This window comes from Streptomyces sp. NPDC030840, assembly GCF_055572015.1.
In genome coordinates, this window is the sequence record NZ_JBVIEE010000019.1 from 1 (window position 1) to 56,534 (window position 56,534).

General features: G+C 67.4%; 49 protein-coding genes and 10 pseudogenes (1 of these 59 running past the window's edge). 40 read left to right on the top strand and 19 right to left on the bottom strand.

Annotated elements, in window-relative coordinates; genetic code table 11:
- Window positions 1-1,328 precede the first annotated feature (1,328 nt).
- Window positions 1,329-1,532: pseudogene (locus ACZ49J_RS32025) on the bottom strand (cold shock domain-containing protein); the annotation flags it as partial.
- Window positions 1,533-2,092: 560 nt separating this feature from the next.
- Between ACZ49J_RS32025 and ACZ49J_RS32030 the strand changes: the two are divergent.
- The 6 genes from ACZ49J_RS32030 (at window position 2,093) to ACZ49J_RS32055 (ending at window position 12,753) form a co-directional block, all read left to right on the top strand.
- On the top strand, window positions 2,093-2,896 hold the full coding sequence (locus tag ACZ49J_RS32030; protein ID WP_467454277.1) for a class I SAM-dependent methyltransferase: 804 nt from the start codon (window positions 2,093-2,095) through the stop codon (window positions 2,894-2,896).
- Between the two features lie 989 nt (window positions 2,897-3,885).
- A complete protein-coding gene (locus ACZ49J_RS32035) occupies window positions 3,886-4,266 on the top strand; it encodes a CU044_2847 family protein (protein WP_467454276.1) in 381 nt (126 codons plus the stop codon).
- 2 nt (window positions 4,267-4,268) lie between these two features.
- Window positions 4,269-6,290 (top strand): VMAP-C domain-containing protein, encoded by a 2,022-nt coding sequence (locus ACZ49J_RS32040; RefSeq protein ID WP_467454275.1) that lies wholly within the window; start codon window positions 4,269-4,271, stop codon window positions 6,288-6,290.
- Window positions 6,287-7,252 (top strand): AAA family ATPase, encoded by a 966-nt coding sequence (locus ACZ49J_RS32045; RefSeq protein ID WP_467454273.1) that lies wholly within the window; start codon window positions 6,287-6,289, stop codon window positions 7,250-7,252. Before ACZ49J_RS32040 ends, ACZ49J_RS32045 begins: the two co-directional genes overlap by 4 nt.
- 25 nt (window positions 7,253-7,277) lie before the next feature.
- On the top strand, window positions 7,278-10,220 hold the full coding sequence (locus ACZ49J_RS32050; protein WP_467454271.1) for an SAV_2336 N-terminal domain-related protein: 2,943 nt from the start codon (window positions 7,278-7,280) through the stop codon (window positions 10,218-10,220).
- A gap of 667 nt (window positions 10,221-10,887) precedes the next feature.
- The gene (locus ACZ49J_RS32055) at window positions 10,888-12,753 is read left to right on the top strand and encodes a nuclease-related domain-containing protein (protein ID WP_467454270.1); all 1,866 of its coding nucleotides are present in this window, start codon (window positions 10,888-10,890) and stop codon (window positions 12,751-12,753) included.
- Window positions 12,754-13,001: 248 nt separating this feature from the next.
- Here the strand turns inward: ACZ49J_RS32055 and ACZ49J_RS32060 are convergent, their stop codons facing one another.
- Entirely contained in the window at window positions 13,002-13,688 is a 687-nt protein-coding gene (locus ACZ49J_RS32060) for a hypothetical protein (RefSeq protein WP_467454269.1), read from the bottom strand.
- Between the two features lie 561 nt (window positions 13,689-14,249).
- Here ACZ49J_RS32060 and ACZ49J_RS32065 point away from each other — a divergent pair.
- Entirely contained in the window at window positions 14,250-14,726 is a 477-nt protein-coding gene (locus ACZ49J_RS32065; RefSeq protein WP_467454267.1) for an NUDIX hydrolase, read from the top strand.
- 80 nt (window positions 14,727-14,806) lie between these two features.
- On the opposite strand, the gene ACZ49J_RS32070 is transcribed toward ACZ49J_RS32065, so the two are convergent.
- On the bottom strand, window positions 14,807-15,052 hold the full coding sequence (locus tag ACZ49J_RS32070) for a hypothetical protein (RefSeq protein WP_467454265.1): 246 nt from the start codon (window positions 15,050-15,052) through the stop codon (window positions 14,807-14,809).
- A 139-nt stretch (window positions 15,053-15,191) separates the two neighbouring features.
- Between ACZ49J_RS32070 and ACZ49J_RS32075 the strand changes: the two genes are divergently transcribed.
- Window positions 15,192-16,376, top strand: coding sequence for an IS701 family transposase (locus ACZ49J_RS32075; protein WP_467454264.1), 1,185 nt, complete (start codon window positions 15,192-15,194; stop codon window positions 16,374-16,376).
- A gap of 208 nt (window positions 16,377-16,584) precedes the next feature.
- Window positions 16,585-17,462, top strand: a protein-coding gene (locus tag ACZ49J_RS32080; RefSeq protein ID WP_467454263.1) for an IS5 family transposase whose coding sequence is annotated in 2 segments (ribosomal slippage) — window positions 16,585-16,938 and window positions 16,941-17,462 — 876 coding nt in all. Because the reading frame shifts where the segments join, the coding sequence is not laid out codon by codon here.
- A gap of 18 nt (window positions 17,463-17,480) precedes the next feature.
- On the opposite strand, the gene ACZ49J_RS32085 is transcribed toward ACZ49J_RS32080, so the two are convergent.
- The 5 genes and pseudogenes from ACZ49J_RS32085 to ACZ49J_RS32105 form a co-directional block, all read right to left on the bottom strand.
- Entirely contained in the window at window positions 17,481-17,630 is a 150-nt protein-coding gene (locus ACZ49J_RS32085) for a recombinase family protein (protein ID WP_467454292.1), read from the bottom strand.
- A 184-nt stretch (window positions 17,631-17,814) separates the two neighbouring features.
- Window positions 17,815-17,988: pseudogene (locus tag ACZ49J_RS32090) on the bottom strand (recombinase family protein); the annotation flags it as partial.
- Window positions 17,960-18,199, bottom strand: coding sequence for a recombinase family protein (locus ACZ49J_RS32095; RefSeq protein ID WP_467454262.1), 240 nt, complete (start codon window positions 18,197-18,199; stop codon window positions 17,960-17,962). The gene ACZ49J_RS32095 and the pseudogene ACZ49J_RS32090, both read right to left, overlap by 29 nt.
- A gap of 1,049 nt (window positions 18,200-19,248) precedes the next feature.
- On the bottom strand, window positions 19,249-19,479 hold the full coding sequence (locus ACZ49J_RS32100; RefSeq protein ID WP_467454261.1) for a hypothetical protein: 231 nt from the start codon (window positions 19,477-19,479) through the stop codon (window positions 19,249-19,251).
- Window positions 19,480-19,908: 429 nt separating this feature from the next.
- Window positions 19,909-20,121, bottom strand: a complete 213-nt coding sequence (locus tag ACZ49J_RS32105; protein ID WP_467454291.1) for a hypothetical protein — start codon at window positions 20,119-20,121, stop codon at window positions 19,909-19,911.
- 264 nt (window positions 20,122-20,385) lie between these two features.
- Here ACZ49J_RS32105 and ACZ49J_RS32110 point away from each other — a divergent pair, with 264 nt between their 5' ends.
- The 13 genes and pseudogenes from ACZ49J_RS32110 (at window position 20,386) to ACZ49J_RS32170 (ending at window position 31,646) form a co-directional block, all read left to right on the top strand.
- Entirely contained in the window at window positions 20,386-20,595 is a 210-nt protein-coding gene (locus ACZ49J_RS32110) for a DUF6207 family protein (RefSeq protein WP_467454260.1), read from the top strand.
- 442 nt (window positions 20,596-21,037) lie between these two features.
- Window positions 21,038-21,260, top strand: a pseudogene (locus tag ACZ49J_RS32115) (transposase); the annotation flags it as partial.
- Window positions 21,242-22,300: a helicase associated domain-containing protein gene (locus ACZ49J_RS32120; protein WP_467454258.1), complete on the top strand. Its 1,059-nt coding sequence runs from the start codon at window positions 21,242-21,244 to the stop codon at window positions 22,298-22,300. The pseudogene ACZ49J_RS32115 and the gene ACZ49J_RS32120, both read left to right, overlap by 19 nt.
- Before the next feature lie 844 nt (window positions 22,301-23,144).
- Complete coding sequence (locus tag ACZ49J_RS32125) at window positions 23,145-23,630, top strand: hypothetical protein (RefSeq protein WP_467454257.1); 486 nt, start codon at window positions 23,145-23,147, stop codon at window positions 23,628-23,630.
- A complete protein-coding gene (locus ACZ49J_RS32130; protein ID WP_467454256.1) occupies window positions 23,630-24,238 on the top strand; it encodes an RNA polymerase sigma factor in 609 nt (202 codons plus the stop codon). Before ACZ49J_RS32125 ends, ACZ49J_RS32130 begins: the two co-directional genes overlap by 1 nt.
- 396 nt (window positions 24,239-24,634) lie before the next feature.
- Window positions 24,635-25,303 carry a PDDEXK family nuclease gene (locus ACZ49J_RS32135; RefSeq protein WP_467454254.1) on the top strand — a complete coding sequence of 223 codons (669 nt, stop codon included), beginning with the start codon at window positions 24,635-24,637 and terminating at the stop codon, window positions 25,301-25,303.
- A 189-nt stretch (window positions 25,304-25,492) separates the two neighbouring features.
- A pseudogene (locus ACZ49J_RS32140) lies at window positions 25,493-25,918 on the top strand (NF041680 family putative transposase); the annotation flags it as partial.
- Between the two features lie 210 nt (window positions 25,919-26,128).
- Entirely contained in the window at window positions 26,129-28,153 is a 2,025-nt protein-coding gene (locus ACZ49J_RS32145) for an NACHT domain-containing protein (protein ID WP_467454252.1), read from the top strand.
- Between the two features lie 237 nt (window positions 28,154-28,390).
- Window positions 28,391-28,972, top strand: coding sequence for an SMI1/KNR4 family protein (locus tag ACZ49J_RS32150; protein ID WP_467454290.1), 582 nt, complete (start codon window positions 28,391-28,393; stop codon window positions 28,970-28,972).
- A gap of 143 nt (window positions 28,973-29,115) precedes the next feature.
- A pseudogene (locus tag ACZ49J_RS32155) lies at window positions 29,116-30,556 on the top strand (NF041680 family putative transposase).
- A gap of 160 nt (window positions 30,557-30,716) precedes the next feature.
- The gene (locus ACZ49J_RS32160) at window positions 30,717-31,010 is read left to right on the top strand and encodes a WXG100 family type VII secretion target (RefSeq protein ID WP_467454251.1); all 294 of its coding nucleotides are present in this window, start codon (window positions 30,717-30,719) and stop codon (window positions 31,008-31,010) included.
- Window positions 31,011-31,127: 117 nt separating this feature from the next.
- Window positions 31,128-31,301, top strand: a complete 174-nt coding sequence (locus ACZ49J_RS32165) for a hypothetical protein (protein ID WP_467454250.1) — start codon at window positions 31,128-31,130, stop codon at window positions 31,299-31,301.
- A 108-nt stretch (window positions 31,302-31,409) separates the two neighbouring features.
- Window positions 31,410-31,646, top strand: a complete 237-nt coding sequence (locus ACZ49J_RS32170; RefSeq protein ID WP_467454248.1) for a hypothetical protein — start codon at window positions 31,410-31,412, stop codon at window positions 31,644-31,646.
- 24 nt (window positions 31,647-31,670) lie between these two features.
- On the opposite strand, the gene ACZ49J_RS32175 is transcribed toward ACZ49J_RS32170, so the two are convergent.
- The gene (locus tag ACZ49J_RS32175; RefSeq protein WP_467454247.1) at window positions 31,671-32,063 is read right to left on the bottom strand and encodes a DUF6233 domain-containing protein; all 393 of its coding nucleotides are present in this window, start codon (window positions 32,061-32,063) and stop codon (window positions 31,671-31,673) included.
- A gap of 694 nt (window positions 32,064-32,757) precedes the next feature.
- Between ACZ49J_RS32175 and ACZ49J_RS32180 the strand changes: the two genes are divergently transcribed.
- The 9 genes and pseudogenes from ACZ49J_RS32180 to ACZ49J_RS32220 all read left to right on the top strand — a co-directional run bounded on the left by ACZ49J_RS32180 (window position 32,758) and on the right by ACZ49J_RS32220 (window position 39,816).
- On the top strand, window positions 32,758-32,892 hold the full coding sequence (locus tag ACZ49J_RS32180) for a hypothetical protein (protein WP_467454246.1): 135 nt from the start codon (window positions 32,758-32,760) through the stop codon (window positions 32,890-32,892).
- Between the two features lie 32 nt (window positions 32,893-32,924).
- Window positions 32,925-33,461, top strand: a complete 537-nt coding sequence (locus tag ACZ49J_RS32185) for a sigma-70 family RNA polymerase sigma factor (protein ID WP_467454245.1) — start codon at window positions 32,925-32,927, stop codon at window positions 33,459-33,461.
- Window positions 33,445-34,455: a hypothetical protein gene (locus tag ACZ49J_RS32190; RefSeq protein WP_467454244.1), complete on the top strand. Its 1,011-nt coding sequence runs from the start codon at window positions 33,445-33,447 to the stop codon at window positions 34,453-34,455. The genes ACZ49J_RS32185 and ACZ49J_RS32190 overlap by 17 nt, the downstream gene beginning before the upstream one ends.
- A gap of 223 nt (window positions 34,456-34,678) precedes the next feature.
- Window positions 34,679-35,272 carry a replication-relaxation family protein gene (locus ACZ49J_RS32195; protein WP_467454242.1) on the top strand — a complete coding sequence of 198 codons (594 nt, stop codon included), beginning with the start codon at window positions 34,679-34,681 and terminating at the stop codon, window positions 35,270-35,272.
- A gap of 225 nt (window positions 35,273-35,497) precedes the next feature.
- Window positions 35,498-35,848 carry a Pepco domain-containing protein gene (locus tag ACZ49J_RS32200; protein WP_467454241.1) on the top strand — a complete coding sequence of 117 codons (351 nt, stop codon included), beginning with the start codon at window positions 35,498-35,500 and terminating at the stop codon, window positions 35,846-35,848.
- Between the two features lie 19 nt (window positions 35,849-35,867).
- The gene (locus ACZ49J_RS32205) at window positions 35,868-38,090 is read left to right on the top strand and encodes an outer membrane protein assembly factor BamB family protein (RefSeq protein ID WP_467454240.1); all 2,223 of its coding nucleotides are present in this window, start codon (window positions 35,868-35,870) and stop codon (window positions 38,088-38,090) included.
- Between the two features lie 57 nt (window positions 38,091-38,147).
- Entirely contained in the window at window positions 38,148-38,354 is a 207-nt protein-coding gene (locus ACZ49J_RS32210) for a peptidase inhibitor family I36 protein (RefSeq protein WP_467454239.1), read from the top strand.
- Window positions 38,355-38,823: 469 nt separating this feature from the next.
- Window positions 38,824-38,952, top strand: a pseudogene (locus ACZ49J_RS32215) (transposase); the annotation flags it as partial.
- 183 nt (window positions 38,953-39,135) lie between these two features.
- Window positions 39,136-39,816 (top strand): recombinase family protein, encoded by a 681-nt coding sequence (locus ACZ49J_RS32220; RefSeq protein WP_467454238.1) that lies wholly within the window; start codon window positions 39,136-39,138, stop codon window positions 39,814-39,816.
- A gap of 590 nt (window positions 39,817-40,406) precedes the next feature.
- Here the strand turns inward: ACZ49J_RS32220 and ACZ49J_RS32225 are convergent.
- Window positions 40,407-40,733: a DnaA ATPase domain-containing protein gene (locus ACZ49J_RS32225; protein WP_468351226.1), complete on the bottom strand. Its 327-nt coding sequence runs from the start codon at window positions 40,731-40,733 to the stop codon at window positions 40,407-40,409.
- Between ACZ49J_RS32225 and ACZ49J_RS32230 the strand changes: the two genes are divergently transcribed.
- Together ACZ49J_RS32230 and ACZ49J_RS32235 are read left to right on the top strand one after the other, a co-directional pair.
- Window positions 40,648-40,827 (top strand): hypothetical protein, encoded by a 180-nt coding sequence (locus ACZ49J_RS32230; protein ID WP_467454296.1) that lies wholly within the window; start codon window positions 40,648-40,650, stop codon window positions 40,825-40,827. The genes ACZ49J_RS32225 and ACZ49J_RS32230 overlap by 86 nt on opposite strands.
- A gap of 155 nt (window positions 40,828-40,982) precedes the next feature.
- Window positions 40,983-41,873, top strand: coding sequence for a pentapeptide repeat-containing protein (locus ACZ49J_RS32235; RefSeq protein ID WP_467454237.1), 891 nt, complete (start codon window positions 40,983-40,985; stop codon window positions 41,871-41,873).
- A gap of 124 nt (window positions 41,874-41,997) precedes the next feature.
- On the opposite strand, the gene ACZ49J_RS32240 is transcribed toward ACZ49J_RS32235, so the two are convergent.
- A complete protein-coding gene (locus tag ACZ49J_RS32240) occupies window positions 41,998-42,666 on the bottom strand; it encodes an HNH endonuclease family protein (protein WP_467454236.1) in 669 nt (222 codons plus the stop codon).
- Between the two features lie 285 nt (window positions 42,667-42,951).
- Here ACZ49J_RS32240 and ACZ49J_RS32245 point away from each other — a divergent pair, with 285 nt between their 5' ends.
- Window positions 42,952-43,335 carry a peptidase inhibitor family I36 protein gene (locus tag ACZ49J_RS32245; RefSeq protein ID WP_467454235.1) on the top strand — a complete coding sequence of 128 codons (384 nt, stop codon included), beginning with the start codon at window positions 42,952-42,954 and terminating at the stop codon, window positions 43,333-43,335.
- Window positions 43,336-43,476: 141 nt separating this feature from the next.
- Here ACZ49J_RS32245 and ACZ49J_RS32250 read toward each other — a convergent pair whose 3' ends face one another.
- Window positions 43,477-43,974, bottom strand: coding sequence for a lamin tail domain-containing protein (locus tag ACZ49J_RS32250; protein ID WP_467454233.1), 498 nt, complete (start codon window positions 43,972-43,974; stop codon window positions 43,477-43,479).
- Between the two features lie 1,309 nt (window positions 43,975-45,283).
- Between ACZ49J_RS32250 and ACZ49J_RS32255 the strand changes: the two genes are divergently transcribed.
- The gene (locus ACZ49J_RS32255; RefSeq protein WP_467454232.1) at window positions 45,284-45,829 is read left to right on the top strand and encodes an RICIN domain-containing protein; all 546 of its coding nucleotides are present in this window, start codon (window positions 45,284-45,286) and stop codon (window positions 45,827-45,829) included.
- 628 nt (window positions 45,830-46,457) lie between these two features.
- Here ACZ49J_RS32255 and ACZ49J_RS32260 read toward each other — a convergent pair.
- Complete coding sequence (locus ACZ49J_RS32260) at window positions 46,458-47,780, bottom strand: acyltransferase family protein (protein WP_467454231.1); 1,323 nt, start codon at window positions 47,778-47,780, stop codon at window positions 46,458-46,460.
- A gap of 601 nt (window positions 47,781-48,381) precedes the next feature.
- On the opposite strand from ACZ49J_RS32260, the pseudogene ACZ49J_RS32265 reads away from it, so the two are divergent.
- Window positions 48,382-48,641, top strand: a pseudogene (locus ACZ49J_RS32265) (transposase); the annotation flags it as partial.
- 210 nt (window positions 48,642-48,851) lie between these two features.
- Here the strand turns inward: ACZ49J_RS32265 and ACZ49J_RS32270 are convergent.
- Window positions 48,852-49,415 carry an RICIN domain-containing protein gene (locus ACZ49J_RS32270; RefSeq protein WP_467454230.1) on the bottom strand — a complete coding sequence of 188 codons (564 nt, stop codon included), beginning with the start codon at window positions 49,413-49,415 and terminating at the stop codon, window positions 48,852-48,854.
- Window positions 49,416-50,426: 1,011 nt separating this feature from the next.
- On the opposite strand from ACZ49J_RS32270, the gene ACZ49J_RS32275 reads away from it, so the two are divergent.
- Window positions 50,427-50,957: an RICIN domain-containing protein gene (locus tag ACZ49J_RS32275; RefSeq protein WP_467454229.1), complete on the top strand. Its 531-nt coding sequence runs from the start codon at window positions 50,427-50,429 to the stop codon at window positions 50,955-50,957.
- A 46-nt stretch (window positions 50,958-51,003) separates the two neighbouring features.
- Here ACZ49J_RS32275 and ACZ49J_RS32280 read toward each other — a convergent pair.
- Window positions 51,004-51,435 (bottom strand): annotated as a pseudogene (locus ACZ49J_RS32280) (transposase); the annotation flags it as partial.
- A 71-nt stretch (window positions 51,436-51,506) separates the two neighbouring features.
- Between ACZ49J_RS32280 and ACZ49J_RS32285 the strand changes: the two are divergent.
- Window positions 51,507-52,085 (top strand): RICIN domain-containing protein, encoded by a 579-nt coding sequence (locus ACZ49J_RS32285; RefSeq protein ID WP_467454228.1) that lies wholly within the window; start codon window positions 51,507-51,509, stop codon window positions 52,083-52,085.
- 97 nt (window positions 52,086-52,182) lie between these two features.
- Here the strand turns inward: ACZ49J_RS32285 and ACZ49J_RS32290 are convergent.
- Window positions 52,183-53,636 (bottom strand): annotated as a pseudogene (locus tag ACZ49J_RS32290) (NF041680 family putative transposase).
- Between the two features lie 186 nt (window positions 53,637-53,822).
- Between ACZ49J_RS32290 and ACZ49J_RS32295 the strand changes: the two are divergent.
- Together ACZ49J_RS32295 and ACZ49J_RS32300 are read left to right on the top strand one after the other, a co-directional pair.
- A pseudogene (locus tag ACZ49J_RS32295) lies at window positions 53,823-53,963 on the top strand (IS5/IS1182 family transposase); the annotation flags it as partial.
- Window positions 53,964-54,004: 41 nt separating this feature from the next.
- Window positions 54,005-54,400, top strand: coding sequence for an HNH endonuclease family protein (locus ACZ49J_RS32300; RefSeq protein ID WP_468351229.1), 396 nt, complete (start codon window positions 54,005-54,007; stop codon window positions 54,398-54,400).
- A 90-nt stretch (window positions 54,401-54,490) separates the two neighbouring features.
- Here ACZ49J_RS32300 and ACZ49J_RS32305 read toward each other — a convergent pair whose 3' ends face one another.
- The 3 genes in view from ACZ49J_RS32305 to ACZ49J_RS32315 are tightly spaced (at most 4 nt apart) and all read right to left on the bottom strand, a layout consistent with a single transcriptional unit that may run on beyond the window.
- Window positions 54,491-56,011 (bottom strand): UvrD-helicase domain-containing protein, encoded by a 1,521-nt coding sequence (locus ACZ49J_RS32305; protein ID WP_467454226.1) that lies wholly within the window; start codon window positions 56,009-56,011, stop codon window positions 54,491-54,493.
- Window positions 56,008-56,484 carry a hypothetical protein gene (locus ACZ49J_RS32310; RefSeq protein WP_467454224.1) on the bottom strand — a complete coding sequence of 159 codons (477 nt, stop codon included), beginning with the start codon at window positions 56,482-56,484 and terminating at the stop codon, window positions 56,008-56,010. Before ACZ49J_RS32310 ends, ACZ49J_RS32305 begins: the two co-directional genes overlap by 4 nt.
- Before the next feature lie 4 nt (window positions 56,485-56,488).
- Window positions 56,489-56,534 carry the 3' portion of a DUF6083 domain-containing protein gene (locus tag ACZ49J_RS32315; RefSeq protein WP_467454223.1) on the bottom strand. The gene runs 815 nt beyond the window's last position, so only the last 46 of its 861 coding nucleotides appear in the window; its start codon lies beyond the right edge, outside the window; its stop codon occupies window positions 56,489-56,491.

Below are 56,534 nucleotides of genomic sequence, written 5' to 3' on the forward strand. Positions count from 1 at the left end.
GGGGGCGGAGGGGCATAAAGCCCCTTTGGGAATTCCTGGCGGAATTCCTCGCCCCGGAATTCGCCTGGCGGCGAATTCTCTGTGGTTTATGCCGGGCCGCTGACGCGGCCCTGTTTGGCGTGTGAATTTGCCTGGCGGCAAATTCTGGGTTGTGGGTGGATTTTGGGGTTTCTGTATTTTGCCTGGCGGCAAAATTCTAGTTCTTTGGTTTTGTTGGGCCGCTGGCGCGGCCCTTTTGGGGGATGTTGTGTTGTGTGTTTCTGTCGGAAGCGCTGGTGCGCTCCGGTTGTTGACGGGCTGTTGGATATGACGCGGTGTCACACCGGATGGTGTGACTGGGGGTTGGGGGTGTGGGGTGTCGCGGGCCTGGTGGCCCTCGAGGTTCGTGGTGGGGGGTCGGTGGCTGTGCCTGGGTGGTCGTGCTTGCATTGGGCGTAGGGACTGCTGGCGCCTGGCGGCGCTGGTGGGGCTGGCTTGAGGGCAGACCGGTGTCGTGGGCGTCAGGGGGACGTCGTCGGCCGTGTGAGGGTGTGTGTCCGGGGTTCGTCTCGGTGCTGCAGGCTCAGGGCTGCAGCTGGTGTTGGCTCTGTTGCCGGATGCCGTTCACGTTCTGGACCGCCCGGCCGTGGCTTCTGCCTGGCGGCAGTGGGACGAGGGTGGGGGTGCGGTCGAAGAGGTGCGTACCGCGGGGTTCTTCACCCAGCAGATCTGGCGCCTGGGCGCCGTGCAGACTCGGCGCGTGCCACCGGCCCGGCCCCTGCCCTATTGGCCGTACGGATCTGTGGCAGGACGCTTTGGATGCTGGCTTCCCATCTGCTGTCCTGCCCCGGGGTGGGGCGCTGGGGGCTTCCCTGACAACCTCCACGAGGGCACCTGGCTAGGGCTCTCCGCCGTCCCCTTGCCTAGCAGCGCAACCTGGGCGATGCCGAGCGCCCCGCTCCCCTGCCGCCGACTCGTCGCCGCGACTGTCCTCGCTCACGCCCCTGTCGACGGCTGCCTCCGCACCGTCACCATGCGGCTCTCCTGGACGAGGTCGACCGCTCCCTTGGCCTTGCTAACGCTTCCTCGCCCATCTCTCCCTTTGCCCGGGCTCGGCAGGACAGGGCGGTGCTGTGCCGGCTGGGGATGTACACCGCCCTGCGGGCGAGCGGGCCGTCGGCATCTGTCGGGCGCAGTTGCTCTCTTCACTCAGGCTTCCTGGCGAAACCAGCCTTGAGCGCGTGGCACTGTGGGCGCCCTGGTCGACGCAGGGGTGTCAAGGACGCCTGCGGAGACTGAGGTTGTCGTCTGGCGTCATTCGCGTCTTACCGTGCATCGGTGCGTGTGGATCATCCGTTCACATACCTCACCTCGTCTGCCTGGGGCCCCTTCTGCCCTTGCGAAATGCAAAATTCGACTCGCTGCCCTTCCTCGAGGACTCGGTATCCGTCCATTTGGATCGCGCTGTAATAAACGAAGACATCGACGGGCGGGTCACCGTCGACGGAGATAAATCCGTATCCCTTTTCCGCGTTGAACCACTTGACCGTCCCCGTTCTGAAACCGTCTTTTTGCTTGCAGCTTTTTTCGGAAGCTTCTGCCGGTCCGGGGGCTGGTTTCCTGGAGGAGGCGGGGTGTGCGGGAGGGTCGGGTGTATGGGCGGGAGGGCGGGCGCGGTTTTTCAATAGCCGCCAGCAGGGCGTTGTCGGTCGTGCCCAGCAGTTGGTCGAGTGTCTCGTCCTCGTCCTGGGCTGTCGCCTCGCCAGCCGGGCGCGAGCGTGGTGGCATGCCGACGTCCGGGCGGGCCGGGGTCAGCCGTGTGCGGACGGCCGCCAGAAGGGCCTCGTCCATGTCGTTGAGTTTGGATGGCTGTGCCTAAAGCGCTCCGCAGTGAACGCGCGCTTGCCGACCACTGTCCCCATCGTGGCCGATGGGGCGCCGGTGGAGTGGGGACCTGCGTCGGTGCGGCGTGCCGCGGTTTCCCACGAAATCCGGTGGAGTCTCAACGGCCGGAAGTGGTTGAGTCCTGCTCAACTTCGCTGACACGGCCCGGCACAGTGCGAGGCGCAAGGTCCGAATCGCAGGCGCGCTCTAGCCCGCGTGTCGTCGAGTGATGGAGGTTATCGCGGTGGCTGGTTATGGGGCGCTTTCCGACGTATACGAGTGGCTGATCGGGGACGACAGGTTGACCCCCACCAAGGCAGCCGCGGTTTACTACAGCGATGTCGTGGGCTCTCTGCCGCCCAACGCGCGCGTCCTCGACTGCGCGTGTGGAACCGGCCAGCTCGCCGTCGGTCTCGCGAGTCTTGGCCTTGACGTGGTCGCCGCAGACGCCAGCAGCGGGATGGTTCGCCGGACCGAGAAGGCCGCCGACGAGCAAGGTGTCTCGCTTCGAGCCCTCCGCGCGAGCTGGGACGAACTGCCCGACCACCTGGAGGACTCCACGTTCGATCTGGTGTTCTGCGTCGGCAACTCGCTCGGGCACGCCGAGGGCGCAGCCGGGCGCCTGACCGCACTGGAAGCGATGTCACGGCTGCTGAATCAGGGCGGACGCCTCGTGCTCACGTCACGCAACTGGGAACTCGTGCGCTCCGCCGGCTCACGGGTAGACGTCCGCGATCGACTCATCCGCCGCAACGACCGCGATGCGGTCGTCAGCTACTACTGGCAGATCGAGCAGCACTGGGAGCAGGAACACTTCCTCGAGATCGTGGTCGCCCAGATCGAGCCGGATGGGGCAGTGCGAGCCTGCTCGGAGCGGTTGTCCATCTGGCCCTACCGGTACGAGGACCTCGTGGCGCAGCTGCGGAGCGTTGAGCTCACGGTGCAGTCCACCACCTTCGACCCCGAGAGCGATGGATACCTGGTGGTCGCCAGCCGCGACCAGGCGCGCGGCACGTCTGAGCCGGCGCGCTGATCCGCCTTTCGTCGTCGTCGTTGCCGACCTGCCAGCTCGCGACCGCCTGCAGCGGGTTCTACGCGAAGTGTTCAGCGCTTGAAGCAGTTGCCGCGGGTGCGGTCCCCACCCTGCATCTGACCTGCTCAAGCTGAGGCTGGAAAACAGCTCACTGTCTGTGATCTGCCCGTGGCTTCGATCATGCAATGTGCGGGACGCGGCTTTCCTTTCAGGCAGGCATAGACGGAAAAAGCAACAAGGAATTTCCCGCTCTGTGAGCGTAAAGCAAGAATGTGAGTTGCTTTCCGGTGTTGTCTTTTTCATAATTCCTCATGTGTCGAGTATTTTTTCGAGGGTGTGACCCTGTGCAGAGGGGGTGGGGGCGCGGGTCAGCCTCGTGCACCGGATTGTGTCCGAGTCGCCTCCGGGGCCAGACGTTCTCATCCCCGCCACCACTACCGGCTCCAGGTTGATACGCCGGTCCGCGCCGGCTCCGGGACTACACCTCCGGACGGACGGGACCGCAGGGCACGACACAGTACTAGTTCGCATGAACGAGGCAGCGGCGCCGGGCCAGCGTGGACATCTGCTGCTTGCTTGTGGCCGCTGGCCTGCACTTTGTGCAGAGGCCGGTGCCGAGACGGCGGTGTCACGCTCGGCGGCGACCGGCTCGCGTTCGGGGTACCGGCGTTGCCACCATCGGCTCACCGCGTCGGCCGACTTACGCCAGGTCTGAGGCCGTTGAGCACAGCATCGATGGACGCCACCATGGCGGACGAGCTCCCGGCCCGCCGGCTGTGCGCCGTACAGCACGGGTCGAGTTAAGCCCGAGGCTCACGTTCACGTCCACATCCGCCACACGGAGGCTGAAGAGAAGCGCTGGGGGTCCCTCCCGTCCCCTTACACCACCTGGGGTAGGGGTCGGACCGGCACGGGCAGCCGCTTCCGGACCGGTCCGGAATCGACCGACTGAGGGGGCAAGGCCCGTTGAACCTGGCATAGTTGGGGCCGTGGGGGAATATGTGGAGTTCACCTTCGACGACGGCCAAGCGGTCCTGCTGGAGGTCTTTCCCAGTCCGCTGACCGACTCCGCGGCGGGCGGCGCGACGCCCGGTTCCGCACCGCTCGTGCCTGTTGCCGGCGAGCCGAATGGCCGGGTAGCGCGTGCCGCTCACGGCGCACTGCGGCAGGTTCTGAAGCCGCTGGTCCCCGTCCTTCAGTCTGTGCATGACACGGTGTCCGCCATGGACCGGCGGCCCCAGCAGCTTACTGTGGACCTGGGCGTCAAGATCGGCAATGATCTGACGCTCGGCATCGTCGCCAACAAAGGCGAGGCGAGCCTGACGGTTTCCGCAACCTGGAACCTCGAACCACCCGCGCCGACGGAGTAGCCGTGCACGCGTCATACGACAACGACCCGGACGCTCCGATCCGCCGGGCGTGGGGCACCGTGCACGCCCCAGGTGCGGCAGGGGCCGGGCTGGGCGCGGGCCTCATCGTCGCAGAGGGGTTCTTACTGACTTGTGCCCATGTGGTCAATGCGGCTCTCGGGCGTCCCAAACTGGCTGCCGCCGAGCCGTCTGCGCAGGACATGCTCCGCGTCAGCGTCTCGTTTCCGGGGCTCGGCAGTGAGCACCATGCCGTGGAACTGGTCCGCTGGCTGGCCCCCGAGCCGGCGAAGGGTGAGCAGTGGTGGAACGGCGATCTTGCTCTGCTGAAGGTCGAGATGGAGGGATGGGACGTCCCTCCCGTGCCGGTGCGGGAGACGTCCAGCCGGCGGTTGTCGACCTGGTACGCCCACGGCGCCCCCCGCTCCCTCGTGGACGTCTATGTCCAGACCTCTATGGGCCCTTGGTACATCCTGGATCCCGGGCATGCTCCGCTGGAGATTCTTCCCGGCCACAGCGGAGCGCCCTTGTGGGACCGCGAGAGCGGCTGTGTGGCAGGCCTGATGGTGTCCACCGAACCCGACAACCTACGCTCGTACGCCATCAGGGCCTCCGAGTTGGTGAAACTGCTCGCGGATGCCTCCGTGTTCCCGTCCGCGATCACAGAAGTGTCGGATCCTCGGACGCGAGCTCGTCGTAGTGAGCTGATCGACGCGCTCGACCAGCTGTCCGACCGGAAGCTGCAGCGATGCGCCGAGCGTTTCGCCGGTGTTCTGGGGTTGCCCTGGGCCCCGGGCTCCTGTTCAGGCCTTGTCGACGCGGCCATGCGCCACCCGCGGGGGTTGGCTACTCTGCTCAGCACGCTCACGGCACAGGGGCCGGTAGCGAAACGGGTCGGCGAGGTCGCGGCGATGCTGGGGGCCCTGCGCCTGTTCACCCAGGAGGAGTTCGACGAGCTCTGCGCGTTGCTGGGCCCGGACGCGTACTCGGAGGTGCGCGCGGCGGCCCGTCGCGCCGTACCGCACTTCTCCCTGTCCGAAGCCGGCCCGCCCGCCGTCGGGGAGCTGGTCGAGGACCTGGAGGACCGCGCCAGCGAACCCGGCATCGTACCGCCCGTGATCCAGGTGATCGAGGAGGTCGCCGCGGCCCGGCAGTCCGGCGGCGTCGGTCTGCGGGAGTGGTCGGATCGCGTGACCGCCCGGCTGGGTGTCCGTCCGGAGGCGATGCGGCAGTGCCGGTGGTCCGCCACGTCCCGTGCTTTTGCCCGTACGTTGTCGCCGGTGCTTCGGGTGTGGCTGTGGGCGGCAGAGCCCGCTGCGGAGGCCTTCCACTACGTGATGCGCCTCTACGACGCCCACGGACAGCAGGTCAGAACCTGGACGGACGGGGACACGCTGCGCAGCCGCGCCGACCTGTGTGCCGCCCTCTCCGAGGCTGTCGACGACCTCGATCAGTATGAGGCGTCGGCCGGTGTCGAGTTTTTGCTGGAGGAGGGCTTCTTCGGACTCGCCGTTGACCGGCTGCCCACCAACGCCGGGCCTTTGGGGACGCGGCCCATCGGGCTGGACCGAGTCGTGGTCTTGCGCGGGCAGAAAGGGATGCGGGCCGGTGACTGGAGGAGGCGCTGGGAACAGGGTCAGAGTTCCGCGGCGGGCCCCTACGTGCTGCACGACCTGAACGCGGCGAACGGCACCCTGACAAGCAACCGTGAGATCGCCTGCGTCATTGCCTGCTGTCCGCCCGGGCAGCACGACAGCACGCTGGCCCTGTGCCGCTGGTTAGGAGTCCCCGTGGTCTTGTGGCAACGCGGCGCCCACGGTCTGGACACGGCCGAGGCGCTTAGGGATGTCGTGTCCGAGGACTGGCCGCGCACCCTCCGCGAATCGGTCAGGGGGCAGCGCGTCCAAGCGATGTTCGACACCGCGCATATGGGCGCTCATCTGGCCCTGATGTGGGAGGACCCGGGCTGGAGTCCACCCCGGCAACGGCTCACCAGTCCGTCAAAGCGGGAGGGAGGCGCCGCGTGAACAGTGAGCGCCCGAAGGAACGGCTCTTCCGCGGCGACGGAGGCACGTACGACGCGTCCGTGCCGCTGCCTCAGCCGCCGCCGTGGCGGCGGCCGCGGCCGGACGGTGAGGCTGTGCTGCGGCGGCCGTATCTGATCGGCGAGGAACAGGTGGAGGTGGTGAACGCCGCTCTGCGCCTGCGTCGCCCTCTGCTGGTCACTGGGGCTCCCGGCACAGGCAAGTCCTCGCTCGCCCACGCCGTGGCAGCGGAGCTCGGCCTCGGGCCGGTCTTGGTATGGCCGGTCAACACCCGAGCCACGCTCACTGATGCGCTGTATCGCTACGACGCCATCGGCCGGCTGCGGGAGCGGCAGGACGGCACCGACGACATCGGCAGCTTCGTACGCCTGGGGCCCCTGGGCACTGCGCTGGCCACCCGGCACGAGAATCAACCGCGGCTGCTGCTGATCGACGAGCTCGACAAGAGTGACCTGGACCTGCCCAACGACTTGCTGTTCGTGCTGGAGGAAGGCGAGTTCACCATCCCCGAGCTGGCCCGCCTGCCGGAAGACCAGGCCGAGGTCTTTGTTCATGTGCAGGGCTCGCAGGAGAAGGTGCGGGTGCAGCACGGTACGGTGCGCTGCCAGGAGTTCCCCTTCGTCGTGATCACCAGCAACGGTGAACGGGAGTTCCCGGCTGCCTTCCTGCGCCGCTGCGTCCGGCTGGAACTGCCGGAGCCCGGCCCGGATCAGCTTGAAGGCATCGTGCGGGCGCATTTCTCCCAGGACCTGCCTCAGTTGGAAGCGCAGTGGTCGCGGGTGCAGGACCTCATCCGCACCTTCACCGACCGGCGCAGCCTCGGCGGCCTGGCCACCGACCAGTTGCTGCACGCCGTCCATCTGCTGCAGCAGGGCATCCGCCCCGAGGCGGAGCACCTCAGGGAGGCGGTGCTGCGTGAGCTCAGGAACGGCGGAGTCCGGTGAACCTGACGAGCTCTGGGTGGCAGGCATGCATGCCGCCCTGCGCAGCGCCGGAGTGGACCTCTCCCCCAGGGAGCTGAGCGACGCCCTGTGGCTGGCCCTGCACGAGCCGCCGGGCCGGTCCGGGGCAGCCGTACCGGAGCGCGGTGCCATGCCGGCGCCCGCCGCTCTCCCCCAGCCGGAGCAGTCGGACGACGATGCGGCCGAGTCCGCGCCGAGTCGGAGCCGGCGCCCGGTCTACGCCTTCTCCGGTGGCCGCGACGGCGGGGCTCCGGGTTCGCCGATCCGCGTTCCCGGCGTACGGGGCCTGCGGCATCCGCTCGGCATCGTCCGGGGGCTGCGTGCGCTCAAGCGAAGAGTGCCGTCCGCGCACCGGTATGAGTTGGACGAGAGCGCCACCGTCGGCGCCATTGCCGATAGTGGCGTCCTTGACGTCGTGCTGCGCCCTGCTGCGGACCGCTGGCTTCATCTCGTCCTCGCCGTCGACGAGGGCCTGTCCATGCGGGTGTGGCGCGACACCGTCGACGAGTTGGCCGACGCGCTCAGGGGCTCGGGCATCTTCCGGACCGTGCGTGTGAGTCCGCTCGGCGCACCCGTCCGGTTCGTCGGCGATCGGACCGCTGTGCTCGTCGTGACCGACGGGGTCGCCGACCACTGGTACACCGGAACCGCTCACAGGCATCTGGCCGCGTTGGCCCGCAGCGCGCCGACCGCGGTACTGCACGTGTTCCCGCTCCGGCTGTGGGGCGAGACCGCGTTGGCGGCAGAACCCATGATCGTCCGTGCGACCGGGCCGGCGCCCTCCAACAGCCTGCTCACCGCCCATGACCCCTGGCTTCCCGACTTGTTCGGTCCACGGCCCGGCCTCCCGGTGCCCGTCCTCGAGCTGGACGAGCCGAGTCTGCGCCCTTGGGCGGAGCTGATCGCGTCGCACGGCGGCGTGGCCGCCATGCGTGTCATCGACGCGGAGAGTCCGCCCGATGTGGTGCCCTTCGGCGATGCGGTCACCGGTGAGCCTCAGACCGCCGCCGAACGCGTGCAGGTTTTCCAGGCGATGGCCTCGCCGCACGCCTACGAGCTCGCCGGCCACCTGGCAGCGGTCGATCCGCTGACGCTTCCGGTGATGCGGCTCATCCAGGCCGCTGCCCTGCCCGACAGCAGCCCGGTCTGTCTGGCGGAAGTTCTGCTGAGCGGTCTCATGCACTTGGACAGCTCGCTGGAGGGGCAGGACGTCTTCGCCTTCGCGCCGGACGTGCGCGCGGTACTTCGCACAGTGGTCAAAGCAAGCTCGGCACGGCGCACGGCTGACGCCGTCAGCGACTTCATCACACCGCGCCTGGGCCGCACTCCTGACTTCCCGGCGGTCATCGCCGACCGTTCGGGGACGTTGAGCCTGCCCAGAGGGGGCGAGCCTCTTGCGGAGCTGGAAGCAGAAAGAGCAGGACAGGCGTACTCCCGGCGTGAACATCTGCTTCGCCTGACTGATGCCCTGTCCACGCTGGACTGTCTGGCGGACGCGCAGGGGCGTCTGCATTTCGCTGCTCTGCTGGGAGAAATACTGGGCCGGTCCATCGCCTTGCGGGGCATCAGTCTGCGTGAGGACATCACCGTCCTGTCACGGGCTGCGTTGGACACGGCCGGTGGCGAGCGGGCCGTGCTCGATGTGGCACGGGCCCTCGACGGGGCTGCGGTCACCGCAGAATTGGAGCAGTTCCTCGCACCCGTGGACGACGGCGCGAGCGGCTTCGAGTCGAACTCACCCAGCAAGGACGACAGCTCGGGGTCAGCGCTTGCGGAGATGTCGGCGAGGGACCTGCCGAGAGCTGAACAGCGCATGACTGACGCTGGTGATGTCACAGCTCCACGCGGAGACCCGGCCCGTGTGCACGCCTTGATCGTCGGCATTGGGCGCTACGACGCGGGACCGACCTGGGACCTGCCCGGGCCCGCCCGGGACGCGGTTCGCTTCCACAGGCTGCTGCGGGCCGCCGGCGTGCCAGAGGCCCACCTGCGCCTTCATCTCTCTCCCTTGCCACCGCATGTCCCTGACGTGCAGTACGAACCCGCAGACCATGCGACCCTGCGCCGCGTCCTCGTCCGCGAACTGGCGGCGGCACAGGGCGACGTGCTCTGGGTATGGTGGGGCGGGCACGGTGTCACCGACCGTGCCGGCCGCCAACGGCTGTTCTGCGCGGATGCGACCACCGCCGACAAGGTAGGCATCGATCTGGACTCGGCGCTCGAACGGTATGCCGGGGATGCTGTTCCCGGGCTCACCCAACAGCTGTGGATCGTGGACGCCTCCGCGAATTCCGAAGATGACCTCAACTTCCAGCAGCCGCTTGCTCCCGATGCCCTGCCAGTCGGGCGGCGCACCCTGACCCACCGGCAGAGCTTGCTCCGCTCGGCCGGCGCCGGCCAGGTCGCCATGAACGACCCCGCGCAGGCCACCGGCCTCTTCTCCGACGTCATGCTGGACCTGCTGGCAGGCCACGCCGCCGTCCTGCCAGGACTGCCCGATCCGCAGGATCTGTTCGCCGCCGTTAGAGCCCGGTTTGCGAATCTCAGGGAAGCCGATCGTACTCGGCAGCATCCCGAGATCAGGCTGCGGAGTCCCGACGGCAGCGAGACGACGTCAGCCCCCTCCACCGCACGGCCGCTCTCGCCCCTTCAACGAGCCGTGGAGGCTCTGTTGGCCTATCCGCTGTTCGCCGACCCCGTCGAACGACAAATGCTGATCAGCGTGCTCGACCCGAGTGTCACAGCGACTCTGCCCCGCCACACCAAGGCTCGCACCGATGTCATCGGCATTGTCAACGGGATCGCTCGGCATCGCCCGGAGGCGTTGGCGGACCTGTATGACGCCGTAGTGTCTGTCGATGACGATCCCGAACGCAAGACGGCGCTCCGCCGAGCCCTGGACGACCTCATGACCACAGCGAACAGAAGCAGACGACCGGGCACCGTGTGAGATCCGTCGACCACCTGATCTGACGACGCTGCGACGCGGCGAGTACGGACATCGCTCGGCGAACGGCGAGGCCGATCCGGGGGTTCGGGCTGAACCGTCCCGACCTCGTCAGGAGCCGCGAGGATGCCTTCTGCCTTGCTTTCAACCTGCGGGACTGGCACGAGTTGTAGCAGGACGGTGATCCGGCGGCGGATCCGGTGGTGAAGGCACTGCTCGAGTCGCCGTTCGTCGACGTGGCGCTCGCTCGCGTAGCCGGCGTGAGTGGCAAGGTCAGCCCGGTAGCGTCGAGGCCTGTCTGCTTTCACGTGGTTAGCCTGTGCCGGGGGTGTGTCTTCCAGTGTCGCCTCTGTGATTCATCAGCGTGGCCGGTGCTCGGCTGCGCCTGGACCGGCCCTTGTGCCGGTGGAAGGGAAGGGGGCACATGGCTGCGAGGGGTCCTCGTTTCTCTGGTCGGGGTGAGGCATCGGATGAGATGGAGCCCTACCTCGGGGCTGGGGCGTCTTTCATGACCCCGGTCCTCGGCAGAGGGCTTCGTCGCTTCCAGCGGCCCGCGGAACCGTCGGGGGCGGGTCTCCGGCAGGCGTGGCAGGAGATGGAGGCAGCCAGGCGAAGGCTGCCTGGGCTGCTCTCCGAGATCTCGCAGACAGCTCTGGCAGCCGATCCGCTCATGCTCTACAGCAGCCTTCATGTTCTGGATGCCATGCGCCGGTCGTCTTTGGCCGGCAGCGTGGTGTTCGGGAGTGATGCGCTGGTGGAATTTTACGGAGGTTTGGTCACCGCGCTGCCGGCGGAGAAGGTGCTCCAGCGGCTCGGTGCCGAGCTCCATCCGCAGGTGCTGTTCGACATGGACCGGCTGCTGCGCGAGTACGGGCGAGCGGAGAACCTGGCGCATCAGGCCAAGGTGCTCAGCGAAGGCGCCGTCGACCAGCAGACGAGTGTTCTGCACATGCTGCAACTCGAGCAGCGTTTCGACCGGATGCAGGGTTATCCCGCACAACTGCGCCCGATCTTCGAGGAGATCACCGCTCCCCTGGCCGACCAGTCCCAAGGGGTCCTCGGCTTCGCGCTGCATCAGGCCCTGAATGCCGCTGATGCCTACCAGGCCCTGATGGCCGAGCGGACGGGCCAGGCCGTCGATGCCTTCGAAAAGGTCTCCGCTGCCTTGCCTCCGTCCTCAGGCAGGGAACACCGTGTGCACGTTGCGGCCGTTGCTGCTGCGGGTGTGGCAGCGTTCGGGGCCGCTCCCGTCGAAGACGACCTGCCCGGTGTACTGGCCGGCAGCCTTGGTGCTCCCCGTGAGGAGATGGTCCGCCTGGTCGCTGCACTGACGACACCGCTGGGCAGCCAGCCGGAATTGCGCGAACTGGGCGACACCAACACGCTGCGCCGACGGCCAGTCATCGGCCTGGACGACACGCGTGGTTTGTGGGCGCGTCCCGGCGACTTCATCCACGAGGCGCTCGACTGGGCCGCAGACGCCTGCCGCGACCACCCGGATCTGCTGAAGCGCTTCGACAAAAGGCGCCAGGACGTCTGCGAAGAACACGCCCGGCGCGCCCTGGCCGAGGTGTTCGGGGACGGCTACGTCCACGGCGGCGCCACCTATCCTGAACCGGGAAACCCGGACATCGACGTTCTCGTCGCCATGCCCGGAGCAGTCCTCACCGTCGAGGTCAAGGGCGGCCGTTTCACCGACCCCGCCCGCAGAGCGGCACCGGACCGGGTGAACAAGAAGACACGCGAGTTCGTCGACAAAGCCCTGGAACAGAACGCACGCACCATCGCCTACCTCGACGGCGGCGGAAGAGATCTACGGGACCGCAACAAGCGCCGTCTCATCCTGCCGGACCACCTCCCTTCGGCCGTGTCGGTGATCGTCACACTCGAGCGGGTGGACCCGTTCGCCACCCACCTTCCCGACGGCGGCAAGCGCCGCGCGGAACCCCAGGACGGCACCTGGATGGTCACGCTGGCCGATCTGGTGATGGTGGCCGACATCCTGCGCCACCCGGCCGAGTTCTATGCCTACGCCCGCACACGTGCCGCCATCGCCAGAGCCGGAGGCCCTCGGGTGTTCGTCGAAGCCGACGCTCTGGCCGGCTGGCTCAAGCACCGCATCCAACCGGTCGACCCCGCACCAGGTGAACTGGTCTTCCTCGACACCAGCAGCGAAGCCGTCAACAGCTACTACACGCACAGTGCCACACCCGACTCCTCTGCCGCCCGTCCTGGCTCCGGCGTCCTTCCCGAGGTCCTCGACGCCCTTGACCTCGTCCAGCAAGACCGCCCCGAGGACTGGAACCACCTGGCGATCGCGGCCCTGGCAGTCGAGCCCGGAGGGTGGCGGCCCGTGGCCAAGGCACTGCAGCTAGCCAGATCGGGCGCCGGCACCCGCCGAGACCGCAAACGGGCCCGCCGTGCGGCCGACGGTATCGCCCTCTCCCCCCAGCTCACGGTCTACGTCCGCGACAGCGAGGATGAGACCTCTGGCTCGCCCCTGGGGCCCACGACTCTTATGCTCCACCCCGCGTAGGGACGCCGCCCGTGCGGAGCAGCAAGGTCATCTGGAGACGCTGGTGCGAGTACGAGACAGCCAAAGCCCGGGAGGCGCGAAGGCGGCCACGACGGGTATGCCGACGCCGAGGCGGAGTGAGCAGCCGTACGCCACCGCCGGGCGATCGTCGTCGAGCACGACGCTGCTCTGCCCACCGCGGCAGCGGCGGGCTCGTCAGGCCTCCTGATCTTGCGGGAGTCACGCCTGCCAGTTGCGGGCGGACCCGCTCACTTGATCGCTCCGGTCCAGTGGGGATCTTCCCCAAGCCAGGCGCTGTTCTCCTGGACCCAGGCCTCGTCGGAGCGGCTCATACTGAAAACGATCGATGTGGCGTCCCCCTTGGCGATCGAGTATTCCTCAGTGAAGGTGCCGGCGCGGCCGGGGGCTAGGCGGCCGTTCATCTCCTTGGAATCGAGCGAGACGTACAGGGAGCTCGTCTGGCCTCCGGTTGTGCCGCCCTCGGCTGCCGGGATGAGACCGTCCAGGTCGTATGGCTTGTCGAGGCCGTTGGTGACGGTGAAGGTGACGCGGAAAGGAGCCTGGTCGGCATCGGGGCGACTGTCGTACTTCCCGAACCGGGTGATCTTGCGGATGCTGTCGACCTTGATCTTGAGACCGTCCTTGTAGGCGAAGGTGTCGCCGACAGCCAGCTCGGTGTCGGGCTGCTCAGTGCTGGGCGTTGGGCTGGTACTGGTTTCAGTGCTGGGCACCGGGCTGGCGGTGGCGCACCGCTCGATCCATTCGGACTGCGACAGCGTCGAGTCGGGCCCGCAGTCGGGCGACTGAGCCGGTGCGCTCGAAAGGCTGGTGGAACGTTCGGCTGTTCCCTGCTCGGTGTTTGCGCCGCAGGAGACAAGGGTGCCGGCGAAGACGACGGCGGTGGTGGTGGTGAGCAGTGCGGTTCGGGAGCGCATGACTACCCCCAGGTTGTGCTTCTGAGGGACATTGTCGGTCCGCGACAGGGAAAGTGCACGGGCCTGCTTCGAGGTCCGCCCCGGCGCCGCCCTGGGCATCGGTGGGTGTGTCGATCGCGCCAAGGACATCCTCAGCGGCTGCTGTGCTCCAGCTGCTCGGACCCGCGAGGTACGCGGGTGGCACGCGCTCTCGACGGCCTGTTCGGCTGCCTTCTCCACTCCGGGGAACCACTCAACGAGCGTTCCGCTCGAAAGGGACCGGGGAGCAGTGTCACACCGGAAGATCGTCTCTGGACGGGCGCAGCCCTCATACCGGGCCTGGGCCGGTCAAAGGCGTACTGCCTCGCCGCTGGTGTACGAGGTGCGGGTCGCTGACCTGCGGTGTCTCATGAAGGGGAACAGCGGTAGGGCGTCGGACGTGACGTCGGCAGGGATTGGGAGTGGGCGGTCATGGCACGCGCGATCTGGACTGGTGTGGTGTCCTTCGGGCTAGGGCGTGTTTGAGATGTCGATGAACACAGGGCTTGATTGATATTCAAGGGACTGCATAGCGTCAGGACGGTGGAATCAACGCATCGGCCCGCCGCCCGGGTCATCTGTCTGGACGCTGCCCACCGCGTGCTTCTTCTGCACTGGCGGGACCCGTTCGATGGGACATGGGTCTGGGAGCCGCCTGGTGGCGGCATAGAGCTTGGTGAGACGCCACTCGTGGCGGCTCGACGCGAGCTGATCGAGGAAACCGGACTTGACCCAGCTGCCGTCCTTGAGCCGTCAGTGCTCGTCGACCGCGATGTGCGGTGGAACGGCAAGCGGTATGTCGGAACGGAGTATTTCTTCGTCGCTCAATTCGCAGAGGAGCAGCCATCCCTGGTGCCCACAGGTCTGCTTCCAGAGGAGCAGGCCAGCCTGGACTCGCATGCCTGGATCGCATGGTCTGATCTGGGCTCACTGTCGGACCCTGTTGAGCCGCCGCAGTTGCTGACTGTGCTCGACACCTTGGCGCCGGAGGGGCCGTGGCGTGTTGCGGATTTTGCATGAGGTGAGGCGCAGCAATGACCGTGCGGGGGTGGGCCGAGCGGGGACGCTGACGAATCTTGCTGTGTGGCCGCCCTCACCTCTCAGCCCGTAGGTTTGGCTACGAATCCGATGGCGACGAGGCCAAGTCCGATGACGACGATGGTCATCGAGTGCATCAGTACACCGGCCAGAGCGTACGCGACGCCGGCACCCCAGATCCGGGGACTCCGCACGAATGTCGACAGTTGTCGTCCGGGCACTCTGTTGTAGATCCATGCGTGGATGGCGAGCACAGCGGCAGTGACGCCCAATGCGAGTAGGCCAAGCCCGAACAGCACGAAGATCATCGAATCCCCTCCGCTTCTTGTTTCTGCCATGTCCACGCTACTGGCCAGCCCTGCGCAAGGCGGCTCGTGTGCTGTCGAAAGGCTAGTACTGCAACGGTGCTTGCCGTGACTGCTGGCCAGTTCGGTCGTTGGTGTGGTTATGGGTGGGGACCTTGCTGAAGTCAGGTTGTGGGCCGGAGAGCTGGACGTACTCCATGAGCGGTTCGTGCACCGGTTCAACCGGGAGGAGCCGCGTCAGTCGGCGCTTGCTTACATGCGAGGTCTGGTTGCGCCGCTGCAGCGCAAGAACGGCTGGACGCTGGCGGAGGAAGCCGGGCACGCGGGTCCCGATCGCATCCACCGGTTGCTGAACCGGATCGAGTGGGACGCCGACGCGGTCCTGGACGACGTACGCGACTACGTCGTGGAGCACCTCGGAGACCGCGATGCCGTCCTGATCGTCGATGACACCGGCTTTTTGAAGAAGGGCATCCGCTCGGCCGGCGTCCAGCGGCAGTACTCCGGCACCGCCGGGCGCACGGAGAACTGCCAGATCGGCGTGTTCCTCGCCTACGCCACCGGCCGCGGACGCACCCTGGTCGACCGGCGGCTGTATCTGCCCACCTCCTGGACGGACGACCGGGACCGCTGCCGCCGGGCGGGCATCGACGAGAGCGTCGTCTTCGAGACGAAGGTGGCCATGGCCAAGGCGATGGTCCGCCGGGCCATCGCGGAGAAGGTCCCGTTCGGCTGGGTGACGGCGGACGCCGCCTACGGCTACAGCAAGGGCTGGCGGTTCGAGCTGGAGCAGGCGGACGTCTTCCACGCCATGGCCACGACCCGGCACGACACGGTCGTCACCCGCTGGTCCATCGACCACCCTGTGCACGAGCTGTTTCCCGGCCTGCCGCGGCAGAAATGGAAGCGCCGCTCCTGCGGTGAAGGAGCCCATGGCCGGCGGATCTTCGACTGGGCCCGCGTGGAGGTCAGGCCCTGGCACCGCGAGGACCGCCGCCACTGGGTTCTCGCCCGCCGCAGTGTCAGCAGGCCCGAGGAGATCTCCTACTACATCGCCTACTGCCCCGCCGACACGACGCTGGACGAGCTGATCCGCATCGCGGGCAGCCGCTGGGCTGTTGAGGAATGCTTCCAGACCGCGAAGCAGGAGTGCGGCCTGGACGATTACCAGGTCCGCCGCTACCCCGGCTGGCACCGCCACATGACCCTGGCCATGGCCGCCCACGCCTGCCTGACCGTCCTGCGCGCCCGCGAACTGGACGCCGGGAAAGCAGAAACGGATCCTCCCAGCTCATCCACCTCAGCCTCGCCGAGATCAGACGCCTGATCACCCGCCTCACCGACCGTCGGCCAGCATCGATCGACCACATCCTGCACTGGTCGACCTGGCGCCGACGACGACAGCACCAAGCCCGCATCAGCCACTACAAACGACGCGGACACAGCCCCTGAAAACTGCCCAGCACTCAGAACAAACACCGTTGCAGTACTAGAGCGCAGCGAGAAGTTGATCTTCGTTGTGGAACCATCGCCGGATGGCTCGTGGAGATCTGACGGACGAACAGTGGGTATGCCTGGAGGCGGTGTTGCCGCCGTTGCCGGTGATGGGGCGCAAGCCGCGGGATCGGCGACAGGTCTTCAACGGGATCTGGTGGCGGGCGCGGACCGGGTCGCCGTGGCGAGACATACCCGAGCGGTATGGGCCGTGGGAGACCGGATACACCCTCTTCCGCCGCTGGCAGATAGATGGAACCTGGGCTCGCATCTTGAAGAGCTTGCAGGTCAAGGCCAATACGGCGGGGCATACCGAGTGGGAGGTGTCCGTAGACTCGACGGTCTGCCGGGCCCACCAGCACGCAGCCGGAGCCCGCAAAAGGGGGCTCATCGTCCGGGCCGCACGCAGGACGACGGCCTGGCGGCTGAGCCGGACGATCACGGTCTCGGCCGGTCGCGCGGCGGGCTGAGCACCAAACTGCATCTGGCCGCCGACGCTTCCGGGCATGTGCTCTCCGTTGTGGTCACCGGCGGGCAGCGCGGGGATGCACCCCAGTTCACCGAGGTCATGGACCGGATCCACGTGCCCCGGCCCGGTAGCGGGCGTCCCCGGATCCGTCCTGCTCACGTTCTCGCTGACCGTGCCTATTCCTCCCGCCAGATCCGCAACTACCTGCGCAAACGGCAGATCCCGCACACCATCCCGGAGAAACGCGACCAGGCCGGCCACCGTCTCCGCCGGGGCTCGACAGGTGGGCGTCCGCCCGGCTTCGACCGCGAGAAATACAAGGCCAGGCACAAGGTCGAATGCCGGATCGGGCTGCTCAAGCAGGCCCGCGGCGTCGCGACCCGCTATGACAAGTTGGCCGTCCGCTACGAAGCGACCGTCCAACTCACATTGATACGACAGTCGCTGTGACCTCATTTCAAACACGCCCTAGCTGACTCGCTCGCGCCGACGCAGTGTCGGCGGCCGGTCGCTCGGGTTGGCGAGCATCCGCCGGACGGTCTCCGGGTGCCAACGCTCCCCGCGCTTGGGGCGAATGTCCTCGGCCTCCAGGACTGCGCAGATCTCCCGGTAGGACAGCTCGTCCTCGTCGCGGAGCTAGCGGGCGCGGGCGCGGCCGGCCTGCTCCATCTCCTCCTCGGTCAGTTCCTTCTTGTGGGCCTGCCAGCCGTACGGCGGGGCGCCGTAGGTTCTCCCCCTTGATGCGGCGGCCGCGGCGGAGCTTGGCCACGGTCATCCCTCGGTCCAGCTGGGCGAAGACGCCCATCATCTGGCGCATGGCGGTGCGCATCGGGTCTTCGGGGGCGCCGGGCAGGATCTCGCCCTGGTCGGCCATGAACGCACGGCCGCCGTGCTTCCAGCACTGAGCCAGGGCCGCCTCCTGCACGACCAGCTCGCGAGCCAGGCGGTCAAGGTTGGGCGCGACGATGCCGTGCACCCGCTTCTCCTCGACCCACAGCAGGGGCAGCGGCCAACTCCGGCCGCTCGTCCCCGGCGACAGTGCCGGGCACGGCCTTCTCCACGAACAGCTTCACGAGGCGATGGCCGTGGTCACGCGTCCAGCGGCGCACGATGCGCTCCTGGTCCTCCAGCCCGAACCCGTCGAGCTGGCTGCCGGTCGACACCCGGATGTATCCCGCGAGCCGCATTTGATCGCCTCCAACGCGCTGACCTGCACTGTCACAGATATTGGGCATAACTGTGACACCGAAGCGACCCTATCGGGCGCCCGTGAAGGGTGCTGAGGGGCGCGTCAGGCGCGGGATGATGGTGGCCAGGTCGGCCCCTCCTGGCCGAGTTCTCGCAACGGTAGTTGCTTTCGAAAGGTTGCGCCAAACACACGTTCGAGCGACGTAGTGCGGGCGCCTGCCGTGAGGGCACCGGTGTGTCCACGTCCAACGACTCCATAGAGCCATGAGATCCGGGTGGTTTCTCCATCGCTCGGGGGGCCTGGGCCGCACTCCACGGCCGCCGCATGGCCCCGCCTCCCAAACCCCTGCGGGATCTCCCGCCAGCTGCTTGACCTGTGGGGTTTTGTGCGACACGCGCGTAGGACGTGCATCTGCGTGCCAATCCCTAGATCTAGTGCTTGGGTCACGTCAGCGGCCCAGAAGTTGTGGTCCCCTAGACCCCGGGGCCACATCAACTGGCCTATGCTTACAGCTGCTTCCTCATACGGAGCCCCTCACGTGCTTCGCCTTTCCTGGCGGAGGCCCTACCTCAAGGGCCACTTGGGGCTGAGTGGGAGGAGGCATTGATGGATCAGCACGAGCACTGCGCCTGTTACAAGCGCGTCCTGACCTGGCGTCAGGCGCTTGTCGACTGGGCGCCCGTGGTCGTCGCGACCATCGAGATACTGCGGTCTTGGTTCTGACCAGGAAGCCGAAAGCCCCGCCGCAAGGTCTGTGCTCAGCAGTGAGCCCGGCCGATGTATGGACGGCCGGGCTCGGCGACTGCGGTACTCGGCGAGGGGTTCGATGTCGGTGGCCGCCGATGTCGGGCCCCTCGTGACGTTCCAGGACGAGCGTCTCAGTCTCAATGAGGTTGAGTGAGTCCTGGTGAGCCCGAGTGAGTCCTCTGCATGGTACGGCACCTGGTCTCTGGCTGACACGGGAGGTATCACGGCAGTTCCTACACCTGCTCCCTCATCGACGGCTGCTCCATGATCCTGCCTCGGGAGTCGGGGGGGGAGCCTGAGTCAGGGAGTGATGCCGGGTAGGTCGTCGTCCGGGCGGCCGCCGACGCCGAGGAGGCGGCGCGGGCTCGGGGTCGGTGCAGGACGTGTTCCGAGCACTCCGCGGGCCCGCATCTCGTCAAGATCGGGGAGGCGGACGCCGGGCAGTGCGTCGAGTAGGTCGGCCTCGGTGGCGCGGATGCCGTGCGCGAGGTTCTGAGGGCCGGCGCCAAGGGTCCGGCGGGTGGTGCTCACCGCGTCAGTCTTCCAGTCTGTGCCCGGTGTCTGGGTCCGGATTCGGGTACTCACCAGCGCAGGGCGATTCCTCGACCCTTGCCGCAGGTCGGGCCACTTGTGTGGGCCCCGTCGTAACCTTTGGCCATGACTTCGGTGGTCGTGCCAGATGACCCGTATGCGGCGGCCGCGCTGCTCGGGTGCTCGGTGGAGCAGATCGCGCGCTGTGCCACGTGCCGCGCGTACTGCCACCGTTACGGCCGTGGTGGCAACCCTCTGTGCGAGGGCTGCCGGAAGGCCATCGCGACCAGCGGGGCAAAGCCTTCCGGCTGACGGTGACTGGGTTCTCCGGCGCTACAAGGCCCGGTTCTCGTAGAGCTACGGCAGACGGGCATACGGCGAGGAGGGAGCCTCGAGCGGTCGCCTGATCATCGTAGAGGAGGGGGCAGGCTACGGGCTGCCCGACTCTGAGATGCCGTTGACAAGTTGCCTGAGAACGTCCAGGAGTCCCTGGCCGAACGCTGTGGGAGCGATCAGCACGCCGAAGACCAGAACGATCAGGACGGTCAGCTTCTCATCCGCTCGGCTCCGGGCCTGCGTCCGACGGCGCAGCCGCAGCACGATGATCACCGCCAGCAGAAACGCCACGTTGATCGACAGCAACACCCGCCCAGCCCTCCCCCTCAGACCCGAACGTTCCCGCCTTCCTGTGTAGCCTCCAGGCACCTCCCGCTACAGCTCAGCGGATGCAGGATGGCGGCAAAGCGCCCCAGCGCGACCGGAAACCAAACACCTCCCGTTCCGTGGTGCTCGACCGTGCGCCACGGCAGCACCGCTTTTGTCGCCACCCAGGCCGGGGCGTACCCGGTCGGGTGAAGACACCGCGAGCGCAGAACGGTTCGCGGGTGCCGGCGCGTAGTGCCGGGCATGAGGCCGATCAACGAAGTGCACGTAGCGGAACCGGGCTTGGCGGTGGTGGAGGTCGCGGCCTGCGACGACCAGACCGCCTTCGCCGTCCAGCAGCTGCTCGCCACACGATGGGCGACCGCGACGGCGGACCGTACGACCAAGACTCCCGGCGAGCCCGGCGTACGGCTGCGCTGCTACCTGGACGTGCGCCAACCGCTCAACCCGTAGCACCCCAGCGTGTACGGGCCCGGGCGCGCTGACCTGCCGTGGCCGCGTTGCTCGGCTCCGGCCGACAGGGCATCTCAATGCCCGGCGTCAAGGCGCAGACCTACTCGGTCGTGCTCCGCCCCGGAGCGGGCGCCCGCCGGATCTTCCAGCCGGACCCCAGCACACCGCGTCCTACTTCGCGACGCGTTCGCCTCAACCATCGCGGCCGACCGCCCCGCGAACCCGCCGATCCGCCGCTGCGTCCAGCCGACCCGGGACAGCCCGTACACGAACCGGGCGCGCCAGCACATCCGCCAGCAACTCCGGCGCCCGGCCCGGCGCGCACTAGGCTCTGCGGCGGGGGAAAGTTCCTCTGCACATGATCACTCACCGCGGATCAGGAGCCGTTCCGTACTAGGCCGTGTATCGAAAGTGGATCTTGAGCAGTGAATGATCACGGTTCATGGCACGGGGAGATCTCACGGACGAACAGTGGGCGGTGTTGGAGCCGTTGTTGCCGAAGGGGATGAAGGCGGGGCGGCCGCCCGTCTGGCCCCGACGGCAGCTGATCGACGGCATACGGTTCCGGGTTCGGGACAGGGGTTCCGTGGAGGGACGTACCCGTCGACTACGGGCCGTGGGGCCGGATCTACGACCTGTTCCGCCGATGGCAGCGGGACGGCACCGGGCGGCCGCGCTGGCGGCGTTCATCAACCTGCGGGTCCTCAACCCCGAGCACGAGCACTGGCGGCGCGGCATCGAAGCCGCTGTCATCTACGCCCGCGAGCACGGGGACCTCAAGGTGCCGTTCACCTACCGCGTGCCCGAGGGCCAGGAGGCGGAAGCCGAAGGGTGGCCGGCCTCCCTCGCCGCGTTTCCGCTGGGGCAATGGATCGCCGACGCGAGGCGGTTCTACGCCCGCGGGGACATGGATGAGGACCGCGTCGCGCAGCTGGAGCGGCTCGGCATGGTGTGGTCGCACTTCGATGTCGCGTGGGAGGAGGGCCTGGCTGCCGTTCGAGGGTGGGCCGCCGTACACGGGCACGCGCTCGCCCCGCTCGATGCCACATACCAGGGGGCCAAGGTCGGGGTCTTTCTGAAAAATGCCAGGGCCGCCGCGCGGAAGGCTGCTGAGATCGAGCAGCGGCGTGCCGAGGGGCTGCCGGTTCAGTCGTCGGCCGGCGCCTTGTCGGAGGAGCGCCGCGAGCAGCTGGAGGAGATCGACCCGTCGTGGTGCCCGGCCTGGCCGGTGGAGTGGCAGCGCGCTTTCCACCTGACCCGGCTACACCTGGAGGAGGGCGGCGAACTGCCCACCGAGCCGGGCGTCGTCGTACGCCAGGGCGAGGACCTCGGACGGTGGGTCAAGGCCGTGCGCTTCGGCTTCGACAAGCTCACCGGCGTCCAGCAGTGGATGTGTGAGCAGATCCTCGGCATCGAACCCGCGACCGATGCCGAGAAGCCGCGCCCGCGCCGTACGCAGGCCGACAAGTGGGCGATGAACTTCGCGGCCGCCAAGCAGTTCTACGAGCGCGAGGGGCACCATCGAGTGCCGAGGCAGCATGTCGAGCGGATCGTCATCGGCGAAGGAGACGGCGACAGCGGCGAGGACCAGGAGGAACGAGAGCTCCGTCTCGGGGCCTGGATCGGGAATCAGCGGAGCAGGGCCGCGACGCTGTCGCCCGAGCGCGTGGAAAAGCTGTCCGCGATCGGCATGCGCTGGACATAGCAGCCACCACGGTTGAGCTTGCGAAGCAGAACTACTCATAGCCCTGCTACTCACCGCTAAGCGGGGTGTCTAGTTCTTTTTAGGGGGAAACTTCGCGACTGACATGAATGAAGTTAAGGTTCACTCATTACATGTGATCGACGTCACGCCTCAGAGTGGTCTATCTGTGCTGCAAGGGTGCTCGAGGCAGCTTGCATTGACACCTGCAATGGCGTGTGACCTGGGGTGAAAGCCCGCCATCTTTGCCCATCCCGGAGCCTCGATGGCGGGCCTCACTCCGACGCACCTGAACGCGTCTTGCTAATACCTTGCCGGAATCACCGATTCCGAAGGGCATATGTGACTCACGTCACAGTAAAAAATTACTTTACGTAGCTAGCCGATAGCGCTGTGTAATAAGTATGACTATCCGTCTAGCGTTCACACACGGTCCGTGCTGGACGGATAGGCAGCCGACCGGCGAAGATGCGCTCAATGTCGTGAGCGCAGCCCATCCCACATGCACCACCTGCCGCGCCGAACGACGACGGAGTCGTCGAGACCCGCCCCGGGCCTCACTCCACGCACCTGAAATGCAGGAAGTGCCATGACGCGTCGTCCCCCGAAGGACCAGTCCGCCGTTCCCAAGACCGGTAGGTCCTCTTCATCCCGTTCCAAGAAGGATCGGCACCAGAAGGTCACCCCCGCGCGGAAGCAAGAGCGCCGCGCGGGTGACCGGGCAAAGCCGGTCCAGCCCTCCGTCCCGGAGCAGGCCGTCCCGGACCGGCCGGCTACGCAGGAGCCGCCGGCCGTCACCAAGCCGGTACCGGCACTCCCCCAGCCCGCCGCACAGGGCGCACCGTTGATGCGCTCCCGGCTGTTCGCCCGTCTCGTCGGCGCGGCCATGACCGGCATCTCGCTGCTGCCCGGCACGGAGTCGCTCCACCCCGGCCTGCGGTGCGCCGCGATCGTGATCCTCGTCTTCGATGTCCTGTGCGAGACCATCGGTCAGTTCCTGGCCGTGGCGAAGGCCATCCGCAAGGCGGTCAAGGTCGAGCCCTTCAAGGCCCGCGCGGACCACAACGGTCACCTGACGTTCGACGCCCGGGTCGTGCTGCGCTCGATGCCGCCCCTGCCCAAACTCCGCATCACCGGGCGGATTCTCAGCGGCGGGCTGCTCGCCGCCCAGTGGCTGAACGATCTGCAGTCGCTCCAGACCGAACTGCTCGTCGTGGTCCTCTCGGTGCTGCTGTTCGACGGGGTCACCCAGATCGGCACCGAGATCCGCTCGCGCTGGGAGCGCTGGCTGGATGACATCAGGTCGCGAACTGACACGAACGACGAGGTCTGATGAGCTCCACCACGCACTACGGCCTCCCCTCGCACACCAGCGAGGGGAGGCCGCCCCATGCCGACAGACAGGCTGCTATGGACGAACGGGCCACGATGTTCGAGGAGTTCGTCGCCAGCGCCTATCCGAAGCTGACACGGATAGCGAGAGTGCGGGTGCCGGCCTGGACGGCGGAGGACCTCGTCGCCGAGACGTTCGAGGTCATGTACACAAAGTGGCGCGAGGTACTCGCCGACCCCACCCCGCCCTTCCGATACGCCTGCGGCGTCCTGCGCAACAAGGTCGTCAACTCCCGGCGGCACACCAGCCGTGAAGTGCTCCCAAGCTCCGCCGACCTACTCGACCTCATAGAGCCCCAACTGGAGGAATCCGCCGAACAGACTGCCGTCCGCAATATCCAGATGGACACCCTCACCGCATCCATCAAATCAGCCCTGACACAACGCGAACAACAGACACTCGTGCTGCACTACATCCACAGCCTCACCACGGCCGAGATCGCCGAGATGCTGGACATCAACCCCGCCACCGTGCGCGCCCAACTCAAACACAGCCGCCAAAAACTCAAGCGCAGCATGAAACTCAGCTCCACTCTCCACGACGACTGATCTCCAACGAAGCACCGTCAACAACGCGGCGGCGCCTCGCTCTCGGACGTCAGGCGACGCTGAACCCCGGGGCGGTCGACGTGCCGATGTTCACCACAGCTCCCGTCGCGCTGGCCGGCGCGCATCCCAAGGTCGACTGGGAGCAGTTGCGCGAAGGCGCAGGAAGCTGCCGCAGCGTGATCTCCGCGGCCGGGGCGAGTGGAGCAGCGCAAGCTGTGTGCGCCGCGGCAACCCGCTGGGAAATTGAGCCTGTTGTGATCACCAGTTACGGAGGCAGTGTGAGCCAGCAGGCGGAACAGCTGTGGAACCCCGGGGTGAGCGCGCTATCTCCCGTTTCTCCACGGCGCGTTACCGGCATAATCGGCGCCGGTCGCCGATGCCAGGACAGGAGCCCGTATGGTCAACGACCCGAGTAACCCTGGCCCGTCCATAGACGCCGTCCCGACCCGCTACGGCGACACCACGTTCCGATCCCGACTCGAAGCCGACTGGGCCGCGACCCTCGACAGTAACGGCATCAAGTGGCAGTACGAGCCCGAGTCGATCACTCTGGACTCGGGCGCCCTTTACGTTCCTGATTTCTGGCTGCCTGAGCTCGGCATCTGGATAGAGGTCAAAGGTCCAGGCGTACCGCGCGCCGAGAAGACGAAGGAACTGGCGCGGACCCGGGCATGCCACTGCGCGGCCACCTGCACCTGCCAGTGGCCCGGCGGCGAGTTCGTCCTCATCGGCAGGCCGGCCCTGGCGTCCGACTGGACTGAGACGGGCTACCGGCCTCGCAGCGGATACGCGAACTGGGAGACTCCCTTCGGGCCATCCACGTACTTCGTGAAGTGCCCCACGTGCGCTCGAGCCCAGTGGATCACCCTACGGCGCCCGTGGCACTGCCGCGCCTGCCGTTCACTGCTGGAGAAGGAGCAGGTACACAGGCCCGTCGACCGGTTCGTTCGGTTCATCGAGACGACCACCGGCGTGGGCTCCTTCTTTGCGATGCCCGACTTGGGCGAGCCGTTCACCGACGCGGAACTCGGCCTTGCTGAGGATGCGGAAGACGATTATCTGTGACCGGCGTGACCACTGTCTCCGGCCATGCCCTGGGGGGTTCTCGAACACGAAGCGAGGCGTCCCAGAAACTGCCCGCGAAGCGGCGGCCGCCATTGCTCCGAGCGGGCGGCTGCTAACGAGCTCGTGCACGGTAGGCGGTGAGACGTCGAGGGCGTCGGTGGGGCTCGGGGTTCACATGGGCCGTGCCTGGACCGTTTCTGGCAGGCATTTCTCCGGCGCTTCGACCTGGAGCACACCTTCCGCTTCGCGAAACAGACCCTCGGCTGGACCACCCCGAAACTCCGTACTCCCGAGGCTGCGGACCGCTGGACCTGGCTCCTGATCGTCGCCCACACCCAGCTCCGGCTCGCCCGGCCACTCGCCGAAAACCTCCGCCGGCCCTGGGAGAAACCCGCCACCCTCTACCGGCTCACCCCGGCCCGGGTCCGACGGGGGTTCAGGAACATCCGCGTCCACCTCGCCTGCCCGACCCGTGTTCCCAAACCCAGAGGCGCAGGCCCCGGACGGCCACCCGGCGCCAAGAACAAACACCGGGCACCCCGCTACGACGTCGGCAAGACCGTCAAACGCCCCGAGACCCTCAAGGCCATCGGCAAGCCTGGAAGATCTTGGTAGATAAAGAACAAGCTCAGAAGCTGTGTCGGGTCCTGACATGACAAGTCCGCCCGGTGCTGGGCCGATGCCGCCAGGTTGAGCGGGATGCTGATCACATCCCGGACAAGGTGTTCCTGATCGCGTTGATGCGTGTTCCAGGGATGCTCGTCCGCTTGTCACAAGTGGGACAAGTCGGCTCTGGGGCGGAAGCGCGATGGCGATGATGGGTGGGTGGCAGGACTCGGGGGGCGCCGTCGGCGGCGCAACTGGCAGCTGATCGGGGCGGTGTTCACCCTGCTGATCGTGGTCAGCAGCGTGTATGCGGTGCGGCAGATCCTCCATGGCGGTAACCAACCGGCCGACACCGCAGGCCTGCTGGGCCTCCCCTTGGGCGTGACCGGGCTAGTGGTCGCGGTCGTGGCGCTGCGCAAGCCAATCGAGGGCAACGACGCCGAACGCGCCCGTGGTTGGGCCGCGACCCTGGCCGGCCAGGTCGAGGCCGGGGAGAGTGCGGTGTGGCGGCAGCTGCTGGGTGACGACACCCGACGTATCAACCTCGCCTACATCCTGCACCCTTCGGCGGTAAGGCGCCCGGCCGCCGCCCCGGCGGCCGGGCGCCTTACCGCCGACGGCCCGGCAACGCTGCCGGACATCGTCACCTACTATCGCTCCACCCGGCCGCTGCGCCTGGTCATCACCGGCGGCGCCGGAGCCGGCAAGACCGTCCTGGCCTTGGAGCTCCTGCTGGCCCTCATAGACGGTCGCAGCGAGGACGCCCCCGTCCCCGTCCGCATCCCGCTGTCACGGTGGGACACCGAACGCCAGTCCCTGCCCGAGCTGCTGGAACAGCGGCTGGCCGATGCCTACGACTGGCCAGCGGACCTGGCCGCCGGCATGGTCCGCCACCACCTGGTACTGCCGGTCCTAGACGGCCTGGACGAGATGGACCCCCCGGCCCCCGACGGCACCCCCGACCCCGCCGCGCCCCGCGCCACCGCCGTCGTGCGCGCCCTCAACGCCTACCAGCAAGGCCGTGACGCCGGGCCACTCATCCTGACCTGTCGCACCCGGCACTACGACGCCCTGAGCGCGCACACCGAAGTCCTGGACGCCGCCCGCATCGCCGTCGCCCCCGTCGACACCGCCGACGCCCGGGACTACCTCACCGGACGCGCACTCGACGCGGCCCGCTGGCGGCCCCTCACCGACCACCTCACCGACCACCCCGGCGGGCCCCTGGCGACCGTACTGTCCACCCCCTGGCGGCTCTGCCTGACCGCCACCGTCTACCACCACCACGGCGAACCCGCCGAACTCCTAACCCTCCCCGGCCCTGACGCCCTGGACCGCCACCTTTTGGCTCGCTACATCCCCGCCGCCACCCGCATCGCCCCCAACCCCCGCGGCTACACACCACAGGACGTCCACCGCTGGCTCCACCACCTCACCACCCACCTCGGCACCACCACCCCCCAAGCCACAGCCACTACAGGCACGGAAACCACCGACCTCGTCCTGCACGAACTGTGGCCCCTCGCCGGACGCACCCGCGTCCGCATAACCGACGGCGTCCTCACCACCCTCACCGTCCTCACCACCCTTCCCCTCGCCTGGACAACCCCCCAGTGGAGGACAACAGCCGTGCTCGCCGGCGTGATCGGCACGTTTGCCGTTCTGGCTGGAACAGTCACCGCCCTCACGACCGGCAGACCCGGTCGTCTGAACAACCCGTTCAGAACCCCTCAAGCACGCAAAAACCTCGTGTACGGGCTCGTGGTCGGGCTCGTGTACGGGCTCGTGGTCGGGCTCGCGTTCGGGCTCGCGTTCGGGCTCGTGTACGGGCTCGTGCTCGGGCTCGCGTTCGGGCTCATGGTCGGGCTCATCGTCGGGTTCGAGCGGGAACCGGGCACGAGCCTCGGAGCCCGGGCCACCATCAGCAGCGACGCCCTGTACGGGCTCACGGTCCGGCTCACGTGCGGGCTCACGGGCGGGCTCGCGGCCGCGCTCACCGTCGGGCTCACGGCTGGGCTCGCTTTCGGGCTCGCGGCCGCGCTCGCGTTCGGCACGCAGGTTTCGAACCGGTATGTGGCGTTCCTGATCTGCTCCCGCCGACGCCTGCCGTTCCGGCTCGGCCTGTTCCTGGACTGGGCCGTCACCGCAGGACTCATGCGCTACAGCGGGCCCGCCTACCAGTACCGCCACCGTGAACTCCAGCACTGGCTACGCCAGCACCCCGAGCCTCCAGCCGTGCCCTAACGACGCAGCCGTTCGGAGGCCCACACGACAAAACTGTCGGGACCGGGCATCCGTGCGGGAAGGCGTCGCCACGACGCTTCTCCGAACGGAGCCCTCAGCACTCCCACCTGACCTCGCCGCCCTGAACTGCGAAAAGAGGATGTGAAACAGCTTCTCAGCTTGTCTTTTAACCCGCTGCCTCCTGAGGCCGGGGGTCAGAGTGTCGGTGACCGGTGGTACCTGTAGGGCGTGAAAGATATGACTGCGGGTGCGATAGCCCTCCTGCGCGAAACCTTTCCAGCGGAGGTCCGCCACTGCCCTTTGGGCTGGGAGGCGGTTCGGGCATGGGAGCGCAGGCATGGCGTGGTGTTGCCTGAGCCGTATCGCACCTTCATGGCCGAGATCGCGAACGGTACAGACGACGGTCCGCCTGACGAGGGTGGTCTGCTGCCCGTGGGAGAGAAACCAGACAGCTGGGCCGTCTGGGAAGCGGACTGCTGGATGAGCCCGGAGCCGTTCGATGGCACCACCGTACGCATGCCCGGTCAGCCATTCCCGCTCGAGGAAGAATGGCAGTGGGAGTACGACTACTACGACCACACCCGGCACTCAACTCTGTTGCACCAGACCTATCAGCACGGCTCTGTGCTGCTGGGCAGCGACAGGCCCGGCGAGTACTGGACGCTGGTGGTGACCGGGCCGCAACGCGGTCGGGTGTGGTGGCTCAGAGACGGATGCGCCGCACCCTATGCCAGCTCCCCGTCCGATCAGTCTGAGGGCGATTTCCTGCACTGGGTGAGGGACTGGCATGTCGGACAGGGCTGGTGGCGGGCCGAGTAGCACCATCTCAGACCGCGGCCTCGACCACTCGAATGGTCCCTCGAACTTGATCGTCACAACGGCAACTGCCGGACGGCGAGGCGGCCTTCGCTTGATGCTGAGCTCCGACGCGAGACGCAGGACAGGCGAGGGCCGGGGTGGGTTTGCTGCATCAAGACGGAGAGGGAAAGCCGTTCGGGGTGGCGTCACGCTACCGGGACGACCTATTCGACTGCCTGACCGCACGCGGGGGCGAACTGTTCGAGCTGGTGGACGCGTTGCTGTGTGCGGACGGGCCGGTGAGGGCGCCGGTAGACCTGACGCTGGTGGCTGAGCACCGGCGCGGGCACGGCGCCATGTATGACGCGCTGAACAGCGGGAACATCGATGTCCCCCGGCTGCGGCAGGTGCTGGCCGGCCTGCCCATGCCGCAGGCCGGCGACGGGCGCCTGGTCCTCGCGGTCGACATCAGTCACTGGCTCCGCCCGGACGCCCCGACCAGCCCGGACCGCCTCTTCTGCCACGTCTACGGCCGCAGCGGCCGGTCCTCGGACCAGTTCATACCCGGCTGGCCGTACTCGTTCGTCGCCGCCCTGGAATCGGGCCGGACGTCCTGGTGCCAGCTCCTGGACGCCGTCCGCCTCGGTCCGGACGACGACGTCGCCGAGGTCACTGCTGCCCAGGTCCGCCGGGTGATCGTGGACCTGATCGAGATGGGCCGGTGGCACGTCGGCGACCGCGACATCCTGGTCATCTTCGACGCCGGATACGACGCCCCGCGCATGGCTCACCTCCTGGCCGGGCTGCCGGTGGAGGTCCTTGGGCGAATGCGCACGGACCGGGTGATGCGCAAGCCGGTCCTAGTGCCGTGGATCTCCCCGCCGCAGGGCGGGCGCCCGCCGAAGCACGGCAAGGAGTTCCGCTTCACCAAGCCTGAGACCTGGGGCGAGCCCGACCGCGGCGGCAGTCCAGGTCACCGACCGGTACGGCGCCGCCCGAGCAATGGCCTGGGACCGCATCTACCCCCGGCTGACCACTCGCTCCGCCTGGATCGACCACACAGGCGACCTCCCCATCATCGAGGGCACCTTGATCCGTCTCCAGGTCGACCGCCTGCCCGGCGGCAACGACCCGCTGCCCGTCTGGCTGTGGTCCTCCGCCACCGGCCTGACCGGCGAGAGCGTCGACGTGCGCTGGCAGGCGTTCCTGAGGAGGTTCGACCTGGAGCACACCTTCCGGCTGATGAAGCAAACCCTCGGATGGACCCGACCGAAGCTCCGCACCCCCGAAGCCGGCGACCGCTGGACGTGGCTCGTAATCGCCGCCCACACCCAACTCCGGCTCACCCGCGAAGCCGCGGCGGATCTCCGCCGCCCTTGGGAGAGGCCAGCCGAGCCCGCACGGCTCACCCCGGCCCGTGTCCGCCGAGGGTTTCGGAACATCCGCCAACACCTGCACTGTCCGGCCCGTGCGCCGAAACCTTCAACACCCGGCCCAGGAAGGCCACTTGGCTCCAAGAATCGCCGTCCCACGACCCGCTATGACGTCGGGAAGACGACCAGACGACCCGAGAGCATCATTGAGCGCGACAGCCTCAGAGGTTAAAAAACAAGCTCAGTGCCTGTGCCACATCCCGGTTTTGACGGTGCGTTGAGCCATACGCTGGCGGGTTCCGCTGGGCCGTGGACCGTTTCGCTGGAGGGCCCGTACGCAGGGCGACGGCGGTGCAAAAGCTCGTCGAACCGGATGAACGGAAGGAAACGGCATGACTGGGGGCCAGATCAATATCGACCCGGCGGAGATCGAGGAAGCGGCGGCCTGGTTGCGCAACCAGAAGGAGATGATGCAGCAGAGCCTTCAGGAGACCGACTCCAAGATGGCCGACGTCGTCGCGGCCGCCTACAGCACCCCTGGCTCCGAGACGAAGTTCAAGCCGTACTGGGACGAGTACAACACCGGCACCAAGCAGGCCATCGAGGGCCTGGAGGGCGTCAGCGAGTTCCTGAAGGCGGTTGCCCAGGCGTTCGTCAGCACTGACACGAGGCCGGCCATCGACTGAGCGACCGGGCCAGTCGTTGGTCTTCCAGGCTGGCGGAGATCAGGCGATTCGCGGTGCGGTAGACGGGGGAGGCAGCAGAGGCTGCCGGACGGACCGGTGGCATGGGGAGGTGTACGGATGCCCGCAAAGAGCGTGTGGGGCGATTACGCGGAGAGCAGGGCGGACACAGCGGCTGGCCGGGAGGGTGAGGAGAAGCAGACCGACGCCATCGGGGAGGGGCTGGCCGCTGTCGCTTACGCCCTGCTCGATGTGGCCCACGCGATTCGCGAGCACACCGAAGCCAGCCGGTAAGCCAACTCAAGCCAGGGAGCTCCTCGTCGACACGACCGCCAACCTTGAGGGGTCGCGGCGAGCGCATGGGCCAGCCGCCCTCGATGACGGACGAACAGGGGGTTGGGGATGGACGCGAGCGAAGCGCCCAAGCGTGCCGAGGGGTACGAGAAGATGGCTCTCATCTGGGCGAAGAGGGCGCAGGAGGGGCAGGCGGGCGCAGCCCAGTTGGCGCAGACGTACGCCTCGCTGGCGATGTCCGCGCGAATGCAACACATGCAGTGGCGCCTGCGGGTCCATGGTGACCAGCTGGCAGACGTGAAGAAGTCGATGGACATGCTCCGCCGCAAGCTGCCCGAACGGTGATGCCGTTGCCGGGGGCTGGGCGTGTCAGCCTTGGCGCCCGGTGCCCGGTTCGGGGTGGCAGGCATCGCAGGATCTGGCCCAGCCCTCCCGGACGAACACACGAGCCTGGGCGTCGTCGGCCGGCACGAGGCGCCCTTCAGCGGCCCAGCAGTCAGGGCGATGCAGGACGACAGCGCGTTCCTTCGGGTTGTCGTGGGGCAAGGCCTGCAACACCCAGCCCGCGGTACCGGCGCGTTCGGTGGGGACCTGGCCGTAGTCCTCGCCGTCGACGAACCGGACGGCCGTAGCGGGCACCCGGATGGCCACCTCGTACCACCAGCGTCGCTCAGCGTCCTGATGCCTGGCGTAGAGGCGCCCCGGCACGGTGCGCCCGCCGGCAAGGGTGACGGTGACACGCGGACCACGCTGATCGGACATGCGTTCGATAGTACGGGCCGGCCGCTGCCGTTCCCGCCCCGCTGTCCCACCGCCTCGTCGGCGGGCCCGCCGACGAGGCGGGCCTGGCGCGGGCGGCGGCGCCGACGCGCAACACCGGCGAGCCATCACACGCAGGCCTGCACCGGCGGCCGCCAGGAGCAGGCCCCGGCTGTGAGCTGGCATCTACGCCAGACAGGACATCCGATGTCCGACCGCTGTTCTCCCCTTCTCTTGGCCACCCGTGCCGGTCGTGCGCCGTCGGCGCCTCCAGCTCACGATCAGCGGCCATATGCGAACACACCCACGGCAGCGGCTTCTGCGTTCGAGGCGAAAGGTGGCGGAACCTGGCATGAGGCCGTTTTCGGTTATCAAGTCCTGACATGTGACACCCGCCACAACGCAGGCTACCGGCGGGGCATCGGGAGCTAGGCGAAGAGCCGAGTATGGCGGTCTTCGCCCTGGTGAGCGCCGCCGCGTCGCCTTTCAGCGGCCAACGACTGAAACCCGCTGCCCGACGATGTGTAATCGAACGGATTCATTCGGTGAGAATCCTGGTTCGTCGGATGCACGATCGCGCTCTGTGGCGCGCCATCACAGGCAGAGGGCGCGACCGGCGTGCCTCCCGGGCCACTCAGAAGGCCCGACAAGTCCACCGGAGGGACGAAGGACAGTGTCCTTTCAGCTACTTGATGAGGTGATCCTCGCAGTGCTCGCTGTGCGGGTGCTGGGCCGCGACGTGGCGCTGCTGTTGCGCCGTGCCGCGGCGGCTGGGGTGCGGGTGGGGGTCAGCGAGCTGCGCCGCAACGACCACGAGGACGGGCAGGCGTGAGGCGGGACGTTCCGGAACCCCCAGCCGGCGCCATGCCGATGACCAAGCTGCCGTTGGACTTCGAAGCATTCCACCGGATGCACCGCCCGGCGTACGTGAGGTGGGCGAAAACGTACCTGAACAACAAGGCCGATGCCGAGGAAGCGGTCGACTGCGCCTTCGAGCAGTTGCTCATAGCCTGGCCGGAGGTTCTGACGAAGGAGAACCCGACGGCCTACGCCTGGCAGGTGATGAAGAACCGCACGATCGATGCCGCCCGGGCCCGGGGCCGTCGTGAAGCCCTGGTCGACACGGCGGCCTTCGAGACCGCCGCGCTGCGCGAGGCGGTCGATCCCATCGGGCAGCTGGAGGAGAGCATCAACCTCTTCCAGGCGATCGATTCCCTGCCCGAGCGGCAGCGGGACGTCGTGGTGCTGCTTTACAGCCACGAGCACTCCGTCCGCGAGGCCGCCGACCACCTCGGTATCACCCCCGCGGCGGTGCGCTCCACCGCCCGCTACGCACGACGCCGCCTGCAGGAAATCCTGGGGCTGGCCAAGGAAGGACAGGCCGATGACATCGCACATTGACCAGCTGCTGGCCCGAACCCGGCTGGTCAACGAGCCCTACACCCCCCAGGAAATCAACGCCGCGGCCGAACGCATCGCCGCCCGCGCAGCCGCCCGACGCGCCCAGCCACCTGCCCCGGAACAGCCCCACCCCGCGCCCGACGGGCCACAGGATGTTGCAGCCCAGGATCTGCGCACGCTGTGCGAGACAGCCATCATGAGCAGCGGGGCCCTGATGAGCCTGAAGCGCTTCGTCGCCTGCTCGCTGCCGGAGCCTCCCGGAGCGCGGGTGCTGGGATGCATCCTGCAGCTGACCGAACAGGAGGACTCCGCACGGTTTTGGTGGCAGTACGCCGCCGGCGCCGGAGACAGCCCCGCCACCTACTGCCTGTACCTGCACCACATGGCACACGGCGAGGAGCCCGAAGCCGAGTGGTGGCACACCCAGGCAGCCGAAGCCACCGCCCGGTCAGAAGCCGAACCACAGGAACTCGCCGCCACCCTGCGCGTGCTGCGAGGCCTGAAGGACTCCTGCGAGCCGGTCCTGGACCTGGCCACCAGGACCGCGCAGGTCGGCGCAGTCCTCAACTACGTCCCAGCAGCCGTGTCCTACGTCGACGACGATCTGGAGTTGCCCCTGCCCGATGCCGACTTCACCGACCGCATCACCACCTTGACCACACCGCCCCTCGCCGAATCCCGCCACCCCCGACCACAGCACTCAACTCCCCTGCCTGAGCACCGCACCCGTCCCACCACATCCTTATGCACCGCGGCCGCCCGCCCCACCGGACCCGCCTTCCAGAAGTCCGCAATCCCCACAACGCCACCCCGGTGGACGTGGAACGACAGCGCAGGAGCATTCGGCTACGAGCAACGCACCGGCGCAGGACACGTCACCGCAGAAGCCCACCGCCAACACGCGATGCGCAAGTACTGGCAACACTGCGAGAAGTGCGCCGACTGCGACCCGGCCGGCACACCCTGCCCAGCTCACAAAGCACTGTGCCCATGACCACCCTGACCGCAGGGCGGTGCCCTATCCACACCCCCCTCCCTCACTTTCTTCAGGGCCTTGGGCGTAGAGGGGCAGCAACGGGGATGTCGGGCACCCGACCACCCCCGCGCACGCGTGGTGACCTGCTGCTTCAGCCTGCTGGTGCCTGCAGGATGCGGACAGTTGTCGGCGGGGTTGTCGGGCGGGTTTCCGGGCTGGTTGTCGGCGGTGTTGTCGCATCGTGACCGTGGTCGGCCCCTCATGGTCGGTCCTCTGGTCGGGGCTGGCCGCTGGGCTGGCCGGTACACGCGGCGCCGTACAGGGGTGCCGCACCGTACGGGAGACGAGGCACCCGGCAACGACGAACGTCGACGCGGCCGGGGGCGACCGGCTGGCGCTGGCGGTGCTCACGCAGTACCGCATGGCCACCATCGAACAGATACACCTCCTGCTGACGCCTCACGTGCGCATCGAGCAGACGAAGCGTCGGCTGAGCAAGCTGCGCACCGAGGGCCTCATCGACCGCGTCACCCTGCCGCAGGCCGGACGAACCCGCCTCTGGTTCCCCACCGGATACGGCGTCCAGGTCGCCTCCGGGTGGCCGGAGCTCCGGGACCGGCGGCCACCGAGGACGGCGTCCGACCGAACCGCCGTACGACTGCGCGCCGGCCAAGGGCTGACGGTCACCGAGACCGCGCTCGCCTTCGTCCAGGACGCCCGCCGCCGCAGCGACCTGCGCCGCCCCCCCCTGGACTGGATCCCGGAGGTCTACCACCCCCTCGGCAGCGGCGAGGCCGTCATCCCCGACGCCCTGATGTACTACCGGCCCTGTTGAAGGCAGGTCAGTTCCTCACGGACGAGTTCGGCCACCGACTGGCGGCTGCGTCCCGCGTCCCGGGACGCAGCGGCTGTGGCCGATCGCGGACCGTCGGCTTTTCCGCGGCGGCCATCAGCACGCCTCCGTTCCAGCGGCCGCCTTGGATACGGCTTGATGCGTAGCATGTTCAGTCGACGACCCTAGAGTTGACGGGTCACCGACATACATGCTGGGGGGCATCACATGCAGGGCGCGGAGGACCAGGGCGCAGGTCTCGATGAGCGCACCCTTCCCTTCTGGGTCGAGGTCACTGACGAGGACGACCACGCCGACCATGACTCGATGGGGCTGTTCAGCCGCAGTGGGGACGCGGTGCTCCGCTCCGTCCCGCTTGGCCCGCTGCGTCAGAATCTCGCCGAGGCCGTGGACGCCCTACAAGCGGTCTTCGCTGATGTCGCGGCCCGCGGCGGTACCCTGCCACTGGCCGAGGCACAACTGTCCTTCCAGGTCACCGCGACCGGCGGCGTCCAGCTCATCGGCACCGGCCAAATACAGGGCACGCGCGGCCTCACCCTGACCTTCAAGCGCCCGTAGGCGCTGTGCTGAGAGAGTCATGCCACAGCACCGCGCCCTGCTGATCGGGGCCAGCAACTACGACATGCGGGGGATCCACTCGCTCCCCTTCATCCCCGCTGACCTTGCACGTCTTGGCGCGGCCCTCCGCCGCCGAGGCTTCGAGGACGTGCAGGTGCTTTCCCAACGGGAGGGTGGCAAACAGCTCGGGGCCAACTTCATCAACGGCTGCGTCGCCGGATTCCTGCGCCGTGCCGGCCGGGGCGACACACTGGTGATCGTCCTCAGTGGCCATGGTGTGCACGCTGCGGGCCGGGACTACCTCGTTCCCGAGGACATCCACGAGGACACCCATCCCTTCGAGTCCGGATGCGTGCCCATCGACTGGGGTCGAGACCTGGACGAGACACCCGCTGACCACGTTGTCTTCCTCATCGATGCCTGCCGGGAGGGCATCGAGGTGGCCTCGATGAGTGTGGCGGGCGTGACGCAGTGGGGACGGCAGAAGACCGACGCAGCCTTACGGCGGAAGGTGGCGTACGTCTACGGCTGTTCCCCCGCCCAGCTCTCCCTCTACGTACGCGATCACGAGACCGTGGCCGACGGCATTCAGTGCGGCACGACGCCCAGCGAGTCGTTCAGCATCTTCTCCCGCGCGGTGTCGGACGTCATCGACTCCCACCAGGGCGCGCTGACGCTGGACGCCTTCCGGGAAGCGGCTCAGGAACGGGTGTCCTTACTGCATCAGGCATACAGAAAGCGGGGCAACCCGCAACTGCTGCGTACGATCACCGACATCCCACACAACGCCTTCACCTTCCTCCCGGCAGCGGCTGGCCACCACGGGGCCGCCACAGTAGCCACCAAACCTCCCGTTACCGAGGACCCCGCAACGCCACCTCGGAGTACGCCGCCGTCTCAGAGCATGTCGCCGTCTCAGAGCACGTCGCCGTCCCCGCAATTCGGTCCCAGGCCGCAGCCGGCACCGAACCAGGCCGCCGAACAAGACCGCCTCATCCCACCAGCTCCGTCGCACGCCGCCGCCCTCAGCCGTGGCCAGGCCGCAAGACCGGTGGACCTCCCGCCCCGGCTGCGCGAATCTACCCCCGGGCCCCGGCACCTGATATCCCGTCGCCGGGCTCTGCTCGGCCTGGCAGGCACTGCCCTCACCGCAGGAGCCGGTCTCACCGGCTGGAAAGTACTCACCTTCTTCACCACGGACTACGGCCCCAAGCTTCCAAACGAGCCCTCAAAGAGCCCCAGCGCATCCTACGAACCGAACCCCACCGGCCCCGGCTCACAAGTCTGGAAGTTCCGCACCGGCGACACGGTGATGTCTCCGGCGGTGGCCGACGGGGTGGTCTACGCCGGCAGCTGGGACGGGAAGCTGTACGCGGTGGACGCCACAACCGGCAAGAAACTCTGGTCCTTCCCCGCCGACGGTGACGAAAACGCGTTCTCATCTCCGACAGTGGCCGGCGGGGTGGTCTACGCCGGCAGCGAGAACGGGAAGCTGTACGCGGTGGACGCCACAACCGGCAAGAAACTCTGGTCCTTCCCCACTGGCGACTACGTGGGCTCGTCTCCGGCGGTGGCCGACGGGGTGGTCTACGCCGGCAGCGAGAACGGGAAGCTGTACGCGGTGGACGCCACAACCGGCAAGAAACTCTGGTCCTTCTCCACCGGCGGCGACGTGGGCTCGTCTCCGGCGGTGGCCGGTGAGGTGGTCTACTTCGGCAGCTGGGACCAGAACCTGTATGCGGTGGATACCAGAACCGGCAAGAAACTCTGGTCCTTCCCCACCGGCGACTCTGTGGACTCGTCTCCGACGGTGGTCGGCGGGGTGGTCTACTTCGGCAGCCGGGACGACAACCTATATGCGGTGGACGCCACAACCGGCAAGAAACTCTGGTCCTTCCCCACCGGCGGCGGCGTCGATGCGTCCCCAACCGTGACCGGAGGGGTGCTCTACGCCCACAGCAGCGACCAGAACCTGTATGCGGTGGATACCCGAACCCGCAAGAAACGCTGGTCCTTCCGCACCGGCGGCGACGACCACAACGCATACTCGTCTCCGGCAGTGGCGGGCGGCGTGGTCTACGTCGGTAGCGACGACCAGAACCTGTATGCGGTGGACACCAGAACCGGCAAGAAACTCTGGTCCTTCCCCACCGGCGACCAGGTGTACGCGTCCCCAGCCGTGGCCGGAGAGGTGGTCTACATCGGCAGCTGGGACGGGAACCTGTATGCGGTGCAGACATGACAGCAGATATCCATCAGGGCGACTCCAACGTGGGTACGGCGGGCCGTCGACGGCAGCGTGAAGAACCTGCCCGCCGCGATCCGTGACCGCGGAAGCTCGATCCGCAACAACTCAGATCGCACCGCCCGCGTGTACGAGAAACGCAACTACAGCGGCCACTGGGTGTGCGTCACCTCCAGCGGCGGCTCCATCCACGACCTGCGCGGCTACAACCTCAACGCCCAGACCCGCTCGCTGAAAATCAACCGCAACGACTGCGGCTGACCCTCCCTCACTCACCGATCCCAGCACCCGATTCCTTCGCAGCGGTCAGCCCCGCCCGGCGGGCATCACCGGGCGGGGCTGATCGGCATGTGCGGTCGTGAAGGGCGGTCGCCTGCGCGGCGAAAGGCTCTGCAGGGCTTCAGCCGAACGATCTTCCCTGCAGGCGATAGGTGAGGCCCGGGGACACTGTCCCCTCCACAACCACACTCCTCCCAACACAGTCGGCCAGGTATTCCGACGCCGCACCAGCGAGCACGTGACCGCAGCACGCCGGTTCATGGCCCTGGCGCGCACCGTGGGACCTGTGCGCGTCCTGGCCCGGCCCCACGCGCCCTCCAGGGTCAGGGGACGGGGTTGACGGTGACGTCGGTGTCGGGGCACTCCTCGGCAATACGGCGCATGGCCGCCCTGCCGCCGGTGCCGCTGCGGACCAGGATGTGCGGCGCAGCGTCACCACGTCACACAGACCTACCGCCAACGCAACATCGTTGAGCGATGCTTCAACCGGCTCAAGGGCTTCCGCGGCATCGCCACTCGATACGAAAAGACCGCCACCTCCTACGAAGCGGCGGTCACACTCGCGTCACTCCTGCTCTGGGCGAGATCCGTTTGAAGACGGGCCTAGTTCCGGTCGCACTTCGTTATCGATGCCGGTTGTTGGACAACCGGGCCCGAACGTCGACACGCCGGGCCGGAGCCGAGTTTTGGTGTCCAACAAGGGTGTTCAACAACAGAGGGCGTCCAGAGACGCCCTGGGGCCCTTTTCTGTACGGTGCCGTGCATGACGACTACCGCTGAGTGGGCGGACGCTGACAGCCCGCTGGAAGCCTTCCCCGCGAACTCCTCCGGTGCCCAGGTCGGGTACGGGCGCGTGTCCTCGAAGGGACAACGGCTCGATCGGCAGATTGCGGCGCTGGAGGCGGCCGGCTGCGTGCGGATCTTCACCGACAAGAAGTCGGGCAAGAACGCGGAGCGCGAGGAACTGTGGAAGTGCCTCGACTACCTCCGGCCCGGCGACACCCTGGTGGTGCCCTCCCTCGACCGGCTCGGCCGCTCGATCCAAGACCTGATCTCGATCGTCGCCGGGCTACGCCAGCGGGGCATCGGCTTCCAGTCGCTGCACGAGGCGCTGGACACCACCACACCTGGCGGCCGCCTGGTCTTCCACGTGTTCGCGGCACTCGCAGAGTTCATCCGGGAACTGATCGTGCAGGGCACTCACGAGGGCCTGGCGGCGGCCCGTGCGCGCGGCGAGCGCATCGGGCGGCCGCCGGCCATGACGGCAGAGCAGATCCGGCACGCTCGCGCGCTGCTCGCGCAGCCGGACAACACCATCACGTCGATTGCGAAGCTGCTCGGCGTCTCCCGCACGACGCTGTACAAGTACGTGCCCGAACTGAGCGTTGGCCGCGATGCACTCGTTCCGGGAGACCAGGGCCCGGCCCTACCGGGGCCCCGGTGACCATGTGGCACATCCCCTCCGACTCCTCCCGGCTACCGGATCAGGGAGCGCAACACGGGGACGCTGGCGCCCCCGCCCGTCAACCCGGCAAGGATGGCGCCTGCCACTGGGCTGCCGCTGAGGAAGGCAAGACCTCCGCCCACACAGCCGATGAACAGCGCTGCCAGGAGCACCACCGTGGTGTGCACCGTAAGGAACGGGGGCTCGTCCGCTGAGGAGGCAGCGGGGCGATGTCCTAGGCGTGAGGTACGTTCGTTCATGGGTCTCCTGTCTCGATCACGGCGGTGGGATCCGACGCCAGGCGAGAGGGAGATCCAGCGGGTGGCGGCAGCTGTAGGAGGCGGGCCGCGCCCAAGGATCTCCCTTCGTCGTGCGAAGGGTTGGCGCAGCCTCGAATCTAAGGCACGGGACTGACACTGGCGGCTCGCCGGGGTGCAGTGTGCGCTCAACTCAGCGCAGGAGAGGGCGAATTATGGGCACGCCACTGACAATGAGGCAGCTAGGAGCGAAAGCCGCAGCTCAGCGGGCAAGTGCAGCATTTAGCTTGGCGTACAGGGGCGCCGTTCAGTTCTGCCTGCGCGTGACGGACGTCACGATGTCGGCGTGTCGTGTCTATGCGCGCAAGTCTCGCCTACGCCTTGACCAGTAGCAGCTTCCTGGCGGTTGCCGAGACGTAGGTCTTGTACTCGCCGCCCTTGGCCACGATGTTCGTGCCGCACTCGATGCTGTCTTTCTTCGCCCGCCTGTTCTTCATACGGTTCGTGAGGTCGGCGACCTGGCTGTAGATGGAGCGGCGCTCGGCCATCAGCGCAGATCTTGCGGTCGGCGTGCATGACGGTCGTATTGAAGATGCGGCAGAGCTCCTCCTGCGTCGACTCCTTGCCCGTCGGGAACTGGATGTCGTCGACTAGCGGGATGTCCATCTCCCTCTACCGCTTGCGGAAGGTGTCGTCCTTGCCGTCCCGGACGGAGTCGATGAACTCGTCGGTGAACTCCTCGAAGTTCATGTAGCACACGTGCGCTCGCTGATCAGTTCGGTGCCGTCACTGTTACCGGCATACGCGAGGGCCCCAGTGCGCTCTGGGGCCCGAAGACGGGGAGCTTATCCGGAGTCCAGCACTTGCCGGGCCGCAACCGGCGTGCGGGTCCAGGCCGTCCTGTCGATCGTGAGACTCTCCCTGCCCCGGCGCCGGGCCGAACGGCGCGGCCTGCGCCTCTGGCACGTCTGGATCGTCCTCCCTCTGGCCTTCGTCACCGCGATCGGCATCGCCGCCGGCGTGTTCCTCGCCGGGTGGGACCTGCTCGGTGCCCGGGAGCTCAAGCCCGAGCACCGCATCGACTCCAAGACGCTCTTCGACCTGGTGAAGCTCTCCTTCGGTGTGGTCGCCGGGGCTGGCGCCTTGGTCGCCCTGGTGGTGGCCTACCGACGCCAGCGGGTCGACGAGGACGCCGCCCTGCGCGAGGCGACCCGCCTGCACACCGAGCGCTTCACCACGGCCGTCTCTCAGCTCGGCGACGAATCCGCCGCGGTCCGCCTCGGCGGAGTGCACGCCCTGGCCGGACTCGCCGACGACGCCCCCACCCGAGAACTCCGCCAGACCTGCATCGACGTGCTGTGCGCCTACCTCCGCCTGCCGTACACCGCCGAGTCCGAGCTGCCAGCCGACAACGCGGACACCCGGCATGCCTACCTGGCGCTGCGAGAGGTCCGGCACACGGTCGTCCGGGTCATCCGCGACCACCTCCGCCAATCCCACCCGCATCCGCGCTCCTGGCAGGGGCACGACTTCGACTTCACCGGCGTCGTGTTCGACGGCGGGGACTTCGTCGGCGCGGAGTTCACCGGCGGCACGGTCGACTTCCGCCACTCGGAGTTCACCGACGGCACGGTCGACTTCCACGCCGCGGAGTTCACCGGCGGCACAGTCACCTTCCTCGACGCGGAGTTCACCGGCGGCACGGTCGACTTTTCGCGTGCTTCCGGTGTGGCCCCGAATGGCCTGCCGCCGAGCGGGGCTCCTCTGCCAGCCGGGCTGAGCCTGCCTCCCGCCTGGTAGCTGACCCAGAGGATGGCGTCACTGTTACCGGCGTTCCACCGACACGTGATCTGAGGCTCTCCCTGCCCCGGCGCCGGGTGCGCGGCTCGCGCCCCTGCAGGCCCGGTCTCCTGCGCGGTCTGACTCAGGGGACGGGGTTGACGGTGACGTCAGTGTCGGGGCACTCAGCGGCGATCCGACGCATAGCCGCCTGCTCCGCCGGGTCGACGGTCAGTTCCCACGCGAGTTTGATGGCCACCTGGTCGGACAGGTAGCGGCACCGTTGGGAGGGATTGTCGGGCACGATCCAGGTGGTGACGTCCTGGTCGGACTTCTGCCGGTTGGAGCGCTGGCTGACCACCACCAGGTGGCGGTCGTCGCCCAGGTAGTTGGCGTACTCGACGCGGCGCTGTCGGGTCCACTGGGAGGCGCCGGAGTCCCAGGCCTCAGCGAGCGGCACCGCGTGGTCGATGTCGGTCTTGGTGACATCGGTGTTGTCGTACCAGGAGTACCAGAGGCCTCCGGTGAGGGTGCAGCGCCCGGTCACCGTCGGCGGCTCGACCGCCTCGGTAAGCAATACCTCGGCTCGGGTGTTGCAGCCGTCGCGGTCGGCGTCGATCCAGCCGCCGAAGGACTGCTCACGGTCGTAGCCGGCGCGGTCCTCCGCCGCGACAACGAGCGTGTTCACCGCATTGGTCAGCGGCAGGGTGTAGGAAGGCGCCGCGGGGACGGCGGCCTGGGCGGGCGTGGTGTTGAGGGTGGGCAGGACAGCGAGAGCGACAGCCACGAGGGCGCGCACAACGGTCTTGATCACCCATCCTTGATAACCGCCGCCACCCAGGCCGCACGGCTGAGCAGCCGCAGAATCACCCGGCCGTGCACAACAGTCGTACTGGCGAAACGAAACGCCTGGCAGGCACACCCCGGTCCGCGGCCGTCACCGCGGTCAACCTGCTACAGCCAGGGTCGGTGAGGGCTGCGCCGCCGTGACGCGTCGCTCCATCCGCAGCTCTGGTCCTCCGGTGGAGTGAACTGGCGGGGCAACCTGCCGATCCAGCCCCTCGACCCCAGTATCTGTAGCTGTGTGATCAAAAACGTGATGCGTGCCGCGGCGGTCGCCGCCCTGGCCCTCTGTCCGATGGCTGTTCCGGCCTCCGCTTCCAGCACGCCCAGCCTGGCGCCAGCCGCGATCGACTGCCCTTCCGGCTACGTGTGCATCTACCCCGAGATCAACTTCGGCGGTCAGCCGTGGGTACGGCGTGCCGTGGACGGCAGCGTGAAGGACCTGCCGTCCGTGATCCGTGACCGCGGCAGCTCGATCCACAACAACTCCGACCGCACCGCCCGCGTGTACGAGAAGCGCGACTACAGCGGCCGGTGGGTGTGCGTCACCTCCAGCGGCGGCTCCATCCACGACCTGCGCGGCTACAACCTCAACGACCAGACCCGCTCCCTGAAAATCAACCGCAACGACTGCGGTTGAGCGCCCTGCAACTGGCACACCAGTACGGATCTGGCAGGTGTCCCCCGTGCAAGTGGCGCACCGTCTGAGCCACCTTGGCCGACGCGGACAGCCCGCGTCGGCCAAGGTGGCTCAGGGCACCAGGGCTACAGCTCCCCCGGCTCAGTTGTGGTAGCGGATGTAGCCGTCGCGGTCGGGGTCGGATCCGCTCTTGGTGTAGGAGTGCACGTCTGCCCGGCTGCCGGAGGGCTTGTACAGGTAGATGGTGTCCTTGTCGTTGTTCCACAGGAAGTTGCAGTTGTCGCGGTAGACCACGTTGTACCTGTCGGAGTCGGTGCCGTGACCTCCACGGAGCTTGATGTAGTCACCGGGCTGCAGGTAGTGGTTGGCGGTGAAGGTGAAGCGGTTGCCGGTAGCATCCTTGACGACGTAGCCCTTGAGGTTGACGGTCGCCGTGGACGAGTAGTTCTTGATCGTCAGGTATTCCTCGTCGGTGTTACCGGAGGAGCAGCTGTTGGAGTCCCGGCCTGGTGCGTCGTACTGCACCCCGCGGACCTTGAGCGCCGAGCTGTACTCAGCGGCCTGAGCCGACACAGCGGGAACCAGGGCGGCCACAGCCCCCGTGGTGACGGCTACGGCCTGGATGGAACGCTTACGCAAGGGATGCTCCTCCACAGTGGAACGAACGGTGCTGCATGTGGAGGACTGGTAAGCGCCCGCGACAGTTGCACAGCACAGGAGCTGCCACCCATTTCAGTGATAAGAGCTAGCTCGGTACAACGAGCGCCGACGGGGCTGAGCAGACCGCCGAGCGGGGCGCGCCTTGCGTCCGTCTCAGCAGTTGAGCGAGCCTCCTCGCAGGATGGCTTGCCCTGCCGCGAGCGGTTCACTGCCTGGACAGCAGCAGGTAGCCGCCCCCCTGCCTCCTACAAGTGAGGCGAGCCCCGGTACGAGATCGACGTCGACACCCCGGGCCCCCGGCGCGAGCGCACCCCGGCCTACTGCCGTCGACGTTCTCTCGGCAAGCCCCAACAGGCGCCGCTGGAGCAGGTGCTCTTCTCGCCCGCTAGGACCATGTGCGGTTGCCCACCCCCACCCTCAGGGGAAGGCCAGGCGCGGGCAAGGTGGCGGCATGCTCCGGCGAGCATGGCGCCGGTGGACGAGGCCATTGCGGTGCATGACCAACACGATGGCTGCCAGTTCGCCGTAGACCACCGACGCGCCCCAGGCCCGGGCCGCCCCGCGCAGGCGCGTTCGAGGAGGGAGTCGATGAGCTCAGCTCCGCAGTCCAGGGGCGCCGGCGCAGCAAGGTCGCGGTCACGCGGTACGCGTGGCACGGCCGAACGCCGCCTCGGTAACCCTCGTGAGATGCGGACGCACACGAGTCCGCTGCGACCATGTGTTGGCGGCGCGACCCGCGACCCTCGCCTCGACGAGCGGGTCGAATCTAACTCATGCCAATGCGCCGCCCCAACAGCTATGCACGTACGACACCTCCTCGTCAAGCAACCGCTTTAAGACGAAAGGCTCTGACGATCTAGCGCTCTCTCTGGCGGCCTGATTGAGTACCCCTCGTGACACCAGCAACACCAACCGTCACATCGGACAGGGGAGCTGTGGAGCGCTCGCGCAGCGACTGAACACGGGGAATGGCATGCGCACAACATGTACGAAGGTTTCCGCTGTGACGGATCGGCCGACCAGGTCCGGAATATGGCCGACTGACCATACCGATCGACCGAGCTCCGACCTGCGCGCCTGATCAGGCGCGATTCGGGCCTCGCGGACCAGCCGACCCGCCCACTAGAAGCTCGGCGCCTCCCCCACTGTCTATGACCCACAGCGAACCCGGGCGCTCATCTCTTCACACCTAGGCCGAGCCCATGCCAGCAGGTGCGCACCTTCCGCTCGCCCCGCCCTTCGAACGCACGGAAGGATCCTTCCGCCGATCACGCAAAGGAGTAATGTCATGTACGCAACACGTGTCAGGATGGCCGTCGCAAGCCTGCTGGCCGGAACCTTACTGGCCGCGGCAGGCCCGGCGGTCGCCCACGCCCAGGCGCCGCAGAGCAGTGACCCGGCGCGCCAGAAGGTCGCCGTGAGCACCGCTCGGCTCGTGAACCTCAAGTCCGGAAAGGTGCTGCAGGCCGTGAGCACCGCCAATGGTGCCCGGGTCGTCCAGCAGCCCACGACCAGTGGCCAGTCGCTGCAGCTCTGGGAGGTGTACCTCTTCGGGGACTACTACACCTTCGAGAACCAGGCGGCGGGGCGGAACCTCGGCATCGACGGTGCGAGTACCTCCGCCGGCGCAGCGGCCATCATCGCGACTCCGTCCAGCGACATCAACCAGGATTGGTACGCGGACTGGAACGGCTACGGCGGAGAGTACTTCGCGATGGTGAACCGCAAGAGCGGTCTATGCCTGGGCATCTCGGGCGCCAGCACCGCCAACGGCGCGCAGGCCGCTCAGTTCCCCTGCGACGACTCGACCAACCAGGGCTGGGCGATGCATTAGCGCAGGGGTGGGCGTTCCCTCGGCCCGACGGCCACTCTCACCCCGTCGGCGTCCGCAGAGCAGCGAGCCGACGCCGAGATGTGCCCTCGCCACCATCAAGATTAAGGACCTCAAGTCCGGAAAGTACCTGCAGGCCAAGAACTCCGCCAACGGGGCCAAGGTCGTGCAGCAATCCAGCAGCGACAGCTTTCTGCAGCTCTGGGAAGCTGTGCGGACGGAGGGTGGCACCGTCTACAGCTGGGGAGAACTGGCAGCCGAAGCTGAACCTCGGCATCGACCGCCCCAGCACCTCGGCCGGCGCGGCAGCCATCACGACGGACTCCGTCCGGCGACCTCAACCAGGACTGGTACAAGAACTGGGGCGCCTACGACGGGACGTACTACGCGATCGCAAGAACGACCTATGCCTGGGCATCTCGGGCGCCAGCACCGCTAACGGCGTGCAGGCCGCCCAGTTCTGCGACGGATCCGCTAGTCAGGGCTGGGCAACGGTTTCTTAGCGACCGCTCGTTCATGTGGCGAGGTCCCGGACCTTTGACCCGGGACCTCCCGTGCTCCAGGCGAGAATGCGGCGCGTTGGGAGTGTGCATCTCCGATCACGTTCCGCCCCTGGTGGCATAAACTCTCGTTACGGCCGCCGAACGCGCTGCGCTATCTTTCGCCCCAACGCCTGCCCCGGTGATTCGATGTAACGGTAGGTCAGTACGCATAGGGGCAGCAGCACGGCGTAGAAGGCCAGCTCGAGCAAGGGCTTGTTCTCCCGCCAGCGGCCGATCGTGCCATCGGTGACCGCCAGCAGGACCGGATGCACCAAGTAGACCGAGTAGCTGATCGTCCCGAGCCACGTCAGCCAGCGGGGTATCAGGCGCCGGCGGAACGCCAGCCCGACGCCGAACGTGAGCACGGCCAGGAGGAACGACGCGATCCAGGCGCGCCGCGTGAAGTGGGACCCGTCGCCGTAGCTGTAGGCTGCCCCTACCGCGCAGGCCACCACGATGATCGCGGTGCAGGCCGCAAACCTCCAGGTGCTTTGACCGCTCTCGGCTCGGTATACGGCGGTGCCCAGGAACATGACGGCAAGAATCACCAGCCCTTCCCACATGGGGACCGTGCTGTTGAAGGCGACCAGCACGAGCCCCAGTACCCCGCCCAGCACGCCCCCCGACACCCGTAGCGCACCTGATGTGCCGCTCGCGCAGCAGATGGCGACCACCATGGCGGTCGCGGCGACGGCTACCAGCGGGCCGGTTCCGACCGCGTCGGTGAGCGCGGACGCGGGCAGTGCGCTCGCCACGGTCACGCTCACTGCGGCCAGCGCCGCCAGGGTCACCGCGACCGGTGCCGACCGCTGGTGAAGCCGCAGCGAGAAAAGCGCCACCACCAGCAAGTAGAAGGCCATCTCGTACGAGAGCGTCCATAGGACAAGCAGGAGGTTGGGTGTTCCCAGTAACTCCTGGAGCAAGGTGACATGGGCAGCGGCCACCGTGGCGAAGCTCTGTCCGTCGAAGTCACGGATCTGCGCGAACCCAAGCACGTTGGCCGCAAGGACCGCGGCAACGACAGCCACCCACAGCGGATAAATACGGAAGATTCGTCCGATCCAGAAGGTTCGGACACAGCCCCGCCGCTCAAGCGAGGCGGGAATGATGTAACCGCTCACGAGGAAGAACACCATGATGCCGTACCTACTGGTGTTGAATTCCGGCATCAACTCGCCCCGGAAATCCGCCATGAAGGCGTACGACGAGTGGTCGAACACCACCACGAGCGCCGCGATGCCGCGCAACGCGTCCAGCCAGCCCAGCCGCGCTGGGTCCGCCGGCGTCCGGAGTGCGGGTGATCGTGGCGGTGCAGAGGGTAATGGCTGCAGCGCAGGCTCAATGCGATGGGGGACTTCCATACCCGTCTTCACGTTCAGTGGCCCGCCGGTGTTCAACTGCGAGCCGATCATTCTTCGGTCCACCCGAATTTTACCCGTCGGCCGAAATTGCCCTGCTGAAAACCGAGCATCGAAATTCTGCCAGGGGGTCCGCGCGATCTCGCCGAGGACGCACCGCCATGCACCATGGCGCCAACCACGACCATAGGACTGCGGCTGGCCGCGCCGCCGCAAGCCCCGCCCACGCGACCGTCCAGGTGTCAAGGAAACCGCAGCTCAAAGACCTTGACTGTCCTGGATCGTCCGTAGCATCGGTGACCCTTTGCTCTCGCAGAGGACGTCGACGACGACCTCCACGATTGAACCGCTCTGGGTGACGGAGACTCGATTCCGCGCGAGGATCGGGTCATGGCACGTCCGTCCAAGCTTCGTGAGCGTGCGGTGCGTATGGCCGCAGAGATCCGCCCCAACTACCCGACGGCGTGGGCCGCGATGAAGCGGTCGCGAGCTGGGTATTGGTGCCGCTGATATATGGTGCGGACCTGGGTCCGCAATACCGAAGTCAATGCTGGCCAGCGTCCGGGCGTTCCCTCGGGCGAGGCTGCAGAGATCAAGCGCCTGAAGGGAACTGATAAGACGTTCGGTGTAGCTCCCGCTCATGGAAGATGCATCGATGACCAGCCAGAAGGTGGCCGGGCTGGAGGCTGACGAGTCGGCAGCGGCTGTGTCGGACGAAGGCCGTGGACGACCAGCTGATTGACGAGCTAGGGAGCCGGGCCCAGGCCCGCCCTGGAGGGCGAGATCACCGACCACCTCGGCTATGACAAGCACGATCCGGCGGGCGAGGACGGCGGCAACTCCTGCAATAGCAAACGCTCCAAGAGCGTGCTGACCCACGTCGGCCCGGTGGAGACAACCATGCCCCTCCGACGCAGCCAGGCCTCCTGGCGCTTGGTTCGGCTCACACCCCGAGGTGCCAAGAGGCCCTGCTGCCATGCGCCGGCTCTCGCGATATCACCCGCTCAGGAACCCTGTTCGGCGAGGCTGATCCCGTGATCGATAAGCGGGGCGCGTCTTAGTCCGGCGAGCCTGGTCTCGTTCGGCCGGGTGTGGGCGTCCGCCTCTTTGAGAGCCGGTCAGTGGTCACTCGACGAAGTACCAGCCCTGGTTGGCGCTGCCGTCACAGGGGAACTGGGCGGCCTTCGCGCCGTTCGAGGTGCTTGCACCCGAAATACCCAAGCATAGGCCGCTCTTGCGATTCTTCATGTAGAAGGCGGCTCCGGGGTAGTCGCCCTTGGCGAGGTACCAGTCCTGATTGACGTCGCCGGACGGATTGGCCTGGATGGCCACCGCGCCGGCCGAGGTGCTGGCGCCGTCGATGCCGAGGTTCTTGCCCGAACCGCCGTTCTCGAAGCTGTAGTAGTTGCCGTCCGGGACGGGAGTCCAGTACTGCGAGCTGCTGGCGCCCCAGGTCTGCTGGACGATCGTCGCCCCGTTGGCGGTGCTGGATCCTGACGGCTGCAGCACCTTCCCGGACTTGTAGTTCGCAAGCCCTGCGGAGGCGGTGGCCGTCAGGCTCGACAGCGGTATGGGCTTCGGGTCGGCGTCCTGTAACGGCTGGGCGTGAGCAATCGCAGGACTGGCTGCCGCCATCAACGCCCCGGCCAGAACCGCTGCGACGATGTTCTTGGTGTGTCTCTTGCGCACTTTGATTCCATTCACTCTGGGTTGCTTCCCTGTTGCGAGGAGTACTCAATCAGAGGGTCGAAGGGAGCGCTAGATCGCGTGATCAGCTTGACCGAAAGCGCTTACTTGACGGGTGCATGGCCATGTGTGCGGGAGGCCTTGGTCTTGCAGCATGCAGTGTGATGGCCACGTCACTTTGCAGCAGGCCACGGCTTGCGCAAGGCCTCCCGCAGGTACTAGGGCAGCGTCAGAGGCTTGCTCTCGGTGGCGTTCGTAGTTTGATAACTGCCATTACGGCCTTGTTGGTGAACGCGGCGCCACAGGGACTGGGCGAAGGCGACCAGGTGCGGGATGGTCACGGGCCAGAGTCCGGTGAGCAGGCGACGGCTCTCCTCCCGGTGTAGCCGATCATGGTCTGTGGATCGGGTACGGAGTCGGCAGCGGCCAGGCTATGGCGGAGTTCGCAGCAGTCGGCGGCGCGGTGTTGTCATCGGCCGGGGCGAGGCGGGCGGTGCGGGTCGCACTATGGAACAGGAATGCCAACCCGGCGATGGCCAGGGTGATGTGCCGGCTGCCACTTGTGTACCTCATACCGATCCAGTCCGCCGTCTTGAAGCAGTCCTCACACCCCGCTGCAAGCCAGCGATCTTCACAAGGGTGGGCAGGGTGGCGTCGGTACGGGCGTGCACCACAAGCAGGCCAGCTCGCCCGGTTCGCTGATCGACGGGAACAAGACCTGCGACGGCTATTCGAGCACCAGGAGACGAGGCACCGGTGCGCGGTGCCTTCAGTAACGGTCCAGCCCCTCGACCACTTCATAGCGGGCACCGGCCTGGCCCTCGACGAACCAGCGTCACCTTGACGAGCCGGAGGCAGTAATCGGCCGCTGGCCGCAGGACAACCCCGCGCCCGAGCAGGCCCCGTCAAGTAGGCATTTTCGGTCTAAGCCGATAAATAATCTACCGAACTTTCCGACGGTCTGATTGAGTACCGCCAGTGACACCAAGCACATCAAACGCAAGGAGGCGCACCATGCGCACAAGCACCACGAAAGTCGCTGCGGTTCTGGCGGGAGTACTGATGGCGGTAGCCAGCCCGGCAACCACTCACGCGCAGCCATCACCAAAGAGCAGCGACTCGACGCCGCGCTTACTTGCCGCAGACGGGCTCAAGAACGTCAAGTCTGGAAAGTTTCTGCAGCCCACGAGCGCTGCCAACGGCGCCAAGGTGACCCAACAGCCCGAAAGCAACGCATTTATCCAGAGGTGGGAAATATACTTCGATGGCGATTACCTCACCTTCGAAAACAAAGAGTCACTGTTGAACCTCGGAATCAACCGTGCCAGCACTTCGGCCGGCGCGGAGGCCATCACGGCAATTCCCTCGGGCGACCTCAATCAGGACTGGGAAAGGATTTGGGGCTCCAACGGGGACTACTTCTACTTGAAGAACAGAAAGAGCGGCCTGTGCCTGGGTATTTCGGGAGCGAGTACCGCGACCGGCGCACAGGCCGCTCAGTTCAGTTGCGACGGAACGACTAACCAGCGCTGGATACATACCTGACAGGCCCTCAGAGGGCGTTTGAAGTGGGAAGATTGCCGTTTACACCCTAGTACGTTCCTCGCCAGGTGGGTGTCATCTCGTCCGTTATGCGCCTGGCGAGGTTGTCGATCGAGGCGATGTGGATCATGGCCTCGGAGCTGGCGGTGAGGGTCTCGTAGTCGCGGGCGAGGCGGCGGTGCATCATGATCCAACCGATACTCCGCTCCACCACCCAGCGCCTTTTCACGACCTGAAAGCCGCGGGTCTCCGGATTCCGGTTGACGACTTCGACGTCGATTCCGAGGGTGGCGCCGTGCTCGACGACGGCATTCTTGAAGCCGGTGTCGACCCAGCTCTTGGAGATGGTCGGGTACGTCTCCTTCGCCTGGTCGAGGAGGCGGATTCCCAGGGCGTTCTCCGACAGGCCGGCGGCGGTGACGGTCACGGCGAGGATGAGGCCGATCGTGTCGGTGAGGATGCCGCGCTTCCGGCCGACGATGATCTAGCAACGCCTCCAAGTGTTTGATGCAGTACTCGCAGCAACATCAACACAACACAAGCGGAGATGTCATGCGCGCAACACGATTCAGGGCCAAATTGGCTGCAACCGTCGCAGGGGCGTTGATAGCGGTGGCCAGCCCGGCGATCGCTCACGCCCAGCCCTCGCAGGGCAATGACGAGGGGCAGCCCGCAGCGACATCGATCCCGCAGTCCGCTGCGGCAAGCACCTTGGGCATCATGAACTACAAGTCGGGGAAGTTCCTGCAGGCCACCAGCACCGCCAACGGCGCTAGGGTCGTCCAGCAGCCCTCGAACCCGAACAACTCGCATCAGCGCTGGATAGAGGTCCCCGACGGCGACTGGTACAGCTGGGAGAACCTCGCTGCGGGCAGAAACCTTGGCATCGACCAGGCCAGTGTCTATGCCGGCGCGGCGGCCATCATCGCTGACGGGTCCAGCAACGCCAACCAGGACTGGCGCCTGACCTACAACTCCAACTACCCGGACGGCACCTTCCAACTCTACAATCGCAAGAGCGGTAAATGCCTGGGCATTGACGGCGCCAGCACCGCCAATGGCGCGCAGGCCCTCCAGTTCTTCTGCGACGGAACCGCCAACCAGGGCTGGCAGCTGCGGGTGCAGTCGTGATCGATTAGTCATCAAGGGTTCTGGATTGGACCCTAAGCTTGACGTTTAAGAGGGCGTTTGAAGTGGGCAGATTGCCGTTTACGCCCTAACTTGATCTTTAACCTGTGCGGCGGGGTCGTGGGGTCGTTGACTTCTTCGTTCGCTGTTTCGTCGGCTGCGTCTTGCCAGGTGTGTGCACGTCGTGGCGTGGTGTGGGTCGGGTGTTCTTTCGACCTGGGGGCCGTCCGGGACCGGGGCTGGAGGGTTTCGGTGCTCTGGCCGGGCAGGTCGTCTTGGGGCGGATGTGCCGGAAGTCGCGGCGGACGCGGGCGGGAGTGAGCCTTTCCCGTGGGACGGGCCTTTCCCAGGGGCGACGCAGGTCGGCTGCGAGCGGGCGGGCGAGCCGCAGTTGGGTGTAGGCGGCGAGGATGAGCCAGGTCCACCGGTCCGCCGCTTGCGGGGTGCGGACCTTCGGGGAGGTCCAGCCGAGGGTCTGCTTGAAGAGGCGGAAGGTGTGCTCGATGTCGAAGCGTCGCAGGTATGCCTGCCACAGGCGGTCGGCGTCTGTCGAGCTGGCGTCGGTGCCTGACCACCACAGCCAGACCGGCTTGGGGGTTGCTCCGCTGGGCAGGTGGTCGATGTCCAGACGGATCACTGTTCCCTCGACGATGGGGAGGGTACCGTCGGCCGAGGCCCAGGAGGAGCGGTGGGTCAGCTTGGGGTGGAGTCGGTTCCAGGAGCGTGCGGTGGCGGTGCCGTAGAGGCGGGTGTCGGTGACGGTTTCGGTGTCCGGGGTGCCCCAGGTGTCGGGCTGTCCGAAGACGAACTCGCCGCCGTGCCGGGGCGGCCGACCCTGGGTGAGTGGCAGCCGGGGCGGGACAGCCCTGCGCAGGACCCGGTCTGATCGCATCCGGGCCAATACCTGCACCGGCAGGTCCCTCAGGAGGAAGCCGAGGCGGGGTGCGTCGTATCCGGCATCCGCAACGATGAGGATGTCCGGGTCGCCCGTCTGCCACTGCCCCGCGGCGATCAATCGCTGAAGCAGAGCAGCTGCCGGGCGGTGACCGTGGCGGTGTCGTCGCCGGGCGCCAGACGCAGCGCGTCCAGGGGTGCCGTCCACGAGCTGCGGCCGGGCTCGAGCGCGCAGATGATCGAGTAGGGCCAGCCGGGGATGGGAATGTGCTGGTTCTTGCCCCGGCCGTAGGTGTGGCACAGGATCCGTTCCGGTGAGGTGTGGGCGTCGGGCCGTAGCCAGCAGGTGACGTCGATGGCCAGGACCAGTCGGCCGTCGCCAGTCCGCGGCAGTGGCACTTCGGCCAGTGCCCGCCGCAGCCGGCCGGCGTCAATGCGTCCACGAGCCACCGCGGCATAGAGCCCGCCATGGCCTCGGCGGTATTCACCCACCAGTGATAACTCAGCCAGCGACCTCACCGGCCCGTCGCCGCACAGGACAGCATCAGCGAGCTCGAACAACGCATCCGAACGAGCGGTCAGGCAGGAGTAGAACTCACCCCGGAAGCATGACAGTTGTGCCAACGGCCCTCGCCGGGCTTCGTGATGCAACAGACTCATCCTCACGGCCTTCGTGCTAGACATGTGTGTTCCTTGGTCGGAGCACATGTTCAGACGAAGGCCGCTTCCATGTACGGCAGTTACCGGACCGAGTGATCAAGTTCGACGCACCATTCGACGTCGCACGTTAAAGATCAAGCTAAAGGCTGTCCCGTAACCGCTGGTCACGAGTGGGACGATCCTGGTGTGGCTGGTGTGATCACGGCGTCCAATCCGTCTTGGATAGCTCCGTTCACGGGACTATCCCCTCGGTCCTTCGGAGCGTTGGTCAGGAGGCTGCGTCGAGAGGAAGGGGGTGTGCCCCGTCCGGGGCGGCCCTGGTCACTGAGGAAGCCGTCACCGCCCCTGAACAAGGCGCCAACTGTTCACTGACCGGCGGCTCGTGGTATTCGCTCTACGACAACACCGGCTTCGCCCAGGCTCGCGCCCTCGATATTGACCACCTGGTGCCACTCGCTGAATCCTGGGACTCCGGCGCCTCCGCCTGGACCGCTGCCCAGCGCCAAGCGTTCGCCAACGACCTCGACGACCCCCGCGCCCTCATCGCGGTCTCGGCAGCCAGCAACCGGTCCAAGGCTGACCAGGACCCAGCCACCTGGCAACCGCCAGCTGAGGACTACCGCTGCACCTACGCCACCGACTGGGTCGCGATCAAAACCCGCTGGGGCCTCGCGATCGACGCCGCCGAACGGACGGCGCTCACAGAAATCCTCCATGACAGCGGCTGCCCGAACAGCGTCATCACGGTCAGCCGTGGCCGCTGACGTCCGAAGCGGCGTGGCTCGTCACCACGGGGGGAGTGACGGACCACGCCTGGGTCCACGGTGACACATGATCTGGTGCATACCCGGACTTCAGGGCCCGGTAGGACCGGTAAGCAACGGCAGCGCTGGTGTATGGGGCTTGTCCTGGCCGGGCGGGGTGCCGTCGGGGTGGTCGTGGATCCAGGACAGTCCGCCCATGTCGAGGCGTCGGCGGGTACGGGTGACGGCCACGTAGGCCAGACGTGCTTCAGCGTCATCGACGGGGTCGGGTGGCGTCGGGGGGTCTTGGTCGTCAGCGGTGTCGTCCTTGGAGCGGGCGAAGTCGTCTGCGATGAGCACGCGCGGCCATTCGCGTCCCTTTGCCTTGTGGGCGGTGGAGACGGTGACCTGGGCGTGGGGCTCGGGGGCGAGGTGGGCGACGGCCGTGAGGATGGCGTTGGTGCCGTGGGTGTCGACGAGGTTGACCAGGGGCTGCAGGTCGCGGCCTGCCGGGTCGTGGGCGGCGTAGTCCTGCAGGTCACCCCAGCAGGGGAAGAGGATCAGTTCGGGGTGGTGGGTGCGGCGGCCTTCTTTCAGGTCGCGGGCTGCGAGAGCCAGGGCCTGGAGGCTGTCTCCTCCCCCGGCCAGGGCGACGTGGTATCCGGCGGCCATGAGGGTCATGACCTGGGCCATGGCGCCGACGTTGGTGCGGCACAGCACGGCGTCCGGCTGGGTGACGGGGCCGAGTTCGGTGGGCATGGTGGGGGTGCCGGTGAGGCGGATGGGGGCGTCGGCGAGGTGCAGCCAGCGGTTGGCTTCTGCGGCGAGGTCGGGGCCGAAGCGGAAGGACTGGGACAGGGTGAGCTGGGTGCCGTCGAAGCCGGTCATGACGTCTTTGGCGCCGCGCCAGTGGTAGATGGCTTGGGCGGAGTCGCCGACCATGACCAGTTGGGCGTGGTCGCGCTGGGCGAGGAAGACCTGTTCGACGACGGGGTTGGTGTCCTGGGCCTCGTCCAGGAGCAGGAAGTCGGTGTCGATGCGGGGCTGGGTGAGCGCCCAGATTTTCAGGTAGTGGTCGTGGTCGAAGCGGACGGCGCCGTCGTCGGGGTGCTGGAGGTCGGCCCATGCTTTGCGGGCGAACGGCACGAGATGGGCGGCGAGTTCGGCGTGGAGGTCGGTGTCTTCGAGACCGCGTAGGTGGGGTACGTGGTGGCTGGTGATGGCCTCGTCGGCGGTGTGGCAGAAGCGGGTGACGGTGCGCAGGGTGGCGTTGGAGAGGGCCTTTTGTGTCACCTCGCGGTCGCCGATGCGGACGGCCTTGGTGATGCCCAGGGCGTGTCCGGTCTGCCAGGCGGGGCGGCGGGGAGCGTTGAGGCGGCGGGTGTAGCGGTGGCCGACGGCTGCGTAGGCGAGTGCGTGGGCGGTCTTGCACAGCACATTGTGGGGGAAGCGGGTGCGTGCGTCCTGGGCGATGGCCCGGTTGTAGGCGAGGTAGCGGCCGCGGCGGGTGGTGGTGCGGGCGAGCAGGGTGAGGGTGGTGGTCTTGCCGGTGCCTGCGCCGGCTTGCAGTGCGAGGTGGTTGCCGGCGTGGAAGGCGTCGGCGGCTGCTGTCTGTTCGTCTGTGGGGTTCATGGTCTGGGGCTTTCGGGGAGTCGGGTGAGGGCGTGCCCGACGGCGGAGAGCAGGTGGGCGGGGGTGGTGTGGACGAGGATTTGGCGTACGGCGCGGTCGAGACGGTCGGCCTCCCGGTCGGCGTGCTCAGCCAGGGCTCGGCGGAGGGCGTCCGCTACGTAGCGTTCGGCGGTCTGGCCTGCGCGGCGGGCGTCCCGTTTCAGGGCGGCGTAGACGGTAGGCGGGAAGGCGAGGTTGAGCAGGATGTGTCCGTGCCTGTCCGGGTAGTGGGTGGTGATCACGTCGATAGGGAGCCGGGCGGTGAGCCGCTGACGCAGGCGGTGGGCGGCCCGTTCGGGGGTTTTGCCGCCTGCGACGGCCATGAGGCGGGTGGCGTCGTGGTTGGCGGCGAGTGGCCAGGCATGGGCGCCGTGGCGGAGTTCGGCCGCCGTCAGGGGCCGGGTCAGCACGATCTCCAGGGCGTGGTGCGGCATCGAATCACCGGTCTCTGAGCTGGCGGGCCGAGGTGTGAGGCAGACGGGTG

What these genes read in the sequence shown, in the direction of transcription:
- ACZ49J_RS32245 (WP_467454235.1), top strand. Translation starts at nt 42,952, where the DNA reads ATGCGTGCCGCGGCGGTCGCCGCCCTGGCCCTCTGTCCGATGGCTGTT.
- ACZ49J_RS32050 (WP_467454271.1), top strand. Translation starts at nt 7,278, where the DNA reads ATGCATGCCGCCCTGCGCAGCGCCGGAGTGGACCTCTCCCCCAGGGAG.
- ACZ49J_RS32070 (WP_467454265.1), bottom strand. Translation starts at nt 15,052, where the DNA reads ATGATCTTCGTGCTGTTCGGGCTTGGCCTACTCGCATTGGGCGTCACT.
- ACZ49J_RS32095 (WP_467454262.1), bottom strand. Translation starts at nt 18,199, where the DNA reads ATGCGGCTCGCGGGATACATCCGGGTGTCGACCGGCAGCCAGCTCGAC.
- ACZ49J_RS32170 (WP_467454248.1), top strand. Translation starts at nt 31,410, where the DNA reads ATGGACGCGAGCGAAGCGCCCAAGCGTGCCGAGGGGTACGAGAAGATG.
- ACZ49J_RS32305 (WP_467454226.1), bottom strand. Translation starts at nt 56,011, where the DNA reads ATGAACCCCACAGACGAACAGACAGCAGCCGCCGACGCCTTCCACGCC.
- ACZ49J_RS32255 (WP_467454232.1), top strand. Translation starts at nt 45,284, where the DNA reads ATGTACGCAACACGTGTCAGGATGGCCGTCGCAAGCCTGCTGGCCGGA.
- ACZ49J_RS32130 (WP_467454256.1), top strand. Translation starts at nt 23,630, where the DNA reads ATGAGCTCCACCACGCACTACGGCCTCCCCTCGCACACCAGCGAGGGG.
- ACZ49J_RS32150 (WP_467454290.1), top strand. Translation starts at nt 28,391, where the DNA reads ATGACTGCGGGTGCGATAGCCCTCCTGCGCGAAACCTTTCCAGCGGAG.
- ACZ49J_RS32075 (WP_467454264.1), top strand. Translation starts at nt 15,192, where the DNA reads ATGGGTGGGGACCTTGCTGAAGTCAGGTTGTGGGCCGGAGAGCTGGAC.
- ACZ49J_RS32200 (WP_467454241.1), top strand. Translation starts at nt 35,498, where the DNA reads ATGCAGGGCGCGGAGGACCAGGGCGCAGGTCTCGATGAGCGCACCCTT.
- ACZ49J_RS32185 (WP_467454245.1), top strand. Translation starts at nt 32,925, where the DNA reads ATGCCGATGACCAAGCTGCCGTTGGACTTCGAAGCATTCCACCGGATG.
- ACZ49J_RS32230 (WP_467454296.1), top strand. Translation starts at nt 40,648, where the DNA reads ATGACGGTCGTATTGAAGATGCGGCAGAGCTCCTCCTGCGTCGACTCC.
- ACZ49J_RS32310 (WP_467454224.1), bottom strand. Translation starts at nt 56,484, where the DNA reads ATGCCGCACCACGCCCTGGAGATCGTGCTGACCCGGCCCCTGACGGCG.
- ACZ49J_RS32055 (WP_467454270.1), top strand. Translation starts at nt 10,888, where the DNA reads ATGCTCTACAGCAGCCTTCATGTTCTGGATGCCATGCGCCGGTCGTCT.
- ACZ49J_RS32120 (WP_467454258.1), top strand. Translation starts at nt 21,242, where the DNA reads ATGGCAGCGGGACGGCACCGGGCGGCCGCGCTGGCGGCGTTCATCAAC.
- ACZ49J_RS32125 (WP_467454257.1), top strand. Translation starts at nt 23,145, where the DNA reads ATGCGCTCCCGGCTGTTCGCCCGTCTCGTCGGCGCGGCCATGACCGGC.
- ACZ49J_RS32285 (WP_467454228.1), top strand. Translation starts at nt 51,507, where the DNA reads ATGCGCGCAACACGATTCAGGGCCAAATTGGCTGCAACCGTCGCAGGG.
- ACZ49J_RS32190 (WP_467454244.1), top strand. Translation starts at nt 33,445, where the DNA reads ATGACATCGCACATTGACCAGCTGCTGGCCCGAACCCGGCTGGTCAAC.
- ACZ49J_RS32110 (WP_467454260.1), top strand. Translation starts at nt 20,386, where the DNA reads ATGAGGCCGATCAACGAAGTGCACGTAGCGGAACCGGGCTTGGCGGTG.
- ACZ49J_RS32060 (WP_467454269.1), bottom strand. Translation starts at nt 13,688, where the DNA reads ATGCGCTCCCGAACCGCACTGCTCACCACCACCACCGCCGTCGTCTTC.
- ACZ49J_RS32175 (WP_467454247.1), bottom strand. Translation starts at nt 32,063, where the DNA reads ATGTCCGATCAGCGTGGTCCGCGTGTCACCGTCACCCTTGCCGGCGGG.
- ACZ49J_RS32205 (WP_467454240.1), top strand. Translation starts at nt 35,868, where the DNA reads ATGCCACAGCACCGCGCCCTGCTGATCGGGGCCAGCAACTACGACATG.
- ACZ49J_RS32260 (WP_467454231.1), bottom strand. Translation starts at nt 47,780, where the DNA reads ATGATCGGCTCGCAGTTGAACACCGGCGGGCCACTGAACGTGAAGACG.
- ACZ49J_RS32220 (WP_467454238.1), top strand. Translation starts at nt 39,136, where the DNA reads ATGACGACTACCGCTGAGTGGGCGGACGCTGACAGCCCGCTGGAAGCC.
- ACZ49J_RS32160 (WP_467454251.1), top strand. Translation starts at nt 30,717, where the DNA reads ATGACTGGGGGCCAGATCAATATCGACCCGGCGGAGATCGAGGAAGCG.
- ACZ49J_RS32165 (WP_467454250.1), top strand. Translation starts at nt 31,128, where the DNA reads ATGCCCGCAAAGAGCGTGTGGGGCGATTACGCGGAGAGCAGGGCGGAC.
- ACZ49J_RS32275 (WP_467454229.1), top strand. Translation starts at nt 50,427, where the DNA reads ATGCGCACAAGCACCACGAAAGTCGCTGCGGTTCTGGCGGGAGTACTG.
- ACZ49J_RS32135 (WP_467454254.1), top strand. Translation starts at nt 24,635, where the DNA reads ATGGTCAACGACCCGAGTAACCCTGGCCCGTCCATAGACGCCGTCCCG.
- ACZ49J_RS32030 (WP_467454277.1), top strand. Translation starts at nt 2,093, where the DNA reads ATGGAGGTTATCGCGGTGGCTGGTTATGGGGCGCTTTCCGACGTATAC.